Raw genomic sequence first — 57,671 nt, forward strand, 5'->3', positions numbered from 1 at the left:
CGCGGCGAAACGGTAAAGCACGACTCATTTGGGGCGCGCGACACAATGAACGTAGTCCCGCGAAAGAATGATCTGAGGCTGCCCCAGCCGCCGCGCACGGGATCTGCGGCCGAGCAATTCAGAAATCCCAATTTGAAGTTGATCATCGATCTCGGCCTCATTCGGCGCAACGTTGAGCATATCGCTGAAAGCTGCGGCGTTCCCCTGCTCCCCGTCGTCAAGGCCGACGCGTACGGACTCGGCATCGAGGCAGTCGCCGAGACGATTGCGGATCTCGCGGAAGCCTTCTGCGTCTTTCAAGCTCGCGAGGCAATCGCCGCGGACCTCACCGCTCGCACGGGCAAACGCGCGCTGGTGCTGGGACCGCCGGAATTTTCCGAAGCCGAAGATTACATCGCCCACCGTCTGACACCGACCGTGTGCAATCCCTCGCAAGCCCGCGAGCTTCGCAAAGCCCGCCCCGCGCTCTGCGTCGACACAGGCATGCAGCGCTTTGCATGCCCGCCGGAGGATTGCCGCGAAGCGCTGATCGCTGGAGACTGCCGCGAGGCATTCACCCACGCAACGGAACTCGCGCATGCCGAGAAGCTCTACGAGCTGACCGCGCATCGCGATGTGAAGCGGCATGCGGCGGCGAGCAGCCTGCTCGATCATCGGCAAGCAACGCTCAATGCCGTCCGCCCCGGCTTGGCGATGTATCGCAATGCCGTCACGATTTCCTCGCCCATCGTCGAGCTTCATCACTCGCGTGGGCCCGCCGGTTACTCCGGTTTTACGAGCGCGCGTCACGGCGTGATTCTTGCGGGCTATGCGCACGGGCTGCGCAAAGGACCGTGCCTCATCAAGGGCCGAAAATCCAAAATCCTCGAAGTCGGCATGCAGTCAGCGTTCGTTGAGGCAGAGCCCGGCGACAAAGTCGGCGACGACGTCGTTCTTCTCGGCGGATCTCTCGAAACGGCCGAAATCGCGGCATCCTGGAATTGCAGCCCGCATGAAGTGCTGAGGTCTCTGACCTCGGCTGCCACGCGCCACTACCGCTACTCCTGATCGCATCGAGCGGAACGATAATGACGAGACTGCAAGTGCATGTTTCAAGCGACGGCCTCCGTCGCGAAATTCGCAGCAACGGCAAGCTACCCGAAGTGTTTTTCGAAATCACGCCGCGCAACGGCGCACCCGCCCCCGAATTCGACACCGCCGACTTCGCGCTCATCGCCATGCTGCCGCTCGCGATGCGCGACATGACGGACCTGCATGCCGAATTCGAAGTGGATGCGCTGCTTCTCGACGGGCTCGATCACTTCCAGGAGATCTGGCACTCCTGGCGGCCCGACATTTTCAAGAAGCGGATCAAGATCACGAGTGAAGGCGAGTATTTCCGCCCGCCCGTTGACGCGCGGCCACCCAACGCGGTGGCGGCATTTTCCGCTGGCGTCGATAGCACCTTCACGTTGAGCCGCCACGTCAAGCGCGATGCGGGCCGCGCGATCCGCAATGTCAAAACCGCCGTGATGGTCCACGGGTTCGACATGCCGATCGACGCTGACGAGGGTTTCGAAACGCTGGCGCACCACGGCTCAGCCATTTGCGCCGATCTCGGCGTTGACCTCGTAACCGTGAAGACCAACTGGCGCAAGATCGTCCGCAACTGGGAGGAAACCTTCGGCGTTGGATTGGTGTCGGTCCTCCACCAATTCTCGAAAGCCCACGACGTGGCGCTGATCGCGACCGAAGAGAGCTACCAGAACTGCTTTCCGGTATGGGGCAATAGCTTCTGGACGGATCGTTTCTTCACCTCCTCCGCCCTGAAGATCGAATCCGACGGCGGCGCCTATGACCGCATCGATCGCGCGCGCTACGTCGGCCAGCATCGTTCGCTCGTTCCCCACCTGCGGGTCTGCTGGGCCGGACCGCGCACGGGTGACAACTGCGGCGTTTGCCCGAAGTGCATTTTGACAAAGCTGAATTTTGCCGCCGCCGGTATTGCCGAGCCATGGCCCTTCCCGCAGGGCCTGACGCCGGAACTCGTCAGCCGAATGCCACTGCAAACACACTGGCAGAAAGTGTTCCTGGAACTGATCCTCGCGGACATGGAAAGCAATCGCGTGGCGGATCCCGCAATCATCCGCGCTGTCGCCGACCGGCTGGCAAGCGCCGGCTCCACCGAATCTCGCAAGCGGCCCTCCAAACTCAAGCCCCTTCGCGGCACGCTGAGCAAGCTCTTGCGCGCCAGCCGCTGACGCGCCGCTCCCTCCAGCCCGCCGTCATCCCGGCAGGCCTCTGAACAGGCTTTCGCCCCAATTCCCAAAACTTATCCCCGCCTTTTGGCGCCGTGTTAATCTCTGCACGTGCAAGCGGAGAAAAAGACCGCAAGAACGCGCAACGAGCGGCAATTGGGAATTTGCCGCCGCGCTTCGGCCGTTGGCCCCTGATGGGCTTTCGAACCGGACGCCGAATAGCGATAGTCCGCCGCGAGCTTCAGCGCGGGCAAGAATTCGTGCCGCGCGAGTTCCGATCGTCAGGCACTCAAAAAGGATGCCACCCCCATGCACTTTCTCGCGCGCCTTGCAGTGTTTTTGATCTCCGCGCTGGCAATCGTCTCGGACGCCGCCGCGGCCGACAAGCCGTTCCTGCATTCGGGCATCGCCGCCGATGCGAAACGCTATGAGACCTACCTCAAGGCCAACTGGAAACCGGATGGTAAGCCGCCCGCCGCGCTGAAATCGGAAGCCGAAAAGGTCTTCGCGACCGACCCGCGCGCAGCATCCAGAGCGCTCGCCAATGCGGTGGCCGCCGACGACAAAGACTCCGCCGCCTGGACGCGCCTCGCCGAAGCCCTGCTCGCGATCAAGGCCGATCCCAACAGCAACGGCGAACGCTACGACCTGCCGATCTACGCATCGGGCGCCGCCTACCGCGGTTATGAGCGCGCGAACGATGTCGCGCAGAAGGCGCACGCGCTGTTCGTTCTCGGCCGCACGCTCGAAGCGCGCTCCTACTGGCGCCCGGCAATCGACGCGCTGAGCATGAGCCTCGCGCTCGCTGACGATCAGACGACGCGTGAAGCCTACGACCGCCTGCGTGGCGAGTACGGCTTCCGCATGACGGACTACAAGACCGACAACGACGCGACCCCGCCGCGCCTCTGCCTGCAATTTTCGGAGGATCTCTCGCGCACGCAAACCGACGTCGCGAAGTTCATCTCCGTCGGCGGCAAGGACCCGCAGAACCTCGTACAGGATGGCAAGCAGCTCTGCCTCGAGGGCCTGAAGCACGGCGAGCGCTACGAAGTGCAGATCCGCGCCGGCTTGCCCTCCGATATCGGCGAAACGCTGCTGAAGACTGCAAACATCGCCGTCTATGTGCCGGACCGTTCGCCCGCCGTGCATTTCGGCGGTAAGGCCTACGTGCTGCCCTCGCGTGGACAACAGGGCATTCCTGTCATCACCACGAACACGAACAAGATCGACGTCGAGGTCTATCGCATCGGCGACCGAAGCCTGGCTTCGACGCTGCAAGCTGGCGACATGGCTCGCCAGCTGTCGAGCTACGACGTCGAAAATATCCGCGATCGCTCCGGCATCAAGGTCTACGAAGGCCAGATGGAGATTGCCTCGAAGCTGAACGAAGAGGTCTCGACTGCCGTTCCGGTGACGGACGCGACGGGCAAGCTCGAGCCCGGCGTCTATGTGATGGTCGCGAAACCTTCCGAGAAGCAGAAGGAAGAAAGCTACGAGCGCGCGACGCAGTGGTTCATCGTTTCCGATCTCGGCCTCACCGCGTTCACCGGCAACGACGGCATTCATGCCCTCGTTCGTTCGCTGACAGAAGCAACAGCCATCGCCGGAACGGCCGTCAAACTGATCGCGCGCAACAACGAAGTGCTCGCAACGGCAACGACGGATGACCGCGGCTACGCCAAGTTCGACGCGGCAATCGCGAAAGGCGAAGGTGGCACCGCCCCTGCTGTTCTCGTCGCGCAGAAGGGCGAAGGCGAATACGCGTTTCTCGACCTGACGCTGAACGCGTTCGATCTCTCCGACCGTGGCGTGCAGGGCCGCGATCCCTCGGGTCCTGTCGATGCTTACGTCTACACCGAGCGGGGCGTCTATCGCGGCGGTGAGGACGTGAACGTCACCGCCCTCGTCCGCGATCAGTTCGGCAAGGCATCCGCAGTGCCGATGACGCTGATGATCTTCCGACCCGACGGCGTCGAGCAGACGCGCCTTGTCATGAACGATCAGGGCCTCGGCGGCCGTGCGCTCGCCGTGCCGCTCGCGAAAACCGCGATGACCGGGACGTGGCGTCTGCGCCTCTACACGGACCCGAAGGCCGAAGCGATTGCCGAGAAAAGCTTCCTCGTCGAAGACTTCGTGCCCGAACGCCTCGACATGACGCTTTCCGCAGCCAACATTCAGGCGCTGACGGTCGAAGACAATCAGGCGATCAATGCCGAAGGCCGCTATCTCTATGGTCCCCCCGCAGCCGGTCTCGGCATCGAAGGCGAAGTCGTCGTCCGCGCCTCCAACAAACCCGTTGCGGGTTATGCCGGTTACGTCTTCGGCCAGGCGGACGAACTCGTGAACCCCGCGCGCCAGCCGCTGGATGCAAGTCTCGCGATGGACAACGACGGCAAGGCCGCGATCCCGATCGTTCTGCCGCAAATGCCGAAGACACCGAAGCCGCTCGAAGCCGCGATCACCGTCAAACTGCGCGAGGACGGCGGCCGCACCATCGAGCGCAACATCACGCTGCCGGTTGATCTGAAGCTCGAGCGCATCGGCATCAAGCCGCTGTTTGAGAACTTCACGGCCGCCGAAGATCAGAACGCCGGCTTCGAAGTCGTGCTTCTCGATGCCAACGGCAAACCGAAAGCAAACGACAATCTCACCTGGACGCTGACGCGCCTCGACACGAACTGGCAGTGGTATCGCCGCGACGGAACGTGGACCTACGAAGCCGTCACCGTAAAGCGCAAGGTCGGCAGCGGCACGCTCGCTGTCACGGCTGATGGCGCGGCAAAAATTTCGCAGCCGATTGGGTGGGGCCGTTATCGTCTCGACGTCGCCTCCAACGATGCCGATGGACCAGCCTCCAGCGTGCTCTTCAACGCCGGCTGGTACACGGCGGGCGACAACGTCGACAGCCCCGAGCAGTTGGACGTCGCGCTCGACAAGGACAGCTACAAATCGGGCGAAACCGCGAAATTGCGCATCGCCTCCAAGCTCGGCGGCAAGGCGCTTATCGCCGTGCTCGGCACAGGCCTGCACCAGATGAAGGAAGTGGACATCGCCAAGGGCGGCGGTGAAGTCGAAATTCCCGTCGATGCCGAATGGGGTCCGGGCACCTACGCCACGGCCATTCTCTACCGGCCGATGGATGAAGCGCAAAAGCGCATGCCGAGCCGCGCCATCGGCGTCCGCTGGCTGCCGATCGATCAGTCGAGCAAGCAGCTGAAAGTTGCCGTGACGTTGCCCGAGAAGGTGAAGTCCGGCAGCACGATCACCGTGCCGCTGAAGGTCGATGGCCTTGCACCGGGTGAAGACGCACGCGTCGTCGTCGCCGCTGTCGATCTCGGCATCCTCAACCTCACGCGCTACGAAACGCCGGCGCCGGAGAAGTATTTCTCCGAGCAGCAGAAGCTCGCATTCGAAATCCGCGACTTCTACGGCAAGCTGATCGACGGCATGCGCGCCGATCGCGGCAAGCTCCGCTCGGGCGGCGATGGCGGCGTGGCGCTGCAGGGCAACCCGACCGTGGAGACGATCGTCTCGCTCTTCTCCGGCCTCGTGCAGGTGAAGGAAGACGGCACGGCGAACGTCGAGTTCGAGCTGCCTGATTTCAACGGCACCGTGCGCGTGATGGCGGTCGCCTGGAGTAAGGACAAGGTCGGCCACGGCTCGGGCGATCTCATCGTGCGCGATAGCGTGGCCCTCACCGTCGCCGCGCCGCGCTTCATGACGCTCGGCGATGAAGTCAATCTTGGCTTCTCGATCCACAACATCGATGGCGCTGCCGCGCCCTACAAGCTCACGCTTTCCAAGAAGGATGGCGACGACACCAACGAGACGCTGACCGCGCTCGCGGACAAAACGGCGGACCTTAAGACCGGTGAGCGCACGTTGCAGCGCATTGCCTATAAACCCGCGGACATCGGCCCGCTGACATTGAAGGCCGTCATCACCGGCCCGAACGACATCAGCGTCAAGCGCGAGATGACGTTCGAGGTCCTGCCGCCCGCCGGCGACATCAAGCGCACGACGATCTCGTCGCTGAAGCCCGGCGGCAAGTTGCTGGTAACGCGTGACCTCGCGCAGGACATGATCGCATCGCGCACGCGCATCAACCTGTCAGTCGGGCCGGCGGCGCGCCTCGACGTGCCGACGCTTCTCGCCCAACTCGACCGCTATCCCTACGGCTGCGCCGAGCAGACGGTGTCGCGCGCGATGCCGCTCGTTGTCGCCAATGCGGTCGCAGCCCAAGTGGGCTTGGCTGAAGACAAGGCGCTGAAGGACCGCGTGCAAGGCGCAATCGCACGCGTCTTCGAGATGCAGGATTCGACCGGCGCCTTCGGCGTCTGGGGGCCGTCCACGGCGGACCTCTGGCTGACGGCGTACGTGACGGACTTCCTGACGCGCGCCAAGGAAGCGAAGTACGACGTGCCGCGCGAGGGCTTCAATCGCGCGCTCGATAAGCTGCAGAACTTCATCGCCTACGCGTCGGACTTCGAAAAGGGCGGCGAAGATCGCGCCTACGCGCTCTACGTGCTGGCCCGCAACGGCCGCGCGCCGATCGGCGATCTGCGCTACTACGCCGACGAACGCATCGCGCGCTTCTCGACGCCGCTTGCCAAAGCGCAGGTGGGCGCCGCGCTCGCGATGATGGGCGACAAGGAACGCGCCGAGCGCGCCTTCGCCGCCGCCCTCGCAGCAATGCCGGAGACGCCCGATAGCGGCTATCGCAGCGACTACGGCTCCACGCTTCGCGACGGCGCCGCACTCGTGACGCTCGCCGCCGAAACGCACGTCGCCCACGACATGCGACCGAAGCTCGCAAACGTCATCGCCAAAGCCTACGAGACCCGCAGCTATACCTCGACGCAGGAACAGGCGTGGATGCTGCTCGCGGCGAAAGCGCTGAACGACGAAGTGAAGGCAACGGCACTCGCCATCGACGGCAAGCCCGTCAACGGGCCGCTGCTCAAGGGATTGAAGCCCGCCGAGCTGAAGGACGGCGCGCTGACGATCACCAACGACGGCGAAGCTGCCGTGGATGCCGTGATCTCCGTCATCGGCGCCGCGCTGACGCCGGAGCTCGCCGCCGCGAAAGGCTTCAAGATCGAACGCCAGGCCTACACGCCGGACGGCAAGAAGGTCGATCTCGCAAGCCTCGCCGGCGGCAAGGCATCGGTGAAGCAGAACGATCGCTTCGTCATGACCGTGAAGGTCACGCCGGACGAGCCCGCAGGCCGCGTGCTCGTTGTCGATCGCCTGCCTGCAGGCTTCGAGATCGAGAACCCGCACCTGATCGACAGCGGCGCGATCGCGGGCCTGTCGTGGCTAAAATCAACGGCAGAGCCCGAGCACACCGAGTTCCGCGATGATCGCTTCGTGGCGGCCTTCAACTTCGCCAACTTGCGGACGTCGTCCGAGACGTCGAACGGCGAGGACGGAAGTTCCGTCGAGGGCCTCGATCAGAACTCGGTCGAGTTGCCGAACGATGGCTCGGTCACGCTGCCCGACGGCACGGCGCAGAAGGAGCCGCCGGCCGTGACCGCGACGCTCGCCTACATCGTGCGCGCGGTGAACCCCGGCACGTTCGTGCACCCCGCCGCAACGGTTGAAGACATGTATCGGCCCGAGCGTTACGCCCGCTCCGCCGCGGGTCAGCTCACCGTCTCGGCGAAGGAGTGAAAAAAGGTGGGGCTGGGTCACTACGTGAAACGCATCAAGATGCCGACGTTTCAATCCTCCCCCCGCAAGGGGGAGGGCCGGAGCGGGGGTGATGAGCAGGTTGTGCCCCCCGCATCAGCCACTCTCCTCCGGCGAATTTCCCCTGCCCTTGGCAGACGGATGAGCGTTCTGCTCTTCCCTCTCCCCATTCTTCATGGGGAGAGGGCTAGGGTGAGGGGCGGCGGCCAGCATCGATCGCTTCTGCCCCTCACCCCAACCCTCTCCCCTTATGAGGGGAGAGGGAGAACCAAAACGATCCGGCGACTCGCGATTGCTGCCGCGCTGACGCTGATGGTCGGCGTGGGCGGCGCGTACGGGCTCTATCTCAAAGCCTTCGCCGATGCGGGGCCGCTGCCGCTCGAACAGGCGAAAGCCGTGTCCGTCACCGTCATTGATCGCGACGATCGTCTGCTGCGCGCGTTCACGACGAGCGAAGGCAAATGGCGGCTGCCCGTCGAGCCGAAGGATGTCGATCCGCATTATCTGAAAATGCTCTTCGCCTTCGAAGACAAGCGCTTCTACAGCCACCACGGCGTCGATCCGAAAGCCGTCACGCGCGCCGTTCTCCAGATGCTGCGCCATGGCCGCCTTGTATCGGGCGGCTCGACGCTGACGATGCAGGTCGCACGCCTCCTCGACGGCAAGCACGAGCGCACGCCGGGCGGCAAGCTCCGCCAGATGGCGCGCGCCATCGAACTCGAGCGCACGCTGTCGAAAGCAGAGATCCTGAAACTCTATCTTCGCCTCGCGCCCTTCGGCGGTAACCTCGAAGGCGTGCGCGCGGCCTCGCTCGCCTACTTCGGCAAGGAACCGCGACACCTGTCGCTGGGTGAATCCGCACTGCTCGTCGCACTTCCGCAGTCGCCCGAAATGCGCCGCCTCGATCGCTACCCGGAAGCCGCACGCCGCGCCCGCAATCGCGTGCTGATGCGCGCCGCCGCAGCGCATGTCATCACGCCGGCCGAAGCCGAACGCGCCAAGGCCGAACGCATTCCGGCAGTCCGCTACGCCTTCCCGATGCTCGCGCCGCATCTCTCTGAGACGGAAGTCGCCGCGCACCCGGCGGAAAGCATCATCAAGCTGACGCTCGATCGCCACTTGCAGCAGAACCTGCAACGCCTCGCGCAGGAGCACGCGCGCACGATCGGCGACAACGTCTCGACCGCCATCATCGTCGCCGATCATCAGACGGGCGAGATCCTCGCTCAAGTCGGCTCCGCCGATTACATGGACCGGACGCGCCGCGGCGCCATCGATATGACGACGGCCGTACGCTCGCCCGGTTCGACGCTGAAACCTTTCATCTACGGCTTGGCGTTCGAAGCGGGCCTGGCTCATCCCGCAACGCTCATCGAAGACCGGCCCGTGCGCTTTGGAACGTATGCGCCTAAAAATTTCGACGAGGGCTATCACGGCACCGTTGCGATCCGCGAAGCCCTCGAACAGTCTCTCAACGTTCCGGCCGTGCGCGTTCTCGCCCGCGTCGGACCCGGCAAGCTCGCCGGACGTTTCCGCCGCGCCGGCGTGACCGCCCGCTTTCCCGACAAATCCGAGCCGACGCTCGCCATGGCGCTCGGCGGCACGGGCCTGACGCTGCACGAGCTGACCCAGCTCTATGCGAGCCTTGCGCGCGGCGGCGATAGCATCATGCTGACCCATCGCTGGGATGAGCGCGGCAAGATCTGGGCGGCGACGCGCGTGAAGCCGCTCGTCAATGCCCATCGTCTGATGTCGCCGCTCGCCGCTTGGTACGTGTCCGACATCCTGAAGGATGCCCCGCCCCCGCTCAACGCCCGCAGCGGCCGCTTCGCCTACAAGACCGGCACGACCTACGGCTATCGCGACGCCTGGGCCATCGGTTACGACGGCCGCTACGTGATCGCCGTGTGGGTCGGACGGCCGGACAACTCGTCCATTCCGGGCTTGATGGGCCGCAGCGCCGCCGCGCCCATTCTGTTCGACGCCTTCGAGCGCCTGCCCGGACCGCGCACGCCGCTGGCCGGTGCCCCGGCGAATGCCATCAAGACGACGAACGCGGCCCTGCCCGCGCCGCTCAAACGCTGGCGCGATCCGGGCGATGACCCCTCCGCCGGCAAATTCCTCGAGCCGCCGGTGTTGATCTCGTTCCCGCCCGATCAATCGGAAATCGCCGAAGCCGATCTCGACGGCGAACCCCTTGTGCTCAAGGCTGACGGTGGCGCCCTGCCGCTCACCTGGCTGGTGGACGGCCATCCGATCCAGTCGGCCGCCCACAGCCGGGAAGCGACTTGGCAGCCGCCAAGCTCCGGGTTTGCGAAGCTGACGGTGATCGATGCCAATGGCCGTACCGACCGGGCGTTTATCAGGCTAAGATAGAGCATGCCTGCGCCCTACGACCGCGAGGAGCCGCAATGGAACTCGCCAAAATGCGCCGCCGCTTCGCACGCGAGATGCTGGCCATCGGCGGTGTCACCGGCAACGAGCGGCTCGAAAACGCCTTCGCCCACGTCCCGCGCGAAAAATTTCTCGGCCCCGGCCGCTGGCACATCCTGACGCCGTGGTCGCATTTGAACGTCGATGAGCGAGATCCCGCGCTCGTCTATCAGGATGTCGTGATCGCGCTCGACGAAGATCGCGGCGTCAACAACGGCAGTCCCTCGCTGCATGCACGCTGGCTCGACGCCGTCGCGCCGCAACCCGGAGAGCGCGTGGCGCACATCGGCGCGGGAACGGGCTATTATTCCGCCATCCTTGCGGAACTCGTCGAAGCCGAAGGCCACGTGACGGCGGTCGATTACGATCCGGGCTGCGCCGGGAGAGCGAAGGAGAACCTCGCAAACCGCGCCAACGTCGACGTCGTGCAAGACAATGGCTGCTTTTGGCCGAAGGAAAAGAGCGACGTCGTCTACGTCAACTTCGGCATTCCGAGACCGGCGGTCCCCTGGATCGAAAACCTCAATCCCGGCGGCCGGCTGATCTTCCCCCTCGGCGTTCCAAGTTCGGCGAGTTCGCGGGGCGGAGCGATGAACGCCATCACCATCGCCGTGCGACGCCTCGATAGCGGCTTTGCAGCATGGTCCGGCTGCCCGGTGTCGTTCATCTTTGCGGAAGGACTGACGCCAGCGCCCGGAAACGATGAAATCAAAAACCTGTCGCACTGCCTCAGAAAGGGCGGATGGGAGCGCGTAAAAAGTCTCGTTTGGAAGCAACCGGCCGATAGGGCACACTGCTGGTACGTGGGACCCGATTGGGCCTTGAGCTACATTGCCGTTGCTGCCTAAGTCTTTTTACGCCGTCGCATAATTCGGAAATTTGAACGCATGAGACGCCGCCGCGCCCTCGTCAGAAAATGTGTGGTGATGCTCACGCTCGCCGCTGCATCCATCGCCGCGGGCGGCTGCAACGACGCGCACAAAACCGAAACGGCTTCCGCCAGAACGCTGCCCGCGCTCGGCGCGAAAGCCGACGAGACATCCGTGTCCGGCATCTCATCGGGCGCCTACATGGCCGGACAGTTCCAGATGGCGCACGCCAAACGCGTCGTCGGCGCGGGCATCATCGCGGGCGGGCCCTACGGCTGCTCGGAAAGCGTTTTCGCCAGCACAATTCCCGGCACGGGAACGGCAATCCTCAACCTGAGCAAGGCCGTGAACGGCTGCATGCTCGATCTTCTCGGCTCCTGGGGCGTTTCCGACCCGCAAGAGCTTACAGTGAAAGCCAAGGAGCGCGCGGCGAGAGGCGAAATCGATCCGATCGCGGACGTCGTGCGCGATCGCATCTATCTCTTCACCGGAACGGCAGACCGCACCGTCGCGCCCTCGATCGTGCAGCACGCAGCCACCTTCTATGAAGACCTTGGCGTGCCGCAATCCAACATCGAACTCGTCGCGAACGTGCCGGCCGGCCACGCCTTCGTGACGGACGATGCAGGCAATGCCTGCGGAGCCACAAAAGGACCTTACATCGTCGACTGCGATTACGATCAGGCCGGCGCGCTGCTGAAACAGATCTACGGCAATCTTGAACCGCGCAGCCAAACGCCCGGCGGCGATTTCGTCGAGTTCGATCAGCGTCCCTTCTTCACACAGGGCGACAGCGCAGGGCTTGCCGAAACCGGCGTCGTCTACGTGCCCAAATCCTGCAAGGAGCAGCCGGGCTGCCGCGTTCATATCGCCTTCCACGGCTGCGCGCAGAATCGCGAGGCCGTCGGCGATGCGTTTATCAAGGAATCGGGCTTCGCACGCTGGGCCGATACGAACCGCCTCGTCGTGCTTTTTCCACAAACCGCGGCATCCTCGATAAATCCGCAGGGCTGTTGGGATTGGTGGGGTTATACAGGTCCGCAGTATCTGACGCGCGACGCGCCGCAGATTGCCGCAGTGAACCGTATGCTCGACGCCTTGCAAGCGCCCGAAGGAGGCGCATAAACCTCCCAGGGATACGCATAAGCCGCCTATTCAGCGCGGCCCATGGGGGGACTGACCGGAATGCTCGCACGCGAACGCCTTGTTGCGCCCCTCATCACGCTCTCAGCGTCAGTGCCGTGGCCGTCATCGCCGGGCACCAAGTCAAGCATCAAGCGGCCGCTTGAGATCGCCGCCGCGATAGCCACGATGGGCTGCCTCGTCATGGCCGCCGCGATGCCCAGCGATTCAAGTGACACCTCACGGGCCGCTGCCCGGGGCGTGCCCCAATCGACCGCCCTTCGCCCCGGCCGCGAAACCGATTTCGGCGCCTACCTCGGCGCGCCCTATCACCACCCGAGCGACTTCCACATGGTGAATAAGGGCGGCACCGATCTCACCATCAAAGACGTCGACTGGTACACGAAGCCGTTCGAAAACCCGCTCTACTACGGCGTCCGCATCCAGCGCTGGCTGACCGGCGGCCGCTTCGGCTCGATGCTCGACTTCACGCACTCGAAGGTCTACGCGCCCCTCGACAAGGAGCTGCACTTCGAAGGCACGATTGACGGCAAGCCGGTGCCCGCGACGGCGAAGCCACGCGATTATTTCAACAAGCTCGAGTGGACGCACGGCCATAACATGCTGACGCTCAATGGCATGATCCGTCTGCCCTCAATCGGCATTCTCTCGCCGTACGTTGGCGCAGGTGCGGGCCTGTCGTTCCCGCATTCCGAAATTTATCCGAAGAACGCCCCCTCGCGGACGTACGAATATCAGTACACGGGTCCGGCCGGACAGGCCCTCTTCGGCCTCGAATTCCGCCTGCCGACGGGCTCCGTGTTCGTCGAATACAAGTACACCACGTCGGATTACTGGGGTCCGCTCACGGGCCGCGACGGCACGTGGTACCCGATCGACATGTGGCGGCAGTTCTCGCGCTGGTGGAGCGGCGAAGAACCCCCGCACGGCTGGGCCGGCGCAAAGCTTGACAGCCATCAGGTGATCGGCGGCTTCCTCACGCGCTTCGTGCCGAAGACAGCTGCAGCGAACTAAGCCAACGCTCCAATCGCCACTGGTGATGGGCTTCGCCACCCGTGCAGCCCTCACCACAGAGCACGCTGATGCTTGCCGTGGATCCCGGCCTCCGCCGGGATGACGTTGGGCGGGATAGAGAGCAGGCCTTAAACCAAAACTCGATGTCATCCTCGGGCTTGTCCCAAGGATCCATCAAGCAGCAGGCGCATGTTGAACGATGGATCCTCGGCATAAAGCCGAGGATGACAGTGCGGAGGATGACCCACTCCTGTCATCCCGGGCGAGCCCTCTTGCGAGACCCGGGACCCAGCTTTTCGAAATAACCCCGTGTCAAGATGGGTCCCGGCTTGCGCTGCGCTCCGGCCGGGATGACCAGTGGAGTGGTGGCCTGGTTAGGGCAGCACGTGCCGCTGTATCAGGCAATCGGGCGATCGGCTCTGTAACGGCCAAACGACCGCTGCCCGTCCTTTGTGAAGAGCACCACATCGAAGGCTTCCGGCTCGCCACCCATGCCCGGTGAGCCAGCGGGCATTCCGGGAACGGCAAGACCGATCGCGTGGGGCCGCTCGGCAAGCAGCCGCTCGATGGCATGGAACGGCACGTGGCCCTCGATGACGTATCCCGAAACCTCTGCCGTGTGGCAGGACGAGAGCGCGGCCGGCACGCCCAAGCGCGTTTTCACGGCTTTCATTTCCGATGTCGCGGTTACGTCCGCCGACAACCCATGACTGCGCAAATGGTCAACCCAGCCGGTGCAGCAGCTGCAGTTGGGATCCTTGAAGACCTTGATGCTCAGCGGCGCCGCCTGAGCCCAGACGCTGCTCGTCAGCGGCGACAGAGCTAGCGCAAGGCCACCAAGAACGGCCCGTCGATCGCAATGATTGGCGTGCTGCATTCCAGGCTCCTCCGAAACTGAGGAATCATGATGGACACTAAAAGCGCTTCAAGAGACGATCGATGTAGTCGAGTTCGTCTTGCGGACGGCGGCTTTCGCCGGAACGCTTGCGCAGCTCTTCCAGGATCTCGCGCGCACGCTGCGCGTCGATCGCATCGGGCACCTTCACGGACGTACCGAGATCGGGGCCTTGCGCGCGCTGCGGCCGTCCCATCGGATCGCGCGGAGAATTGCCGCCACGGCCCAGACGCTGCTGCGCGTTCTTCTGCATCTGCTCGGCCATCTGCTGAGCGCTCTGACGCATTTGTTCGAGAGCTTGGCCCTGCTGATTGGCGGCCTCGTCGAGATCGCCCTGCTTGAGAGCCTCCTCGGCGCCTTCCATTGATTCCTGCGCGCCGCCCAACTTGTCGGGATCGCCCGCGCCCATCTCCTCGAGATCCTTTTTCAGCTTGTCGAGTTGCTCGCGCAGCTGCGCCTGACGATCCTGCAGACTGCCCTTGCCGCGCTTTTGCTGTCCGCCGGACTTGCCTTGCGAACCCTGCTGGCCCTCGCCCTGGTCAGAGCCGCCTTCCTGGTCGGCGTGCATGTCACCCTGACTGCCTTGCTGACCTTGGCCCTTCTGACCCTTCTGCCCCTTGCCGGGCTTTGACGAACCCTGAGCGTCCTGGTCTTCCTGCGAGCCGCCCTGACCTTCACGGCGGCGCTGCTCGCCGAACGTCTCGTCCATCAGTTGCTGCTGCTTACCGGTAAGATCGCTCAGCTCGTTGAGCTTCTTCATCATCTCCTGCGCGCGCTTTTGCTGCGCGCGGGCTTCCGGCGAATTGCTGGCCTGCAGCCGATCCATCAGCTCGCGCATTTCCGACAGCATACGCTCGGCTTCATCGCGCGAACCCTCGCGCGCGCTCTTCTCCAGATCCTTCATCATCTGGTCGAGGTCTTGCTGGCCAAGCTCGGAAGGCTGATCCTCCTGTTGCTGATCGCCGGAGGGATTTTCCTTCTCGGCGTTCTTCTGCATCTCGCTGAGATAGTCGTTGAGCCGCTTCTTCAGCTCCGCCATCGCGTCTTGAATTTCTTTGTCGTCGCCCTTCTCGATGGCATCCGACAGACGGTCCTGCGCGTCCTTCATCGCACGCTCCGCCTGCGACAGCGCCCCATCCTCGATCTTCAGCGCGATCTGCCAAAGCTCGTTGATGGACTCGTTCATGACCTCGCGCGAGCGCAGCCGGTCGAGGCGGTGATAGACCGAGCGCAGGCCGAGATAGACGCTGTTGTCCTCAATGAAGCCTTCAGGCTCCATGGTCAGCGCTTCGAGCGCGCGCACGACCTTCGGCCGGTTGCGGGAATCTTCGGCGAGCTTGCGGCGCTGCTCGACCACGGCGCGCGCTAAAGGATTTTTGAAACGCCGCGACGGCAGCACGATTTCGATTGGTTGGCTGCGCCCGACTTGCCCGCCGACGTCCGTTGCTTCGAGCCAGAGCTGCACGCGCTGCCCCGCCCAGGGATGCTCGCCGATGTCGAGCAGCGCTGAAGTATCGACCGTTTTGGCGCCGGGACGCGGGATCTTGAGACTCAAGACCGGCGGCCGTTCGAGCGGCAGACGCGGCCCGGTGAGCGGCGGCGGCTGCGCCCAAGCCTTCGCACCTTCGACGGGCTTCGGCGGCGCCTTGCGCACCTTCACTTCGGCGCTCTGCAGGCCGTAGTCGTCCTCGCCCTTATAGAAAACGCGCATCGAACCGCGCGGCGTGCCGGTGATGTCTTTCGACAGCGCAATCTTCGGCAACGCATCGGGAATGACGTCGAAGGTCCAGGCGCCGAGTTCGCGCGTGCCCGAAATGGCGCGGATGCGCGCCGACTTGCGGATCTCGTAGCGCGTCTCCGATATGCTGGAAGCCGTCTGGTTCTTGGATTTCTCGGGCGGCACGATGACGGGCGCGGTGGCCCCGTCGCTCAGGACTTCGAGCGAAAGCCCGTCCGCGCCGAAGCCGCTGCCGCGCAGCGTCAGCAGGCTGCGATCAGGCACCTCAAAGAACGTGTTCCGCTCCTTGCTATCATCGCCCGCCTGCTGCGAGCCGTCGGCCAGCAGCACGGGCGGCAGAGCCGTGTAGGGCGGCGGGGTAACCCAGGCATCGACGCGCGCCGGGGGACCGGACTCGCCGCCGCCGAAGCGGAACGCAGCCGCCAGCCGGTCGCCGAGGCTTCCCGTCGCCAGTAGCGCAATCGGAATGAAAAGGACGAGCAGAAGGCCTCGCACGGCCCAGGGATCGAGACGATCCGTGCGGGGCGCCGGACGGCCGACGCGAAGCCGCGCGATGGCCCGCGCCAGGCGTTCCCGATGCGCCTGCCAAATGGCCGTGGTGGTTGCGTCAGAGGCCCCCGACGTCAGCGTGTCCTCATACGAGGTCGCGGGACGGTGCGGAACGTTGGAGCGGCGCTCGATGCGCCGGATGGCCTCATCGCGGGTGGGCCAGGGAATGCGCGCCGCGTAAACGATGGCAGCGATCGCGCCGAGGCCGAAGGCGGCGAGCAGGAGCTTATGGATCAGCGGGTCGAGGTACGGCCAGACGCCCAAAAACGACAGCATGGCGAAGACCAGCGCCACGCCAATGAGCAGCCACAGCCGCGGCCATAGGCGCTCGAAAAACAGCGCAAGCGTACTCAGGCGGACCTTGCGCGCGAACGACCGGGAAATCTCGGGACCAGGATCCCTGTTTTGAGGCTCTACCATGCGTCCTTAAGCTAACACGCGGCCCACACCCCGCACGTTAACAAAATGCAACGTGGTGAGGCCAAATGACGGCCTTTCGCAGCGTCCGCCGGCCACCCGGGGTGGCAACCGATTCGGCTCGACGCGGCACCCGGGCAAATGCCGTCCGCGGGCTCGGCTCACAGATCCATCAAAAACTGAAAGCCCTACCGTCGAAGCTCGGCATCAGCGCTGCCGATAACTTTACTTTGCCTAGCGATCTTGATTGCCGCAGCGCCGCTCCCATCTTACCATCCAGGCGGATGGTGCATGGATGTTATCTGGATGGTAAAATATGGCTAAGGATAACGTCCGGCAGCTCAAGCCTCGAGGCCCCGACTCGGAGAAGATCACCATCAACCTCGGGTATGTCGATCTTGGCCAGATCGATCTGCTTGTTGATGAGGGATTCTACTCGAACAGGACCGACTTCATCCGCACGGCGATCCGCAACCAGATCGAGCGGCACGCGGACGTCGTCCATAAGGCCGTGACACGGCACTCGCTCGATCTCGGGCTTCGGGTGCTCGATCGCCAAGAACTCGAAGCCGCACAGGCGGCTGGCGAGCAACTGGATCTCCGCGTGCTTGGCCTTCTGACCATTGCGCCCGACGTCTCTGCCGCGCTGGCGCGCGCCACGATCGCATCACTCACGGTGCTCGGCGCCCTTCACGCCAGCGCGGAAGTCAAGGCCGCTCTGGCGGATCGCATCCGATAGTCGAAATCGATTTCAACGCTCATGCGCCTGCGCGCTGCCAACAAAGGATCCTGCCGATATGAAGACTTTTGATCTTGGGAAGATGCGCGCGGCCACCCGCCTTACCCGAGAAGGCCGATTGTCAGAGGCGCTTGCGCTTCTGCAGGGTGCCACGCGGGGTGTCACAGGGCCAAGTACGCTCGCCCGGACGCATATCGATGGCGAGGTCGTGCCCGATCAAGAGCTGCCAACAAAGCTTTCACCGCTTGGTCCGGGGCTGCGCTTGCCCCTCGACGGCACGAAACTGCCGGCTGCAGGCCGGCCCGGACTGCACAGCACCGATATCGCGCCCGAAGAGGGCCAATACGTCGGCGGCTCGTTTTCGAGTTCGGAAGGAACGCGATCCTACAAGCTCTATATTCCAGCCATTCGCGACGGCGGTCCACGGCCATTGATCGTCATGCTGCACGGGTGCACCCAATCCGCCGACGACTTTGCGGCAGGAACGCGCATGAACTTCGCCGCCGAAGCGCAAGGGTGTTTCGTCGTCTACCCCGAACAGCCGCAAGCAGCCAACGTATCGAAATGCTGGAACTGGTTCAGGCCAGGCGATCAGGCGCGCGAAACGGGCGAACCCGCGTTGATTGCTGGCATCACGCGCCAAGTCGTCGAAGCGCACGACATTGATCGGACACGTATCTACGTCGCGGGGCTATCGGCAGGAGGGGCCGCCGCAGCAATCATGGGAGAGGCTTATCCGGACCTCTATGCGGCCGTTGGCGTGCACTCAGGGCTTGCTTGCGGTTCGGCCCACGATGTCGCTTCCGCCTTCACCGCGATGCGCGGAGGAGAAAGCAAAGTAAAACTCCGCGCCCGAGGTCCGGCAAAGCCCACGATTGTCTTTCACGGCGATCAGGATGCGACCGTCCACCCCTGCAACGGCGCAAAAGTCATCGCTCGCGTCGCGGACGGTGCGAAATTCACGACGCAGACGGTGCGTAGGAGTTCGCCTACAGGCCATAGCTTTTCCCATACCGTGCATCGGGATGCGTCCGGGCTTGGCATCCTCGAATTTTGGGAGCTTCACGGCGCGGGGCATTCTTGGTCGGGTGGCAGCCGGGCGGGTTCGTTCACGAGCGAACATGGACCAGATGCTTCGAAGGAGATGCTGCGCTTCTTCCTCCAACATCGTCTATCGCCCGCGTAACCGATGGTGCGTCGCTCAGCCCTTGAGCCAGCGCGGGAGATGGTCGGCCGCGATGAGGTCGTCGTAGGTCGGGCGCGGGCGGACGACGGCATAGCTGTCGCCGTTGACGAGCACTTCCGGCACGAGCAACCGGCTGTTGTACGTCGACGACATCACCGCGCCGTAGGCGCCAGCCGTCATGACGGCGAGAAGATCACCCGGCTCGACTGGCGGCAGGGCGCGGTCTTCGGCGAGAAAATCGCCGGTCTCGCAAACGGGGCCAACGAGGTCCTGTTGGATGGGCGGCATCTCGGTGCGCGCTTCAACGACCGGCCAGATGTCGTGATAGGCCTCGTACAGCGTCGGCCGGATCAGATCGTTCATGGCGCCATCGACGATCGTGAAGGTCTTGTCGGTGCCTTCCTTCACGTAGATCACCTGCGTGACGAGAATACCGGAGTTGCCCGCAATCATGCGACCAGGTTCGAGAACGAGCTTGAGGCCAAGGCCGCCCAGCGTCTCCTTGACGACGGCGGCGTATTCATCGGGCGTCGGCGGAATGTCGTTGGCGCCACGGTAAGGAATGCCCAGCCCGCCGCCGATGTCGAGATGCTCGAGCGCAATTCCGTCAGCAATGAGATCGCGCGCCAGATCGGCGAGCAGCCGGAACGCATCGCGAAACGGCGCGAGCGTCGTGATCTGGCTACCGATGTGCATGTGGATGCCGGAAATCTTGATGCCGGGCAGCTTGGCTGCCTCCGCGTAAAGCGCGCGCGCATCGTCGTAGGGCACGCCGAACTTGTTCTCGGCCTTGCCGGTCGAGATCTTCGCGTGCGTCTGCGCATCGACGTCCGGATTGACACGAATGGCGATCGACGCCGTTTTGCCGAGCGCGGTCGCGACCTCGCTCAAGGCGCGCAGCTCCGGCTCGCTCTCGACGTTGAAGCCGTGAATGCCCTCTTCCAGAGCGTAAGCCATCTCGGCCTTAGTCTTGCCGACGCCCGCGAAAATGATCTTCGATGCCGGCACGCCCGCCGCCCGCGCCCGTCGCAGTTCGCCCTCAGACACGACGTCCATGCCCGCGCCGAGCCGCGCCATGGTGGCAAGCACGGCCTGGTTCGAGTTCGCTTTGACCGCGAAGCAGATGAGCGCGTTCTGGCCCTCGAACGCGCGCGCCAGCACCTCGTAATGGCGCACGAGTGTCGCCGTCGAATAGCAATAGAACGGCGTGCCGACCTCTTCCGCAATGCGAGCGAGGCTAACGTCCTCGGCGTGGAGGACGCCGGACTTGTAATGGAAATGATGCATCGGAGGCTTCTAGCGGATGAGAAAGACCCGCTTCAACGGAAATTGCGGGACGCCTCCAAAAACCGGCTGGCCGGACCGGTTATCTGAGCAGCGGGTCGAGGATGAAGGGTTCGTGCGGCTTTGGCGCAGCATCCGAGTTCGAACCGGCGGCACGCTCCTCCGGCGCTCTCACGTCACCAGCTGCCTTGGCGGCCGGAGGCGGCTCCAACGGTCCCCTGACGCCGCAGCCACCAAAACCGGCGCACACCGCACCGGCGAGAGCCAGCGCGATCCACGATTTCGTGCGGCGTGCGAGCACGGCCATGCCAGAAACACTCCAAAACCAGTCGGCCCGCCCGTAAGGCAGGCATTGCAAGTAAAGACTTTTAGACCGTCCCCCTCGCCTTTTCCAACCGCTTGAGCCATTGCCGGGCCATTTTGGCGACGTTCTGTGGCGCGGTTCCCCCATAGCTGGTCCGGCTTTTGACCGAATTTTCCACAGACAGAACCGAGAACACCGCGTCCGTGATGCGCGGCTCGACGGCCTGCATCTCGGCCAAGCTCAATTGATCGAGGTCGATGCCCCGGGCTTCGGCCGCCTTCACGATGGCGCCCGTCACATGATGTGCCTCGCGGAACGGCATTTTGAGTTCGCGGACAAGCCAGTCGGCCAGATCGGTCGCCGTCGAATAGCCCCGCCCGGCGGCAGCCCGCATGGCCTCCGCATTGGGCTCCAGATCCGCGATCATGCCGGCCATGGCGGCAATGACGAGACGCAGGCTCGAAAGCGCGTCGAACGTCGCTTCCTTGTCCTCCTGCATGTCCTTCGAATAGGCGAGCGGCAGCCCCTTCATCACGATGACGAGGCCCTGGAATGCCGACGCGATGCGGCCGACCTTGGCGCGCGCGAGTTCCGCGGCATCCGGGTTGCGCTTCTGCGGCATGATCGAGGAGCCGGTGGTAAAGCGGTCGGACAGCTTCACGAACCCGAACTGCGGCGTCATCCAGATGACGATCTCTTCGGCAAGGCGCGAGAAATGGACAGCCGCGATCGTCGCCGCAGCGAGCGTCTCGAGCGCGAAGTCGCGATCCGACACGCCATCGAGCGAGTTCGCCATCGGCCTATCGAAGCCCAGCGCTTCCGCCGTCATCTCGCGATTGATCGGGAACGAGGTGCCGGCGAGCGCCGCCGAGCCCAGCGGCGATTCATTGAGACGCTTACGCGCATCGGCGAACCGGCCGCGGTCACGCGCGATCATCTCGACATAGGCGAGCAGGTGATGACCGAAGGTCACGGGCTGCGCAGGTTGTAGGTGCGTGAATCCCGGCATGACGGTCGCGGCGTGCGCCTCGGCCTTCTCCGCGAGCGCCACCTGCACAGTCTCAAGCGACGCATCGATGGCGTCGATGGCGTCACGCACGAAGAGCCGGAAGTCGGTCGCGACCTGATCGTTGCGCGAGCGAGCCGTGTGCAACCGCCCGGCCGCAGACCCGATCAGCTCTTTCAGCCGGTTCTCGACGTTCATGTGAACGTCTTCCAGCGCGCGCGAGAACTCGAACGTACCGGCCTCGATCTCCGCCTTGATCTTGTCGAGACCGCCGGCAATCTCGTTGGCGTCCGACTTTGTGAGGATGCCCGCCTCCGCCAGCATCGCCGCGTGCGCTTTAGAGCCGCGAATGTCCTGCGGGGCGAGCTGCTTGTCGAAGCCGATTGAGGCATTTATCTCCTGCATGATCTCGGCGGGAGACATTGCGAAACGGCCACCCCACATGGTGTTGGCTGGCTTGTCGGTCACGGGCGGCTCCGTCTTAAGCAGAAAGATAAGGTTTACCAAATGGCAGCAAACGGCGCGGTTGGCCCGCAGAAGGCTCTTTGGATTGTGGCGCTGTCGGCCCTGGCAGGCTTCGGCGCCGTATACGTTATTGGAGGCAGGTTGGGCAACGGCGGTGCGGAAAAATCGCAGACCGCCGCGACGAATGCGGCCCCGCCCGCCAAAGAGCAATCAGGCCAAGCTCCGGCCGGATCGCCAGCAAGCCTCGGCGATATGGCGGCTTTCGTGAAGAAGAAGACGCCCGAGCCGCTGCCCGACATCACTTTCCAGGATGCCGCCGGAAAGGACGTCAAGCTTTCGAGCCTGAAGGGCAAGACCATCCTTCTCAATCTCTGGGCCACGTGGTGCGAGCCCTGCCGCGAGGAAATGCCGGCTCTCGATCGCCTGCAGAAAGAGCTGGGCAGCGACAAGTTCGAAGTCGTGGCGCTGAGCCTCGACCGCAAGGGCTATGACGCCTCGCGCAAGTTCCTCGACGAAACCAAGGCCAATAACATCACGCTGTACGTCGACCCGAGCGCCAAGCAGGGTATGGCGCTGAAGGTGCTCGGCATGCCGACGACGATCCTGATCAACAAGGACGGATTGGAAATCGGGCGTCTGGCGGGCTCGGCGAAATGGGATTCGCCCGACGCGAAAAAGCTCATCGAGGCGGCGATGAACTGACCGCCTCGAGTTCAGCTCGATCCTAACACCGCTAGCCGTTCGCAGCCTTCGGAGGCTCGGGCGGCTATTTCTTTTTGGTCTTCTGCGTCAGTGCCGAAGCGGCAACGGACTTCGCAGCCTTGCTGGCTTTGGGATCCTGCATGATTTTCGACGCGGCCGAGGCGACCTTCTTGCTCGTCACCTCGTTGACGCTTCTGGCCTGCGTCAGTGCCGACGCCGCGACCGACTTTTCCGCCTTGCTCGCCGACTTGCTGTTCAAGACTTTCGAGGCTGCCGAAGAAACCTTCTTGCTGGTGGCTTCCGATTTCGCCATGGACGTCGCTTCCTCTCTCAAGGTGCCGCGCGGGTGCGGTCGAACGGACATCGATCATGCCCGATTCGAATATGACGTGTAATGACAGAGAGGCGGCCTTTCCAGAGACTTTCTTTGCGTTGCCCGGCAAGCCAAAGGCCGCCGTCTACCTGCCCTTATACGCCGAATTGACACCCCGCCCCCGAGAGGCGACAAGGCGCGTCGCAAACACTTTTCCGCACAGCATTGGAGACGCTTTCCCCATGGCCCACGACGACCTGAAGCAGACAATCGAAACGGCATGGGAAGCCCGCGACGGCATTTCGTTCGACACCAAGGGCACGGTTCGCGACGCGGTTGAGACCGCGCTCAACCTCCTGGACAAGGGCGAAGCCCGCGTCGCGGAGAAGGTGGACGGCACCTGGACGGTCAACCAGTGGCTGAAGAAGGCGGTCCTTTTGTCGTTCCGCCTCAATGACATGGAGATGATCCCGGGGGGCCCTGCAGGCAGCTTCTATTGGGACAAGGTGCCGCCGAAGTTCGCCGGCTGGACGGAAGCGGACTTCCGCAAGGGCGGCTTCCGCGTGCTGCCCGGCGCCATCGTCCGCCGCTCGGCCTACATCGCCCCCGGCGCTGTTCTGCTCCCCTCATTCGTCAACCTCGGCGCCTACGTCGACAGCGGCACGATGGTCGACACCTGGGCCACCGTGGGCAGCTGCGCCCAGATCGGCAAGAATTGCCACATTTCGGGCGGCGCCGGCATCGGCGGCGTTCTGGAGCCGCTGCAGGCGGGACCGGTTGTTATCGAGGATAACTGCTTCATCGGCGCCCGCGCCGAAGTCGCCGAAGGCGTCCAGGTCGGCGAAGGCTCGGTCCTCTCGATGGGCGTTTACCTCGGCGCCTCCACGACGATCATCGACCGCGCCACGGGCGAAAAAATGTTTGGCAAGGTGCCTCCCTATTCGGTCGTTGTATCGGGTACGATGCCGGGCAAACCTCTGCCCAACGGGGAACCGAGCCCGAACCTCTACTGCGCTGTGATCGTCAAGCGCGTCGATGAAAAGACGCGCAGCAAGACAAGCATCAACGAGCTTCTCAGGGATTAGGCCGTGCCGCGGACCTATCGAGCACTCGACCCCACGAGAATCGTGGAGACAATCGAAAGGCTCGAGGAGCGCATCTCGGTGCGCTTTCCGGGGTCCGGGCTAGCGCGGGTCTGCGCCGATCTCTGTGGCGTCGCCCGGCAGACCTCGCAGCGGATCACGTACGTTGACCGCCCGAATTGGACGCTCCGCCTTCTGCTTCTGTCGATGGGTGGGGCGTCCGTTGTCGTTCTGGCCTATCTCGCGGCCCAGGCAGCCGTGCTCAAAGGCACCGATGAATGGTCCGAGACTGTCCAGGGCCTCGACGCATTGCTCAACCTTCTGGTTCTTTTGGGCGGCGGTGCCTTCTTCATCTCGACGCTCGAAACGCGCTGGAAGCGCTCGCGCGCCTTGACGGCGCTTCATGAGTTGCGCTCCATCGTCCACGTCATCGACATGCACCAGCTGGCGAAGGACCCCAGTTCCGAGCGCCCCGCGATGGTCAGCATTGGAGGCGGCCAGCGGAAAATGTCGAATTTCGAACTCATGCGTTATCTCGACTATTGTTCCGAAATGCTTTCGCTGACCGCAAAGTGCGCGGCACTCTATGCGGAACGCTTGAGCGATTCCGTGGTCGTCGATACCGTTGGCGCCATCGAGCGGCTGACGTCGGAGCTTTCGAATAAAATCTGGCAGAAGATCACCATCATCGAAACGCTTGACGCGCGCGAGGTTCCGTTGCCCGCGCTCCGAGCCGAGCCATAGCCATAGGACGTCCGCTTCAGAATGACCCTGATACCCACAGACTCCGTCGCCTTGGCGCAGGCGCTCATCCGCTGCGAAAGCGTAACGCCCGACGAAGCTGGCGCCCTGACGCTTCTGCAGAACGTGTTGGAGCCCGCAGGCTTCACCTGTCACCGCCTCGTCTTCTCCGAGCCCGGCACGCCCGACGTCGATAATCTCTACGCCCGCCTCGGCGCCGGCCGGCCGCATCTCTGCTTTGCCGGGCATACCGACGTCGTGCCAGCGGGTAACGAAGCCGCCTGGACCGTGCCACCCTTCGCCGGCGAAGTGCGCGATGGCAAGCTCTACGGACGCGGCGCCGTCGACATGAAAGGCTGCATCGCTGCCTTCCTCGCGGCGACCATGCAGTATCTCCATCACTACAACGGCCTGCCGCGCGGCTCGATTTCGTTCCTCATCACGGGCGACGAAGAAGGTCCCTCGATCAACGGCACGATGAAGGTGCTCGACTGGCTGAAGGCGCGCGATGAAGTCATCGATGCCTGCCTGGTCGGCGAGCCCTCGAACCCCAACGCCCTTGGCGATGAAATCCGCATCGGCCGCCGCGGCTCTCTCAATGCCGATCTGACGGTACACGGCATCCAGGGCCATTCGGCCTATCCGCAAATTGCCGATAATCCGGTGCCGAAACTCGCCCGCATCATCGACCGCCTCTCGTCAGCCAAGCTCGACGGCGGCACGGAAAACTTCCAGCCGTCGAACCTGCAGGTGACGGTCATCTCCGTTCCCAACACGGCGACGAACGTCATTCCCGGTCACGCGATCGCCAAACTCAACATCCGCTATAATGACGGCTGGACGCGTCCAACCATCGAAGAGTGGGTGCGCACCACGGTCGCCAGCGCCGCTGACGAACTGGATGCGAAATACGATCTGAAATTCTCAGGCACGGGCGACGTGTTCCTGACGAAACCCGGCCCGCTCGTCTCGACGCTGAAGGATGCGGTGAAGTCGGTCACCGGCCGCACGCCTGCATTGACGACGGGCGGCGGCACATCGGACGCGCGCTTCATCAAGGACATCTGTCCCGTCGTCGAATTCGGCCTCGTCAATCAGACGATCCATCAGGTCGATGAGCACACGAGCGTCGCCGACCTCGAGAAGCTCACCGAAATCTACGGACGCTTCATCTCGAACTTCTTCCGCAACGGCTGATTGGGACGTCATCCTCGGCCGCGCGCGCAATGGCGCGTCGAAGGCCGGGGATCCAGCGTCAGGCGAGCCGAAGGCACAAGATATTTTTGGGTCTTCGACGACTCTCATGCTGGATCCCTAATCGCGCTCGCGAGAAAGCTCACACGATTGAGGATGACGAAGCGTTACGCGCCCGGATTCCGTTACGGGCTGCCGGCACGCGGAAAGGCTTCGGCGCTGGCGGCCGGCTCCGCGCAAGCGGAGTCGCCAGCGCCAAATAAAAAAGGCCGCCCATCAGGCGGCCTTCTCGATTCTTTACCCCGCTGAAGAAACGATCCTTAGACCGACTCTTTCAGTTCCTTGGCGGCGCGGAAAGCGATCTTCTTCGAAGCCTTGATCTTGATGGCTTCGCCCGTTGCCGGGTTGCGGCCCATGCGAGCCGGACGCTTGCGAACCTGCAGAACGCCGAGGCCGCCGATGCGGATGCGGGCGCCCTTCTTCAGGTGCTTGGAGATCTGAGCGACGAGATCTTCGAGCAGCGCAACCGACTGCTTCTTGGGGATCTCGTGACTTTCCGCCAGCGTCGCAGCGATGTGCTTCAACGTGACGGTTTCGATTTTCGCCGTAGCTTTAGCCGCGGTCTTAGCCGGAGCCTTCTTAGCCGGCGCAGCTGCCTTTGCCATTGTCGTCCCTCTTATGCGAATCGGTTCGGTACCAAACACTACATCGTTGAAACCCGAAAACATGCGTTTTCTGGGCCTTTTTCGAATGAAGCGGGCGAAAAGAGCAGCATTTGTGGCCCGAAAGCAAGCGCCACGTATGGGTTCCGCGCAAAAAAAGCCGCCGAATCGCTAGTTTTCCGGGGTGTTTTGGCGAAAAGCGCGGCCGTACATGCGACAGAAGTTCGAAAGTTCGCGAAGGGAGCCTCTTCTCAAACGATACTATTTGAAATGCTTCGAAAGCTTCAGGCCCTGGCCCTGATAGTTCGATCGGAGCCCCTGGCCATAAAGCGTTTGAGGCGTCTCCGTCATGCGCTCATAGATGAGACGGCCGATGATCTGCCCGTCTTCGAGAATGAACGGCACCTTGTGCGAACGCACTTCGAGAACGACGCGCGAGCCCCGCCCGCCTGCCGCCGCATGCCCGAAGCCCGGATCCATGAAACCCGCATAATGCACGCGGAATTCGCCGACGAGCGGATTGAACGGAACCATTTCGGCAGCATGCGTCGGCGGCACGTGCACGGCTTCCTTCGAAGCCAGAATGTAGAACTGGTCGGGATCGAGAATGAGCCGGTGCTTGTCCTTGACGTAGATCGGATCCCAATAATCCTCGACCGGATAGGCGCCGACCCGATCGACATCGACGACGCCCGTATGCCGTCGCGCCCGGAAGCCGACGAGCCCGGAAGCATCGCCTGCCAGATCGACCGTCAGCGCGATGCCGCCGGAAATGTCAGCCTCGTCCGATGATACGAGCCGCTCACGAAGCTGCAACTCGCGCAACGCGCTATCGCTGTCAGCGGCCGGACCGTTGCGGAAACGGATCTGCGACAGCCGCGAACCTTTGCGAACGACGATCGGAAACGTCTGCGGACAAATCTCGGCAAAGAGCGGGCCGTTATAGCCCCGCGGAATTTGATCGAATGCGCCGACGCCGTCGGCGATGACGCGCGTGAAGACGTCGAGCCGCCCCGTCGAGCTTTTCGGGTTCGCAGACGCTTCGACGTCCTCCGGCAGCTCCAAGGATTCCAACAGCGGCACGATATAGACGCAGCCCGTTTCCAGCACCGCCCCCTGGCTGAGGCTGATCGCATGCAGAGACAGATCATCGAGGTTGGTCTGCACGCGCCCGCCGGGCCGCGGAAGGAAACTCGCGCGAACGCGGTAGGCGACAGCACCGAGCCGCAAATCGAGACTTGCCGGCTGCACCTGCCCCTCGACGACGGACTCGGCTGTTTGGATCTCGCCGCCCGCAATCATTTTTGAGATGGCTTGCGAGGGAAGAATACCCACCGCAGTTTCGCGCCGCTTCGGCGCGGGATGAGTTTTCTCAGTTTTCGTCATGGCGCCGATCTACCCCCAAGGCCTCCGTCTAATGTAGGGCAGATGCTTCGCCAAGCGCGACACTCTCGGCAATACCCGTTATTCCTGTATCTATGCCGCCTCTTGACGCCACAGGGTGCGGGGGGTAATCCCCGTTGCAACTCTCGTGGTCCTTTGGCCGGCCGGCTTGCAGCCACGTTAAACAAGTCGCTAAAGAGGCCGTGTGCGCTCCCGGTATCCCGCGCCCGGCCTCATCGTCAGCCGGCGTCTGTGGACCGGGTTTTTTATTGCGCGAAAGGCCGTTTCCGATGGCGAATGACGACAAGTCCCCGTCCAACAACCCAGCATGGCGCCCAGCCACAGCGCTCGTTCATGGCGGCATCACCCGCTCCGAATGGGGCGAGACGTCGGAAGCGCTCCATCTGACGCAGGGCTTCGTCTACAAAAGCGCCGAGCAGGCCGAAGCGCGTTTCAAGCAGGAAGACCCGGGCTTCCAGTACACACGCTTTGGAAATCCCACGATCTCGATGTTCGAAGATCGCCTGAAGATTTTCGAAGGCGCCGAGGAATGCCGCGCCACCGCGACCGGCATGGCCGCCGTCACGGCCTCGATGCTGTCTTACATGAAGACCGGCGACCACATCGTCGCCGCGCGCGCGCTCTTTGGCTCCTGCCGCTACATCGTCGAGACGCTCTGTCCGCGCTTCGGCATCGAAGCGACGCTCGTTGACGGCCGTGATCTTGACGCTTGGCGCGCCGCCGTCCGCCCGAACACGAAGATGTTCTTCTTCGAGACGCCATCGAACCCGACGCTGGAACTCGTCGATATCGCAGCCGTCACCAAGATCGCGCGCGACAACGGCATCATCAGCATCGTCGACAACGTCTTCGCGACGCCGATGCTGCAGCGGCCGCTGCAGCTTGGCGCCGATGTCGTCGTCTATTCGGCAACCAAGCACATCGATGGCCAGGGCCGCTGCCTCGGCGGCGCCGTTCTGGGCAGCACCGAGTTCATCACGAAATACGTGCAGGAATGGCTCCGCCAGACCGGCCCCTCCATTAGCCCGTTCAACGCCTGGGTCATGCTGAAGGGCCTCGAGACGCTGCCGCTCCGCGTCAAGGCGCAGTGCGATACCGCCGCGAAAATTGCCGATCTTCTGGCGGGCCTCAAAGGCGTGACCCGCGTGATCTACCCCGGCCGGGCAGACCACCCCCAGGCAGCGCTGGCGGCCAAGCAGATGCCGGGCGGCGGCCAGATGATCGCTTTCGAGGTCGAAGGCGGCAAGGAAGGCGCGTTCCGCTGCCTGAACGCTCTGCGCCTCGTCAGCATTTCCAACAACCTGGGCGACGCCAAGAGCTTGGTCACCCATCCGGCGACGACCACCCATTTCAAGCTGAAGCCCGAGCAGCGCTCGGAACTCGGCATTAGTGATGGTATGATCCGTCTTTCGATCGGACTTGAAGCAGTCGAGGATTTAGCAGACGATCTCACCAACGCGGTGAAGAGTGTCACGGGATGACGGGGACAATATGAGTAAAAGCACGCCGACTTCCGCAGCACGAAGGGCCGCCGCCGCGGACTTTCATGCCTATGAAGCAACGACGCGCGGTATCCGCATCCGCGTCGAGCCCCGCTACATGGAAGACCAGTCCTCGCCCGAAGACAGCCATTTCGTCTGGTCTTATGCCGTCGAGATCAGCAACGACGGTGCCGAGACCGTGCAGCTGAAATCGCGCATGTGGCGGATTACGGACGCGCTCGGCCGCACCGAGGAAGTGCGCGGCGCCGGCGTTGTCGGACAGACGCCGGTCATCGAGCCCGGCAAGTCGTTCAACTATACCTCGGGCTGTCCGCTGAAGACCCCGCAGGGTATTATGGTCGGCAGCTATCAGATGTCGGACGAGGCCGGTCAACTTTTCGACGTCGCCATCCCGGCCTTCTCGCTCGATAGCCCCTATACCCGGCGCAGCATGAACTAAGTGCGGCTCCAGCCGATGAGCGAAGTGCAAGGCCCAACCTACACGCCCGTTGAATTGCTCGCGCGCCTCGTGGCGTTCGATACGACGAGCTATAAAAACAATCTCGGCCTCATCGCCTTCGTCGAGGATTATCTGCAGGCGCATGGCGTCGCCTCGCAGCGCATCGTCAGCGACGACGGTCAGAAAGCCTCGCTCTACGCCACCATCGGCCCGCGTGACGAAGGCGGCATCGCGCTGTCCGGCCACACCGATGTCGTGCCCGTCGATGGCCAGGACTGGACGAGCGACCCGTTCACGCTGCGCGCTGCGAACGGCCGCCTCTACGGCCGCGGCTCGGCCGACATGAAGGGCTTCATCGCAGCCTCACTCGCCGCCGTGCCGGACTTCAACAAGCGCAAACTGAAAAAGCCGATCCACCTCGCCTTCTCGTATGACGAGGAAGTGGGTTGCATCGGCGTTCGTCCGATGATTGCCGAGCTTGGCAAAGCGCTGCCGAAACCGCGCATGGTGATTGTCGGCGAGCCGACGAGCATGCAAGTGGTCGATGCGCACAAGGGCCCGGTGCGCTGGCACGTCAACGTCAAGGGACGCGCCGCGCATTCGAGCATGGCGCATCTGGGCGTCAACGCCGTCACCTACGCCACGCGCCTTATCGGCGAACTCGAACGCATGGAAGCCGAACTCAAGAAGCGCACCATCGACACGCGCTTCGAGCCGCCCTATTCGACCTTGCAGGTGACGAAGATCGAAGGCGGCACGGCGACGAACATCGTCCCCGTCAGTTGCTGCTTCGTGTTCGACATCCGCGGTCTGCCGGGACTGCACCCCGACGAAATCGAAGATCGCCTGCGCCGCTTCGCAGAGACGAACTGCCTGCCCGAAATGCGCGCCGTCGCGCAGGAAGCTGCCATCGACATCGAACGCGTCAACGCCGTGCCGCCTTTCGGCGCCGAGCCCTCATCCGAGGTCGTGGCGCTCGCACTGAAGCTAACCGGCCAGAACCAGACGTACGGCGTCTCCTACGGCACGGAAGCAGCGCTGTTTCAGGACGCGGGCGCACCCTCAGTCGTCTGCGGACCGGGTGACATTGCTCAAGCTCACACCGCCGACGAATGGATCGCGGAAAGCGAAATCGCAAAATGCATGGGCTTCCTGCATCGCTTAGGCGATTGGGCCGAGACCTGAAAAAAGCGGCCCATGCCGGGGAGCGCAAAGTTCATTGCGCTGCAATAGGCTAACCAAGTCTCCACACGGTGTGACCCGCCTGCGACATACCGTGCAAACATACAATAAACCCACACTTTTCTAGAAAATCGCCGTGCTTCCGGCGCACTCTTGAGGGTACCAATCATCCGAGCCTGTCGAGCTTTCGCAATCTTCAGAGACGCAAAAATGAAAAAACGCATTCAACTGCTCAACGTCTCGGCCTGCACGATCGCAGCGGCTCTCACCGTGGCCGGATGCTCGACCGCTTCGGTGCCCTCCATCGGCTCGATCAATCCGTTCGGCGGGAATTCGATTTCCGAAGTTGACCGCGCCTACCTGCAGGCTGCCGGCAGCTGGGATCTCAACCACGACAACGTCGTGACGTGTAACGAATGGAAGTCCTACGCCGAGGATCTCTTCAACGGCGCCGATGCCAACCACGATGATTCACTCGACGCGACGGAGTGGAACAACCTCACCCGCGTCGACAAGATGTTTACGGTCGCTGATTTGAGCTACTTCGATCAGAACGGCGACGGCAAGGTCACGCGCCAGGAATTCGTCGATAAGCCCAATCCCGCCTTCGTGCTGATGGACAAGGCGGGTTCGTGCAAGCTCGACGGAACGCAGATCGCGAGCGCCCGCTCAAAGACCGAATACGACGTCTCCGGTGCGAAGCCGCAGAGCGGGGACCCGCGTGACGCGGACGGCCAAGTCGGCAAGGCCGCAAACGGCGGTCTCGGCAGATAAGCAATCATACTCTGGATAGAAGCGCTGCACTCGATCTTCACCACCGTCATCCCGGCGAGGGCCAGGATCCAGGCAACGCCCACATTGTCATCCCGGCCGAAGCGAAGCGCAGAGCCGGGACCCAGGGCGAAGGGCGCAGTCTTCAAGTACTGGGTCCCGGGTCTCGCAAGATGGCTCGCCCGGGATGACAAGCTTGGGCCCATCTATGACAACCCTCATCCCGGCGAACAATGCGCCGGCGGCCGGCCAGCGGAACGCGAGTACCCGGCGCCAACGAATGTCATCCTCGGCTTTATGCCGAGGACCCATCGCCCAACTTGCGCTTCTGCTTATTGGAAATGCGAAGTTCGGACCTGACCGCGAACGCGAAGCTCAGCCGCCCGCTGATCTCAATTCGTCAAGCGAGAACTCGTAACGCGCCGTGCAGAACTCGCACGTGACGACGATCTTGCCGTTGTCATCCAGCATATCGGAAAGCTCCGTCGCGCCGAACGCGAGCAGCACGTTCTCGACCTTCTCGCGGCTGCACCGGCAGAACGACGACAGCGGAATGACACGCTCGATTGCGACGGCTTCCTCATGGAAGAGCCGGAGCAGCAGGCGCTCGACCGTAAGCGCCGGATCGAGCAGCTCGATATCTTCGACAGTCGCCGCAAGCATCTCGACCCGCTTCCAGTCGTCGTCCTGCTCGCTCGCACCCTCATCGACCGAAGTGCCGACGCTTTGCACCATGAGTCCGCCCGCGCGGCGGTGCCAGCGCGTGCCAGGCTCTGATGCCTCGCGCGTCGCCACGTACTGCTCGGCAACTGCGGTGCGAATGAAGGTCGGCAGGCTCTCGCGCTGCTGGAAGTAAGCCGCAGCCGTCGCAGACAGCGGCGCGTTCTCGAATGCGAGCACGCCCTGATAGCGCTCCTGGCCGGGCCCGGAATCGAGCGTGATCGCGAGATGGCCGTTGCCCAGCGCCGAAGCCGTGTCGGGCCGCGCTCCGCTTTGGGCCAACGCGGCAACCTTGTCAGCATCGTAACGGGCATAGCCCCTGAGGCGGCCGCTTGCGGTGTAGTCGGCAACGAGAATGGAAACGGCCCCATCAGACCGCATCAGCAGATTGAGATTGCCGCCTTGCGGCAACGCCGATCCGCACAACGCCGCGAGCGCCAAGGCTTCCGACAAAGCCCGGCCCGCAAGGTCCGGCATCGCATGCGGAACGACGATCTGATCGAGCGTCGCCCCGAGCCGCACCAACCGGCCCCGGATGTTGGAGTTCTGCGTGCGAAAGGCGACGACGACGTCGTCAGCCGGGATCGCGGACGGAACTGGCGGAGTGTCAGCCGGCATTGGTAAGACAGTTCCTCAGGCGCCGAAGCACCACGCAAGAATGGCTTTCTGAGCATGCAGCCGGTTTTCGGCTTCGTCAAAGACGACCGACTGCGGCCCCTCCAGAACGTCTTCGGTGACCTCGTGCCCGCGATATGCGGGCAGGCAGTGCATGAAGATCGCGTTCTTCGCCGCCTTGCTCATGAGCTTGGCATCGACCGCATAGGGCGCAAGCATCTTCTTGCGCTGCTCAGCACCCGACTGGCCCATCGAAACCCACGTATCGGTGACGACGCAATCGACGCCCTCGACCGCCCACGCCGGATCCGTGCCGACTTCGACGTCGCCCTTCTCCTTGCGCAGCCACGCGAGCGCTTCCTCTTCCGGGAAGAGCTCCTTCGGGCAGGCGAGCTTCAGCTTGAAGCCGAAACGGACGGCCGCGTGCATCCACGAGACGGCGACGTTGTTGCCATCGCCGATCCAGGCGACCGACTTGCCCTCGATCGGGCCCAGATGCTCTTCGAACGTCTGGATGTCGGCCATGACCTGGCAGGGGTGGCTCTTCTCGGTCAAACCGTTGATGACAGGGATCGTCGCGTACTTCGCGAGATCAAGCAGCGTCGCATGCGCGTTGGCGCGGATCATGATGCCGTCGGCATAGCGCGAGAGAACGCGCGCCGTGTCGGCAACGGATTCACCGCGGCCAAGCTGCAAATCCGTGTGATTGAGCGTCAGAGCGCCGCCGCCGAGCTGGCGCATCGCAATGTCGAACGAAACCCGCGTCCGCGTCGACGGCTTCTCGAAGATGAGCACGAGAACAAGGTCGTCGGCGTTCTTCGGGCGCAAATTGTCGGGCACGCGTTTGCCCGCCACTTTCATCGCATGCGCTGCGTCGATGATCCCGCGCAAGGTCTTGCTGTCGAGATCGCAGATGTCGAGAAAATGCCGGACGGTCCGGACGGGTTGCTTCGTATCCATAACTTGCGGAGCTTTCTCCAGCTCTTTCGAATAGCCGGTCATCATGACATCTCGCGAGCGACGCGGGTGAGAGCACGCGACAGGGCTCGCACCCCCTCGCCAATCTCTTCCTCTGTCGCGATGAGGGGTGGAATAATGCGCACGCTATTGTCGCCAGCGCCGACGATGAGAAGCTTCTCCTCGTTGGCGGCTTTGACGACCTGCGCCGGCGTGATGGTGGATTTGAGCTTCAGTCCCGTCAGCAGGCCCGCACCGCGAACCTCTTCGACGAGGCCGGCGTGCTGATCCTTGAGGCCTTCAAGACCCTGCTTGAGGTGAAGCGCCTTCGTTTGCACCGCTTCGAGGAAGCCCGGCTCTGTGATGACGTCGAGAACCGTCGAGGCGACAGCCATCGCTAGGGGGTTACCGCCGAACGTCGAGCCGTGCGTGCCGGGCGTCATGCCTTTGGCCGCCTCGGCCGTCGCCAGAACCGCACCCGTGGGAAATCCGCCGCCAAAGCCTTTCGCGATCGCCATGACGTCCGGTGTGATGCCGGCCCATTCGTGCGCGAAGAGCTTGCCCGTCCGTCCAACACCGGTCTGAACTTCGTCCAGCACCAAGAGCAAGCCGTGCGTGTCGCAAAGCTCGCGCACGGATCTCAGAAATTCAGCCGAAAATGACCTGACGCCGCCCTCGCCCTGAATGGGCTCGAGCAGGATCGCAGCCGTCGTGGGTCCGATCAGAGCTTCGACCGCCTCGAGATCGCCGGGCTCGACATGATCGAAGCCTTCGGCGGTCGGCCCGAAGCCCTCCAGATACTTTTCATTTCCAGCTGCGGCCAGCGTCGCCAGCGTCCGCCCGTGGAAGGCCCCGCGGAAAGCGATGATGCGCTGCCGCTCCGGCGCGCCCGATACATAATGATAGCGGCGCGCGACCTTGATCGCGCCCTCGACCGCTTCCGCGCCCGAGTTACAGAAGAAGACCTGGTCGGCAAACGTCAGCCGCGTCAGCTTCTCCGCGACCGTCTCCTGGCCCTCGACACGATAGAGATTAGAGGTGTGCCAGAGCTTTTCCGCCTGGGTCTTCAGGGCTTCGACAAGCTTGGGATGCGCATGGCCCAGCGCGTTGACTGCGACGCCCGATCCGAAATCGAGATAACGCTCTCCGCCTTCCGAGATCAGCCAGCAGCCTTCGCCACGTACGAAGACAATGTCCTGACGAGCGTAAGTGCCCATCACAGCCGTCGAAGGTGCGGCAGTGGCAGAAGCGCTACGGGAAGCTTTCCCCAGCGCAGCGGGGGAAGAAGACATGGTTCGTGGATAACCCTGAGCAGAAAATCAAAAAGCCGCCCAATTCCGGCGGCTCAATCACAACCCCTGATAACGCTCCGAAGCATTCCTGTCAATAAATGCTCGGTTTCGCACCAAGAGTTTCCGGGCGGAATTGCCAATGCTACGCCCTTATGGTTGAAAGGGCCTCTTCGCAGCCCGGAAATTGAACATATCCCCTGGCGCGAATCGTCTGTGGCGCAGTCGCCACTTCTCCCTGTCAATACCCTGAAGCTTGCAGCTCTGGCTTGTAGACGGGATTCAGCATGTTGTAACTTATGCTTGTCAGGCCACGACATATGGCGGCTTAGCCGTCTGCAGTCGCTTGTGTATCGGCCCTGACCGCGCCCTGGGCTAGTCGCTTGTCAGCGGACTGCCCGTGTCTCGTGTGCGCGTTTCTGTTCTGCGTCATCTCAAGTTTTTGCGTTTGTAACCGGTTGGGACCGTCGTCCTCCGCCGCTGCGCCGTGCTCGTTTGCGCGCGTTGGCTGGAGCTCGATTGCGGCCGGGTAACCGCGGGCACCGGGGGGTGCACCGCCGCACGAAATGCGGCTCGAGAGGGAGCAATCGACGGATGTCTTGGACTGATGAGCGCGTGGACCTTTTAAAAAGGCTCTGGTCGGAAGGACTGAGCGCGAGCCAGATCGCAGGCCGCCTTGGAAGCGTGACGCGCAATGCCGTCATCGGCAAAGTGCATCGGCTTGGCCTATCCGGCCGGGCAACGACGTCACGCATGAAATCACACCGGCCCCGCACCCGGCTGGCCAACAACACGAAGCGCCCTGTGAAGCAGCGCTTCGCGCAGGCCGGAAATCCCGCCGTGCGGGCCCTCTATATGGACGCCGAAGCTTACGTGGCGCCTGCCGAGGAGATCGAAATTCCGGTCGCCGAAAGAAAAACCATTCAAACGCTCAGCGAGTGCAGCTGCCGCTGGCCGATCGGCGACCCGCAAACCTCTGAATTCCACTTCTGCGGCCGCGCCAAAGTGCCGTTGCTTCCCTATTGCGAAGTGCATGCCCGGCGCGCCTTCCAGCCCGTCGCACCGCGCCGCCGCGATCGCACGGACATCGAAACGCCGGTCAGCCTTCCGGCTCCGGCCATTGCAGGCACCGACCCGACCAAGCAGCGGGCCTGAGGTTTTACCCGTCGGCGTGCCGGGGGGCTTGGCCGATGGATGAAGAGAGAAAGCCAGCACGCGCGGGGGGCGAGTGCTGGCTTTCTTGTGTCCGCTCGAAAGCAATTGACCATTCCTCCGAGGCTGGGGCTGCCCGGCCCTCGCCCCGTGCTAATCTGGCCCCGAGGGTATCCGGCAATGGAGATTGCCAATGGCCAAGAACAAGCGCAGTGACGAAAAAGCCGGCGACCCGAGTTTCGATCCACTGACCGATCAGGCCGCGACCGTAGTTTCCAGACACGACGACGACCGGCGCGCCAAGGACCCGAAGGGCGGCCCCACTCCCGCGACCTTGCCCAAAGGCTATTCGCTCGATCCTCCGAACCTGCCCAAAGAGATCGATGATGCCGCCATGGCTTCGGGCGGCTATCCCTACGACAAGCGCATGAAGCGCGAGGAATACGAAACCACACTGCACACGCTTCAGATCGAGCTGATGAAGCTGCAGAAGCACAACCTCAAAACCGGCAACAGAATACTTTCGATTTACGAAGGCCGCGACGGCTCAGGCAAAAGCTCGTGCATCAAGGCCTTCAACGAGCACATGAACCCGCGCAACACGCGCACCGTCGCTCTCCCCAAGCCGACCGAAACCGAACGCGGTCAGCTCTACTTCCAGCGCTACACCAGCCACCTGCCGAGCGCGGGCGAAATCGTTCTCTTCGACCGCTCCTGGTACAACCGCGCCGGCGTCGAACGCGTGATGGGATTTTGCACGCCCGAGCAGCTCGCCGTCTTCCTCCGAGAGACGCCCCAGTTCGAAGGCCTGCTCGTTCGCGACGGCATCAAGCTCTTCAAGCATTATCTGACGATCGGCCGCGAGATGCAGCTGAAGCGCTTCTACGAGCGGGCGAAAGATCCCTTGAAGCAATGGAAGCTGTCACCCGTCGATCTCGCCTCGCTCGGCAAGTACGACGACTACACGCGCGCCGAAATCGACATGCTGCGCTTCACGCACACGGCGACCGCCCCTTGGACCATCATCCGCGCCAACGATCAGCGCCGCGCCCGGCTGGAGAGCATTCGCAACGTGCTGCTGGCGATCGATTACGAGGGACGTGACCTCGGCGCGATCGGCAAAGCCGATCCTCTCATCATCGGATCGGGGTCTGAATTCCTGTATGCGCCGGAAGCCGGACCGACGTGAGGCGAACGTCCTAGCGCACGAGCAGGATCGGCGTGCGCGCGACGACAGACGCCCGCGCCAGTTCGCGCCCGTCGGCCAGCGCCGCACCACCGAACACGCCAATGACGAGGCTCGGCCTCAACCGCGCGATGAACTCCGTCAGCGCGCCCGGCACGCCGAAGGTCGGCGCGGCCTCTTCGAAAATGATGGGCAGATTCGTTTCCGCCGCGAGCAGCCGGGAGTGCCCTTCGATTTCGGCATAGTCCTCTGCCGTATCGGCGGCGATCAAGATATGCACGGGTGCTTGCGGCGCTGAGAGCCGTTCCGCCGCCCTGAGCATCGATTGCAGCCGCTCAGCGTCTTCGACGATGACGACGACGCGCGACTGCTTCGAGCGCTGCTCGCCACAGAGCAAAAATCCCGTCGCGCCGCCGACGTTGGCAAGGAGGGTTCCGATGACGGTGTCGCTGCGCGCCGCCGGCATGCGCGCCAGCGCCACGATGTTCCAAGGCCCGCGCTCATCGCACATCTCCGAAATGCGATCGACCGCGTCGCCGGAGGCAAGGGTGTGGCGCACCTTCACGCCGTGCGCCGCACTGACCGTATCGACGGCGCGGCGGCAGCGCGTCATGAGAAGCTCGAAGCGCCGCTCATGCTCGGCGAAACCGTTCCGCTCAGGCGCCACGGCTTGACCGATCATCCGCACTGGGATGCCGACGGCCTCACGGGTGCTGCCATCGGAAACGACGACGGTTTCGATTTCCGCACCATAAGCGGCGGCAAGCCGAACCGGCGCTTCGAGACGCGACGGCGGATAGTTCGCCTCCGGATCGAGCCAAAGAACGACGCGGCCCGACAGCTCCGACGCCTCCGCGACGTGCGCGATCACGGCGCGGCACCGTCGGCGCGACGCGACAGCGCTTCGTTGAGATCGCTGGCCCGGATCTGCGATGCCGAATGATCGGCAGCAATGGCGTCGGCTTCCTGCAGAAGATGCAAAAGCGCAATGCCCGCGAGGGACACGCGCCCTCCTCCGCGGCGAACCGCATCCTTGTAGATCAGCGGCGCGACGGCGGCATTGAGGGGCCTAAGCCCATTGTCTAACGCCATGCGTGCTGCGCCCTTGGCGAAATCGGCTTCACTGAGCTCCGAAATCGGCACCGTGTCGGCAAGCTTCGCGACGTGCGGGAAATATCGCGCGAGGCCCGGTTCGATCGCCTCGAGCTTCGACCACGATTGCGCGTCCGCGATGATGACGATCGTTGCGAGCAGCGGAATGGGATCGGCTTTGATGCCGACACCGGCCGCGCTGATCGGCACGATCTCTTTGCTGCGGATGGCGGCGCTGAGCGCCAGCCACGCGCGCGGATCGGCTGCAAGTTTCCAAGCTTCGATGATGACGATGCCTGATCCCGCCCGCATCAGATCGCCGGGAAGAAGCACCGGAACGCCGAGCGCATCGCGGCTGATTTCGCCGACGAGATCCGCTGCAGAAGCATTCCGCGCCACAACAACGTGACTGCGCACGGAGGGATCGTAGAAATGCCCATCGTCGCAATCGAGCAGCACGGCGGGAATGTAACCTTCCACGCCGACGCCGCGAACGGCCGACGCGATGAACGCTTCCTCGATCGCATCGAGCGCCGCGGAGATGGCCGCGTTTTCAGGATAGAGTTTCTTGATGGCAGCAAGGCTCGGCCGCACGGCCCTGAGCGCCGTCTGCCGCAAAAGCGCATCGTGCTTCTCGCTGGCGCCGAATTCCGCCTCGGGTAGCATGGCAACGATCGACTGCAGTTCGTCCTCGAACGCCGTAATCTTGGCTTCGACGTTTCGCTTCAAGGCGTCGGGTAACGAGCGAAACACATCCGATTTGACGACGCGGCCCTCGTGCATCGGCGCCAGCACGTAGCCATCGAGAGATTTGACGACGGCGATGTTCTGCGCTTCCGCGCGCCGCCGCACCGGCTCGACCGCCTTTTCGCTGTGATAGCGCATTTCTTCCTCGAGCAGGTCGAGGCTGATGCGGTGCTCTTCGCTTTTGAGATAACGTTTAAAGGCAGCCCACGCCTTGCCCGTAGCCCCGCGCACCTCGCGCCTAAAACGCGCGCCCTCGCCGGGCGGCAGGACGAAACCCTTCGCGCGCGACGGCGCATCGTGATCGACGACGTAAATCCAATCGGGCGACGGCGACCGTTCGACATCCTTGCCGATCGACAAGGCGAGTTCGAGACGGCCCGTTCCAGGCTGACCCATGATGAGCAAATGTTCGCCGCGGCTTGCTTCAAGCGCCGTGCGAATTTTCGAAATCGCGGCCTTCTGGCCGAAGAAGTGGGTCTGCTCGATCGGCTTGATCGGCGCGAGATCCTTTGCGGGCTTCTCGTCTTTCGCTTGCGCCTCTTTCGTCTCGCCCGCCTCGGGCTTTGACGAGACGTCGGCTAAACGATCCGCGAGCCGGCTCGTCACCAGCGTCACGACATTGGTCGCGGCGTCCGCGGCGCCACGCTTCACGGCGCCCGCGGATTTCTCTACGGCTGCACTATCGTTCTCGACGGAAGGCGGTGTTTCAGCCTTCTTTTCGGATCTGCTGCGCCAGAAAACCATTCGCACGATCTCTCCCCTGGAGACTTACAGCTCTCGGCTGAACGTGTGTCGGGTAGCGAAGGCCGCCCCCGGCCGTCCGCTTGCAAGGGACTGTCGCACGGGCATAATGGCGGCACCATGACCGAGGCCGCGCCTTCCGCAACGAATCGATGCCCGCCTGATCTTCCTGGCGAAAAGACACGGGACTACGAGCGCGCCCGGACGATCCTGCGCGGCACGCAGCGGCTGCTGCGCGCGCTTGATTTCGAGAGCGTGAGCGAGGTCTCGCTCGCCAACGGCCGGCGAGCCGACATCCTCGGCATCCGCCACAACGGCGAGATCTGGATCGTTGAAATCAAGTCGAGCATTGCCGACTTCCGTGCCGATCAGAAATGGCCCGAGTACCGCGATTACTGCGACGCGCTTCTCTTCGCAGTCGCGCCCGACTTCCCAACCGAGATTCTGCCGGTCGATACCGGGTTGATTCTGGCGGACGCTTATGCGGGAGAAATGGTGCGGACCCCACCGCAGCATCCGTTGACGGCAGCGCGACGGAAGGCGGTAACGATTGCGCTCGCACGCACGGCCTCGATGCGGCTGCACGCCGAGCGCGATCCGGGTTTCGGATTGGAATGAAGGCTAAGCGCGACGCTTTATTTCGGCGCGCGCTTGGCGAGAATGCGCTGCAGCGTACGGCGATGCATGTTCAGCCGCCGCGCCGTTTCCGAGACGTTGCGATTGCAAAGCTCGTAGACGCGCTGGATGTGTTCCCACCGCACGCGGTCGGCCGACATCGGGTTCTCGGGCGGCGGCGCCTTCGAATCCGTCGGCGCGAGAAGCGCGTCCGTGACATCGTCGGCATCGGCGGGCTTGGCGAGATAATCGACCGCGCCGAGCTTCACGGCCGAAACGGCGGTCGCGATGTTGCCGTAGCCGGTGAGAACGATCGCGCGCGCATCGGGCCGCGCCTTCGCGAGTTCGGCGATGACATCCAGTCCGGAGCCATCTTCGAGACGCATGTCGACAACGGCGAACGCCGGCGCCTTTTCGCGGATGAGATCGACGCCTTCGGCAACGGAGTGGCCGAAACGAACCTCGAAGCCGCGAAGCTCCATGGCGCGCGCCAATCGTTGCAAGAATGACCTGTCGTCGTCGATGATGACCAACGAGCGGTCGGCCGGCAATTCATCCTGTTTGAATGACAGGTCTTCGGTAACCAAAGGAGCCTCCCGGGGCACTTCTTATCCGTCGCTAATTAAGGACGGGTCATATTCCAACGCGGCCTACCCGGCTGCAACCCCTTAAGCAAGCAAAAAGCCTCCCAAAAGGTTACTATCAGAGCAAAAAAAGCCCCGCGCTTCGTGCCAAAAAGAGCGCTTATGCCACTTTCGTCGCCGAAGCACGCCGTCCGGGCCATTGGAAAGCGCCCGGCGGCAGCTCGAAAGCGGTTCTTGGCCATGAGATCTGGACTTGGGCGCCGTGGCGGGGCGGCGTCTGGTTGGAAAAGGTCACCGTCGCGCCGGAACGCTCCAAAAGGGTCTTGGCGATGAAGAGCCCTAGCCCCAATCCCGAGTGGCCCTGATCGCCCTTGTCCTCGAAGCGCCGCGTCGTGACGTAGGGCTCGCCGATGCTGTCCATCATCTCTGGCGCAAAGCCCGGACCGTCATCCGTGATCGAGAAAAAGACATGCGAGCCGTTCCAGCGGGCCGTGATCTGCACCTCCGAGTTCGCAAAGCTCACCGCGTTCTCGATGAGATTGCCAAGACCGTAGATGACGCCGGGACGGCGATGCGCGACGGGCTCGATGCGCACCTCGTCGTCGAGGCCGGGCAACGGACTGGCGGATATGATGATGCGCTTGCCCGCATTCTTGTGCGCCGCCGAAGCCTCCTCCAAGAGTTCAACGACGCTGAGGCTCGCGTGCATCGGGTCTTGCTCGTCGGGCTTGCGTGTGAGCTTCTGCAAAATTTCGCGGCAGCGCCGGGCCTGACTGTGAAGAAGCTGCAGATCCTCCTTGTAGCGGCTGTCGCTGCCGAGTTCGTGCTCGAGTTCCTTCGCGACGAGGGCGATCGTCGACAGGGGCGTGCCGAGTTCATGCGCGGCAGCCGCCGCCAGTCCGTCAAGCGCATGCAGCCGCTGCTCGCTGGCAAGCACCATGTCGGTTGCCGCGAGCGCCGCCGACATCTGCCGCGACTCCTTATTCAATCGCCACGTAAAAAAGGCCATGAAGACCATCGACGCGATCATGGCCAGCAGCAGGCCGATTTTGTAATCGGTCGGAAGTTGGAAACGCGTTCCCTCCCGCCACGGCAACGGATAGTGAAAATCGAGAAGCAAGATGCCGATCGCGATCACGGCCGCGCCAAGGAAGACGGTGTAGCGTGCCGGCAGTGTCGCGGCCGCGACCGTGACAGGTGCGACGAGCAGAACCGAGAACGGGTTTTGAATGCCGCCGGTCAAATAGAGTAGGCCGGCAAGCTGCAGGACGTCATAGACGAGAAGGCTGAGTGCGAGCCGCGTGCTCAGCCGGTAGCGCACCGGGAAGCGGATCGACAGGAAGACATTCAGCCACGCCGACATGGCGATGAGAACGAGACAACTTCCAATGTTGAGCGGGAAGCCGTAAAGGAGCGTGACCGCCGCGATGGCGGCGAGCTGGCCGAGCACGGCCATCCAACGAAGACGAACGCTCGTCATGAGTCGAAGCTGACTCTCGCGTTCGTTTACGATGCCCTTCAGGACTGGCGCGGCGGCGCTCTCAGTAGGCATACTCATGGATCGATGAATCCGGGTTCGAAGTCGTGACCGCAAGCCGCATATCGCTCGCGCTTGCACGCCTGCATTAGAAAGCCGACATCTAGTCAGCTTAGCTGCATTCTTACCCAAAGGGCGACGGAGACATCAAGCTCATGAACCGCACGACGATTGGAATGGTCTTCGCAGGCCTTCTGACAGGCGCCGCTCTTGGCTTTATTGCGCTTAAAGTTCCGTCTCCGGTAGTGAATTCTGAAGTCCAGGTCACCGGCAAGCCAGCCGTTGGCGGACCGTTCAGCCTCGTCGATCAAAATGGGAAGCAAGTAACCGACAAGGATTTCCTTGGACGGTATATGCTCGTTTTCTTCGGCTTTACGAATTGTCCCGATATCTGCCCTGCCGGCCTCCAGGTGATGACGGCTGCGCTCGACAAGCTTGGCGATCGCGCCTCCGAGGTCACGCCGGTCTTCATCACGCTCGACCCGGCGCAAGACACGCGCGAGCGGATGGCGGAGTACGCAAAGAGCTTCCATCCGCGCCTCGTCGCTTTGACAGGAAGCGAAGCGGATATCGCATCGACGGCGAAAGCCTATCGCGTGTTCTATCAGAAAGTTCCTGACGACAAGGATCCATCGCGCTACAGCATCGACCACTCTGCGATCTTCTACTTGATGGGCAAGGACGGAACGCTGCTCGCACCGATCCCGCACACGAACGACGTTGATCAACTCGCAACCGCGATCGACAAAGCAATTCATTAAACAATCGCGGCGATTCGTTCCTGAGACCGGCATGCCACACATTCACATGCTGCAGCCGCCGCTCAAAAGAATGCAGCTGGAGCAACGGGGCGAACCTTGTTAGGTCATGTTAGTGCTGTATTGATCCGGCACACGCTATCGGCACTTCGTTGCATCGATCAGATGCGCGTCGGCTTGAGGGGGCAGAGCGCATGAGGATCATGAATGGACATCGCGCCATCGACCTGAGTTCAAAAACGCGATCGGTTCGCCTCGAGGACATTGGCGCACAAGTCGAAGTCAGACGTCATCCCGGAGCACGCCGTTTGACATTGCGCGTCAGCCGCACGCGCCGCGCGGTGATCGTCACGCTTCCACTTCAGTGCGACCTCGACGAAGCAGGCACGTTCCTCAATCGTCATATCGATTGGGTTCGCGCCAGGCTCGACAGCCTTCCAAACCACGTGCCCTTCGAACATGGCGCCGCGATGCCGCTGCGTGGCGTGCCGCACGCGATTACGTTCACGGGCAACAAGCGCACGCGCTTGATCTCGATCAACGCCCGCCAGTCTGGCCGTCCCACGATCATCGTCCCCGGAGACGAAGAGTGCGCACCCAAAAGGCTGACTCGTTTTCTCTTCGATGAAGCCAAGCGCGATCTCACGGTCAGCGTCGCAAAGTACGCGCGTCCCTTAGCCGTGAAGGCAACCCGCATCGCCATCCGCGATCAGACGAGCCGCTGGGGCTCGTGCTCGACGACGGGCGCGCTGTCCTTTTCATGGCGTCTCGTTCTCGCACCGCCCTTCGTGCTCGACTACGTCGCAGCGCACGAAGTCGCTCATCTCTTGGAAATGAACCACGGTCCGAATTTCTGGGCGCTCGTCAAAAAGATCTGCCCGGAATTCGAAACCGCCAAGCAGTGGCTGCAGGTTCTGGGCCCCGATCTCCATCGCTATGGACCCGCGCACGGCGAGTCCGCAGCCTGACCTTAAATTCGCTTATTCGACGGGCGTGATGTCCTTGAGCGCATCGCCCGTCGCGGCCTTTACCTCACCCGGCAAAGTCGCCACCGCGCGAGCGATGAAGCTCTCGTCGATCCGAGCCGGCGCATGATCTTGCGATGCCGGTAACGCGCGCGCATTCTCAGCAATCGCTTTCAACACTGCCGGCCCCGCCTTCGCATCGCGCCTTGAAGGCGATGCCAGAGTTTCACTCGCTTCGACGACCCGCGGCGGCCGCGCGGCGCTGGCAGTAGGCACGAGCGGATTGATGCCGAAGTCGGCCGCGTCCTCGCCCGCGCTCGCCATCACGGTTCCGGGCAGCGGTTCCGATGGGAGACCTTCGTGCGCGACGCGCATGATCTGCTTCCAGATTTCGGCCGGAAGCGTGCCCCCAGTGGTGCGGTTCATCGGCTTGCCGTTATCGTTGCCGACCCAAACACCAGCGGTCAGATGGCTCGTGTAGCCGATGAACCAGGCGTCGCGGAAATCCTGCGTGGTTCCGGTCTTACCCGCCACCGGCTGATCGGGAAGCGCCGCGCGCTTGCCCGTGCCGTAGACGACCGCGGCATTCAACATGTCGTTCAAAGCGCCGAGCCGGTCCGCTTCCGCAATCCTGTGATCCTTGACCGGGGCAGGCATCTCGAACAACACGCGGCCAGAGCCCGTCGATACCTTCACGATGATGTGCGGCTCGACGACGTCGCCGCCGTTCGAGAAGGCGGTGTAGGCACCCGCGATCTCAAGAAGGCTCACTTCGGAAGTCCCGAGCGCAAGCGCCGGACCTTCGCGCAAATCCGATTTGATGCCGAGGCGAACGGCAAGATCAGCCGCCTTGCCACGTCCGATATCCTGATTGAGCCGCACGGCAACGGTGTTGACCGATTGCGCCAGCGCACGCCTGAGCGTGATCGGCCCGGCATACTCGTTCTTGTCGTTCTTCGGCGACCAGCCGCCGATGGTGATCGGCGCGTCGTCGATGATCGTGTCCGGCGAGATGCCCCGCTGCAGCGCTGCGAGATAGACGAATGGCTTGAACGCGGATCCGGGCTGACGCTTCGCCTTTGTCGCGCGATTGAACTGGCTGTCACCGTAATCGCGGCCGCCGACGAGCGCGCGGATACCGCCGTCGCGATCGAGCACGGCCACCGCCGCCTGACTTGCGCCCAGCGCCGCACCCTTTTTCGCCAAGCTGTCGGCGACGATCTCCTGCGCGCGATGCTGCAGGGTCTTGTCGATCGTCGTCTCGACGACGAGGTCGATGTCGTCTGCTCCCGTGATCGACTGCAGCTGCTCGAGAACGTAATCGCCGACGTAGCCGGCGTCCGTCGCCGCCTTCGCGATCTTCTGCTCGTTGAAAACGAGCGTCTGCGCTAAGGCCTGCGTCTCCTGCTCCTCAGTGATGAAGCCAGCGTCAAACATTTTGCCGATGACGACGCGCGCCCGCGCACGCGCGGCGCCCGGGCTCGCCGCCGGCGAGTATTTGGAGGGCGCCTTGAGCAGGCCCGCGATCAGCGCCGCTTCCGGCAACGTCAGCTCGCGCGTGGGCTTGTCGAAATACTTCCGGCTCGCGGCTTCCACGCCCCAAGCGCCGCCGCCGAAGTAGACCTGATTGAGATAGAGCTCGAGGATCTCGGGCTTGGAGAGGCGAACCTCGAGCCAGAACGCAAGGCCCAGTTCCGCGATCTTTCGCGTCAGCGTCCGGTCCTGCGTGAGAAACAGGTTCTTCGCCAGCTGCTGCGTCAGCGTCGAGCCGCCCTGCGCAAAGCGCCCCGCCCGCAAGTTCGCGAACATCGCGCGGATCATGCCGGCCGGATCGACGCCGTAATGATCGAAGAACCGGCGATCCTCCGTCGCCACAACCGCGGCTGGAACGAGCTTGCCCAGTTGTTCGAGGGGAACGTACTCACGGGGCGCGCCGCGCTCCGTCAGCACCGAGCCATCGCGCGCCAGGATGCGGACCAGCGGCGTATGCGCCGAATTGCGGATGGCAAGCGGATCGGGAAAGACGACGGTGTAGTAGACCATCATGACCGCGAAGGTCAGGGCCAGCACGCCAGAGCCGAGCACCGCTGCGCTGAGCGCCAGCCGGTGCTTGAGACTGAGCCTCGCCAAAAGGCCGCGCCGCGGCGGAGCAGGCCCGGCCAATGCCTGCGGCTGCGGGGGGCGCAAATGCAGGTTGACGAAATCGGACGGTTCTTCATCGCGCCGGAAGGCCTGTTCGGCGACCGATTGAAAGGAGCCGGGCAGCGTTGGGCCTGGTTCGGGCGCGGGCGCGCGCCGTCCGCCGAGCAGCATCCCGCGGAGCAGCCACAGAGCAAAACGCAAGGCTGCAGCGATAGCGCGCAACACGTCAAAACCTCGAACCGCGGAATTTTGCCCCTGGGGCCCCGCCGGACCAAAAACCTGGGAGGAGATGCGGAGGATCTCTCCCGCTACTGACTATCAAACTTTGGCTAAGGTCGCGTTAAACCCGGCGGCATGGCCCCCTCTCGAGGCAACGCAAAGCCGCAATCGCTGCAAAAAAGTACCGCCTGATAAGGGAAACGATATGCCCCGTAGTATCCGACTGCAGGCCCAGCCATAGTGTAATGAATCTCTTTAGGAAAGCTGATGTCTGCTTCTGCCGCGGGTGAACTGGCCAACTACAAGGACGTGCTACTCGTCTTAGGCACGGCAGGCGTTGTCGTGCCGGTGCTCCACCGCTTCGGCGTCAGCACGATCCTCGCCTTCCTTCTCACCGGAGCGTTCCTCAGTCCGGGCGGCCTTGGCGCCCTCACAGCCTACGTCCCTCAGATTTCCTGGCTAACGATTACCGATCCAGAGCGATTATCGAAGTTTGCGGAATGGGGCATCGTTTTCCTTCTCTTCATTATCGGCCTTGAACTTTCCTTCGAGCGCCTCTCGACCATGCGGCGGCTCGTCTTTGGCCTGGGCGGGTTGCAGGTCGTCGTATCCGCCGCGGTCATTGCATTGGGTGCCTATGCGTTCGGCCAGCCGCCGGTTGTATCGATCGTCATCGGCGCCGCTCTCTGCCTGTCATCGACGGCAATCGTCATCGAACTCTTGGCCTCGCAGAAGCGGCTCGCCACCTCCGTCGGACGAACGACTTTCTCAATCCTGCTGCTGCAAGATTTGGCTGTCGTCCCGATCCTCATTCTCATCAGCCTGCTTCAGCCGGGCCATGAGGCATCGATTGTCTTGGGCATTTTGACGGCGCTGGCCCAGGCGGCTATCGCGCTGATCATTATCCTGGGCGTTGGCCGCTTTCTGCTGCAGCCGCTTTTCCGGGTTGTTGCACAAACTCACAACGCCGACCTTTTCATCGCCGCAACCCTGTTCGTTGCCGTCAGCACCGCCTTCGTGACTGCCGCCGCCGGCCTGTCGATGGCGCTTGGAGCCTTCGTCGCCGGCCTCCTGCTCGCAGAGACCGAATACCGCCGCGCGGTGCAGGCCACCATCGAGCCCATCAAGTCGCTGCTGCTCGGCGTGTTCTTCTTCTCCGTCGGATCTCAGATCGACATCCACGCGCTGATATCCGAGCCCGCCGCGATCCTCGCCACGACGGTCGGACTAATCACGGTGCAGGCTGCCATCATCTATGGCCTGGCTCGGCTCTTCAGGATCTCGCGATCGGCCTCCATTGAATCGGCGGCGCTGCTTGCTCCGTGCGGCGAGTTCGCTTTCGTGATCCTGACGCTCGCCTACGCGTCCAAGCTCATTGAGCATGACGTGATGACCATTCTGCTCACCACCGTGTCGATCACCATGGCGCTGATCCCCGCCTGCGCCAAGGTCGGCCGCATGATCGCCAAGCGCTATGTCCCGCCGGTTGCAGTCGATCCGGCGTTGACGGTGACGCCCGTGACCGATGGCAACGTCAAAGCTCTCGTCGTCGGCTACGGCCGCGTCGGACAGCTGATCGGTGACATGCTGGCCGAGCACAACATCTCCTACATCGCCGTCGACCGCGCGCCCAATCTCGTTGCCAATGCGCGCCAGGAAGGCAAGCCCGTCTTTTTCGGTGACGTGACGTATGCCGAATTCCTTGAGCATTGCGGTCTCGACACCGCCAAGGCCGCCATCATCACGATCCATAAGGAAGCCGAAATCGACGCCATCGTGAAAACGATCCGCGCGCGGCATCCAAACCTCCTCATCGTCTCGCGCGCCAAGGATGCTGCCCACGCCCGCCATCTCTACGAGATCGGCGTCAACGATGCGGTGCCCGAAACGATCGAGGCGAGCCTTCAGCTCTCCGAAGCAGCCCTCGTAGGCCTCGGCGTTCCAACCGGCCCGGTCATTGCGTCCATTCACGAGAAGCGCGACGAATTCCGCACCGAGCTGCAAGGTGCGGCGAAGAAGGCGGGAACTGAGACGCGCGCGCTTCCCGGCCGCAAACGCATCTAGGAAAACGCTGTTTTCGACGCACGCGAACGATCGCCTCTTGTGCCGGAACCAGTCGCTCCCACATCACGTTCCTGAATGAGCGAGGTGACGGAGGCAGATGCCGGCGATGTTCGAACGCATGAATGAGGCACGTTTCGGCGAGCGCCGGTTTGGAGAGGCGTCATCGCCTAAGCTCCAGCCGGGCGAGTTCGACGCGAGCTTCGCGCGCATCGAAGCCTTGGCGAAGATGCTGGACAGCGCCATTCGCATTCCCGGCACCAACATCGTCATGGGCGCGGATGCCGTGCTCGGCCTGGTGCCGGTGATCGGCGATGCCATTTCAGGCGCCATCGCGAGCTATATCATCTGGGAAGCCCGCCGCCTCGGCGCCCCGCGCTGGCTCATCGCCCGCATGGCCATGAACACGACGATCGATACCGTCGTCGGCGCCGTGCCCGTTTTCGGTGACCTGTTTGACGTCGCCCACAAATCGAACCTGAAGAACGTCTCGCTTCTGAAGCGCCACGCCGAAAAGAACGCCGCCCGCTACGGCCGGCGCACCATCGAGACGACTTACACCGTCAGCTGACGAACGCCACTCGTCATCCCGGCCGCAGCGTAGCGGAGAGCCGGGACCCAGCCCAGCATCCAACCCACTGTCATCCTCGGCTTCATGCCGAGGATCCATTTCACAGCGGGCACCGTCGATGCGGAACGATGGATCCTCGGGACAAGCCCGACGATGACATGTTGACGGGCCCGGGGACGACAGCCTCGGCCCATATCTCTCATAACGTCATCCCGGCGGAGGCCGGGATCCACGACAACGGGCAGCGCATTCTCGCGTGCTGTCCGCTCCGAACAACCGCATCTGCCGTTTTGCTGATGCTTGTTCTGGGTACCGGCGAGCCGAGGCCAAAGGTGTGGAGCTACGCGCGGTCGGATTCCCCTCCCCTTGACGGGGAGGGGTTAGGGGCGGGGTGAACACAGCATTGCGTTGGCGCCGCCCGTAAGCGCGCGGGTCCCCATCCACTACCTGTCATCCCGGCCGCAGCGTAGCGGAGAGCCGGGACCCAGCCCAGCATCCAACCCACTGTCATCCTCGGCTTTATGCCGAGGATCCAGCGGGCAGCGAACCCTTCTGCTCAATGGGTCCCGGGTCTCGCAAGAAGGCTCGCCCGGGATGACACCTGATGAGCTAACAGCCAATGCGGATTCCCCTCCCCTTGACGGGGAGGGGTTAGGAGTGGGGTGAACGCCGCGTGCGCGGAAGCCGCCCGAGTAAGATCACTGGCCCAGATCCCACACCTGTCATCCCGGCCGCAGCGTAGCGGAGAGCCGGGACCCAGGGACAATGACGAGGTGGAAAGAGCAGGTACAGCCGCCGCAAAACGCGGCGGCATATCATCAGATATCGAGGTTCGAGACGTTGAGCGCGTTGTCCTGAATGAACTCGCGCCGCGGTTCGACGACGTCGCCCATCAGCTTGGAGAAGATCTCGTCGGCTTCCGAGAGATCGCCGACCTTCACCTGCAGCAGCGTCCGCGCATCCGGATCGAGCGTCGTCTCCCACAGCTGCTCGGGGTTCATCTCGCCCAAACCTTTGTAGCGTTGCAGGTCGAGTCCCTTGCGGCCGACCTCATAGACGGCATTGAGCAGCGAACGCGGACCCGTGATGATCTCCGTCTTGTCCTTGCGCTTCAGCTTCGCCGGCGTGTTGTAGACTTCCTGCAGATGCTCGTGCCGCTCGTTGAGGCGGCGCGCATCGAGCGAACCGAGCAGCGCCCGGTCGAGCGTGTGCACCTCGGTAACGCCGCGAACCTCGCGCTTGAAAACGTAGCCGTCGTTGCCGTAGCGGCCTTCCCAGCCCGTCTCCATCTCTTCCGCAATGGAATCGAGACGCTGCGCGATGCGGTTGGCAATCGCCTCGGCGCGCGTCGCATCCGGCGTCGACAGGATCGAAGCATCGAACACGCCGCCGATTGCGCCCTGCTCGACGACGTTCCGGTTGTAGCGCGAATGAAGACCATTGATGGCGCCGGCCACCTGCCGCGCCTGTTCGACGATCTCACGCAAGTCCCGCCCGGCGCGCTCGGTCCCATCGCCCGTGACGAGCACGGCATCGACGAGACCTTGGTCGATCAAATAATCCTCGAGCGCCCGTTCGTCCTTCAGATACGAATGCGTCTTGCCCTTCGCCACTTTGTAGAGCGGCGGCTGCGCGATGTAGACGTGGCCCTGCTCAACGAGTTCCGGCATCTGCCGGTAGAAGAACGTCAACAGCAGCGTGCGAATGTGCGCGCCGTCGACGTCGGCGTCCGTCATGATGATGATCTTGTGATAGCGCAGCTTGTCGAGCTTGAACTCGTCGCGTCCGATGCCGGTGCCCAGCGCTGCGATGATGTTCGTCACCTGCTCCGACGACAGCATCTTGTCGGTGCGCGCACGCTCGACGTTCAAGATCTTACCTCGGATCGGCAGCACGGCCTGGAACTCGCGCTTGCGGCCCTGCTTCGCCGAACCGCCTGCCGAGTCGCCTTCGACGATGAACATTTCCGTCTTCGACGCGTCGCGATCCTGGCACTCGGCGAGGCCGCCCGGCAGACGCAGACCATCGAGCGCACCCTTGCGCCGCGTGAGATCGCGCGCCTTGCGTGCCGCCTCGCGGGCGAGCGCCGCCTCCACGATCTTGCCGACAATGATCTTGGCTTCCTTCGGATGCTCTTCGAACCACGCGCCGAGCTGATCGCTAACCGCCGATTCCACGACCGGCTTCACTTCCGACGAAACGAGCTTGTCCTTCGTCTGCGAGGAGAACTTCGGATCGGGCACCTTCACCGACAGCACGCACGTCAAACCCTCGCGCGCGTCATCGCCCGAAAGCGTGACCTTCTCCTTCTTTGCCAGCCCCGTCTCGTCGGCGTACTTGTTGACGATACGCGTGAGCGCGCTGCGGAAACCCGCCAAATGCGTGCCGCCGTCGCGCTGCGGAATGTTGTTCGTGAATGTCAGCACCGTCTCGTGATAGCTGTCGTTCCACCAGAGCGCCGCTTCGACGGTGATGCCGTCCTTCTCGCCATGGATCATGATCGGCTCGGGAAGCGCCGACGATTTCGAGCGATCGAGAAAGCGCACGAACGCGGCCGTGCCGCCCGTGTAATTGAATTCCTGACGCTTCACATCGGCGTGGCGCGCGTCGATCAAAACGATCTTCGCGCCCGAGTTCAGGAACGCGAGTTCGCGCAAGCGATGCTCGAGCGTCGCGAAATCGAACTCGGTCACGTTGTGGAACGTCTCGGTGCTCGGCAGGAACGACACTTCCGTGCCGCGCTCTTCGCCGGCATCGCCGATGACTTTCAACGGCGCCACCGCGTTGCCGTTGTGGAACTCGATGAGATGTTCTTTGCCTTCGCGCCAGATGCGGCAGCGGAGCCAGGTCGACAGCGCGTTGACGACGGACACGCCGACGCCGTGCAGACCGCCCGAAACCTTGTACGAATTCTGGTCGAACTTGCCGCCCGCGTGCAGTTCCGTGAACACGATCTCGGCAGCCGAACGCTTCGGCACCTGATCGTCGTCACGCTTGATGCCCGTCGGAATGCCGCGGCCATCGTCGCGCACCGTGCACGATCCATCGGGGTTCAGCGTCACCGTGCAAGCATGCGCATGGCCCGCCAGAACCTCGTCGATGGCGTTGTCCACGACCTCGTAGATCATGTGATGGAGACCCGACCCGTCGTCGGTGTCGCCGATGTACATTCCGGGACGTTTGCGAACCGCGTCGAGGCCCTTCAGCATCTTGATGCTGTCTTCGCCGTATTCCTCCGGCGCAGGGGTTTTCTTGAGCGGTTGAGCGTTCATTTTGGGGCTTTCTCAGCGGACGGAATTCAAGTGGTTTTTTGTACCACAAACCGGCCCGGAAAGCCCGAAAAATCGACAGAAACAGCGGTCAAAAAACCTTTTGTTTTCAGTCTTTTGGATGTGGCCGTTTGTCCCGTTACGCGGCCTTAAGGAAGGGGTGTGATCTTTCCCTCTTCCACCCCCCAGAATCGCGCATTTTCGCGCAAGGCCGAGAAGGCGTCAGCGTCCGTCCCGGTCATCCACGCCTGCGCGCCGAGCCGCAGGATTTCGGCAAAGAGCGCTGCCCGCCGGTGCACGTCGAGATGCGCGGTGATCTCATCGAGAAGCAGGATCGGCGCAGCGCCCTCCTGCCGCTCGGTCAAGAGCTCCGCATGCGCCAGCACGAGACCCAGCAGCAGCGCCTTCTGCTCGCCTGTCGAACACTGCCGCGCCTCCAGCGCCTTCGGGCCGTGCTCGACGATGAGATCGGAGCGATGCGGCCCATCGAGCGTGCGTCCCGCCGCGCGGTCGCGTTCGCGCGTTTCCCGCAGCACCTGTGCATAAGCGTCTTCCGCTTCGATGGCCGAAAGCCGCTTGAGATCGTCCTCGATGGTACCGGCGAGCCGGAACGACGACCACGGGAACGCGGAATTGGGATCGCGCGCGCGCCGCTTCTCGACGATGGCCGCCATCGCCGCCACGGCTTCGAGACGTGCAGCAGCGACAGCGACGCCCGTCTCCGCCATCACCTGCTCGAAGCCCGAAAGCTGCGCGTTGTCGCGCACGCCGTCGGACAGCAGACGGTTGCGGCTCGTCATCGCCCGCTCGAATCGTCCCGCGATCGTGCGATAGCTGTGGTCGAAACAGAGGATGAGCCGGTCGAGAAAGCGCCGCCGCTCGGATGCAGGCCCCGTGAAGAGCCCGTCCATCGCCGGCGTCACCCAGACGATTTCGAGATAGTCCGCCAGCACGCCCGAGCCCGACTGTGCCGCGCCGTCGATGCGCACGATACGGCCCGAACGTCCATCCGCCCGCGCGCCGGACCCAGCGCCCGCAGCTAACCCCGTGCCGATGTCAGCCGGACCCGCAAGGGTATGCGCGTGCGCGGCAACCGCGAAACTGCCGTCGCCCCCAGCGCGCGCCAGATCAACGAACGGCACGCGCCGCAAGCCCGTACCCGGCGAAAGCAACGACAGCGCTTCAAGCAGATTGGTCTTGCCCGACCCGTTCGCGCCGACGATCACCTGCGGCCGCGCGTCCGTCGAAACGCTCGCCGAAACATAACTCCGAAAATTCGTCAGCGTCAGCCGCTCGACCCATAGAGCGAGGCTCATTCCCCTCCCCCTTGCGGGGAGGGGTTAGGGGTGGGGGTAAGCTCACCAGCGCGCCCCTCGAGTACCCCGGCAATCACATCCATGACGCCATCGATGTTCGTCACCACGTCCATATTCATAAATCGAAGGACCATAAAGCCCTGGCTCTCCAGGTAGCCTTGCCGGCACCGATCGCTTTCAATCTGGTCATCGGTGGCATGTGTAGCTCCATCGACTTCGACAATCAGCCGATGGGACAGGCAGGCGAAGTCCGCAATGAAATGGTCGATTGGCACCTGCCTGCGGAACTTCCAACCAAGCGCCTTAACGATCGTAACCGATACCAAAGCTTACGCTCTGCTGCAGTAGCGTGGTTCCGAAGTTCGCGGGCGCGCACGTTCGCCAACTAAGCTTTCAACTCCGATGATCGTCACCCCACCCCTAACCCCTCCCCGCCAAGGGGAGGGAGATTCTTCGTCGATGGATCAAACCCGCATCGGCATGAGGACATAAAGCGCGCTGCCGTCGGAGCCGTCGCGCACCATCGTTGGCGAGCCGGGATCGGCCAGCAGAAACCGCGCGTCTTCGCTTTCCAGCTGATCGGCGATGTCGAGCAGGTAGCGCGCGTTAAAGCCGATCTCGAGCGGACCCGAGGTATAGCCGACGTCGATTTCTTCCGTCGCGCTGCCGCCTTCAGGATTGTTCACCGTCAGGATCAGCTTGTCCTTGCCGACGTTGAGCTTCACGGCACGACCGCGCTCGCTCGCAATCGTCGACACGCGATCGACCGCGCTCTTGAACGACGCGTTCGGGACCTTCATTTCCTTGTCGTTGTTGTGCGGAATGACACGGCCGTAATCGGGGAATGTGCCGTCGATCAGTTTCGACGTCAGCACGACAGGCCCGATCTCGAACCGCACCTTCGTTTGCGACACGCCGACTTTCACTTTCGCGCTCGTGTCTTCGAGAAGGCGCGCGAGTTCATGCACGGTCTTCCTCGGCACGATGACGCCCGGCATCCCTGCTGCACCGGCGGGCAGCGGTAGCTCCACTTGCGCCAAGCGGTGACCGTCGGTGGCGACGGCGCGCAGCGTCTTCACGCCGTCCGTCTCAGCCGGATGCAGATAGATGCCGTTGAGATAGTAGCGCGTCTCTTCCGTCGAGATCGCAAAGCGCGTCTTGTCGATGAGCCGCTTCAGGTCGCCGGCTTCCATCGTGAACTCGTGGCCGATCTCGCCGACCGCGAGATCCGGGAAGTCGTCGGCAGCGAGCGTCTGCAGGCTGAAACGCGAATGACCCGACGTGATCGTCAGGCGCTCCTTGTCGCCGTCGCGCTTCATCTCGATCTGAGCGCCATCGGGAAGCTTGCGCACGATGTCGTGCAGAACGTGCGCGGGAACGGTCAGCGTACCGGGCGTCGAAACGCTGGCGCCGACGCTCTCGCTCACCTCGCGTTCAAGGTCCGTCGCCTTGAACATCAGGACGTCGCCCGTCGCCTTCAGCATGATGTTCGACAGGATCGGTATCGTCGTGCGGCGTTCGACGACGCTCGTAACGTGGCTTAGCGCCTTCAAGAGTTCCCCACGTTCGATCTCGAGACGCATATCTATCCTCAGCATTGACTATGGAATTGCGCGTGGAATGGCGGCCTGAACACGCCGTGGCATCACGCGCGAGAAACGGTTGGCCCGAGGCGAACGGAATCGCCCGCGGAGCCGGATCAGAGCCGAAACATGGCATCTTTTCAAGCAAGATGTATTGGCTAGCCCAGAACGGGCCGCAAACGGCGCGCAATCCGGCAAATGTCAGGCCCAGCGCCTAGCCAGAACAGCCCAAAATTCGCAACGTGAGCGCGCAAAGGGCCCACACGGCAAGGCCGGCACTCCGGGGGAGGTGTGCCGGCCCTACATCGCATCAGGCCGCGAGGGGTGACGTCGCGGTCAGTGGTTGAGAAGCCGCTTCAGCTCCTCAAGCTCGTCTCCGAGGTTCGGATTCTTGCTGATTTCGCCTTCGATCTTGCGGATCGCATGCAGAACGGTCGTGTGATCGCGCCCGCCGAACCGGCGGCCGATTTCCGGCAGCGACCGCGCCGTCAGATGCTTGGCGAGGTACATGCCGATCTGGCGCGGCCAGACGACGGAACGATGACGGCGCTGCGACAGCAGATCACCCTTCGACACGCCGTAATGGCGCGAAATGATCCGCAGGATGTCCTCGATCTTGATCCGCCGCGGCTCGAGGTTCTGCACGAGATCGCGAATGACCGTCTCGGCGATGTCGAGCGTGATCGGCGTGCGCATATACTGCCACGTCGCATAAAGGCGCGTCACGGCGCCTTCGAGCTCGCGGCCGTTCTCGGTGAGCTTCGACGCGAGCAGATCGATGACATCGCGCGACAGCGAGAACGACGGGTCCGCCGCACGCTTCTCGGCAAGGCGCTTGTCGAGCACCTTGAGGCGAAGCTCGTGATCGAGTGATTGCAGCTCCGTGACGAGACCGCGCTGCAGCCGCGACCGCATGCGCTCGTTGAGACGCTCGATCTGGTTCGGCGAGCGGGCCGACGCCACGACCACCTGCTTGCCGCCATCGAGCAGCGCGTTGATGATGTGATCGAACTCCTGCTCCGTCCGTTCGCCCTGCAGGAACTCGAGATCGTCGATCAGCAGCATGTTGATGTTGCGGAAGCGTTCCTTGAAGGCCAGCGGATCGGAAGAGCGGAGCGCTTCGACGAATTGATAGCGGAAGCGTTCAGCCGTCAGATAGAGAACCTGAGCGTTCGGCGCGCGCTTCTTCACTTCCCAAGCGATGGCGTGGAGAAGATGGCTTTTGCCGAGGCCAACCTGCGAGTGGATGTAGAGCGGGTTGTAGCCGGGCGCGCCCGACAGAACCGTTTCGGCGACCTGCGTGGCACCCGCATGCGCCATGCGGTTCGAAGCGCCGACGACGAAGCTTTCAAACGTATAGCGCGGATCGAGCGGCGAGCCTTCGAGGCCGCCGGCCGACGTCCGCTGCACCGGCAGGGACGGCGCGCGCAATGCTGCAGCCGGACGCTGCGGAAGCTCGGTATTGTGTGCAGGCTGCGGCGCCGCCTGCTGAGCGTTCACCGCTTCGGCGGGACGCGGCTCACCCGGCCGCTGCGCGATTGCGCCCGGCTGGCGCCAGATCACTTCAACGCGCTCGACCGTCGCGAA

Annotated in this window: 44 protein-coding genes, 1 pseudogene and 1 riboswitch (1 of these 46 only partly in view); of the genes and pseudogenes, 24 read left to right on the forward strand and 21 right to left on the reverse strand. The window is 63.2% G+C overall.

Annotation, left to right across the window (positions count from 1 at the left end; genetic code table 11):
• Positions 1 to 45 precede the first annotated feature (45 nt).
• The 7 genes from VFG26_RS03100 (at position 46) to VFG26_RS03130 (ending at position 13,390) form a co-directional block, all read left to right on the forward strand.
• On the forward strand, positions 46 to 1,047 hold the full coding sequence (locus tag VFG26_RS03100) for an alanine racemase (RefSeq protein ID WP_325022115.1): 1,002 nt from the start codon (positions 46 to 48) through the stop codon (positions 1,045 to 1,047).
• A 20-nt stretch (positions 1,048 to 1,067) separates the two neighbouring features.
• Entirely contained in the window at positions 1,068 to 2,240 is a 1,173-nt protein-coding gene (locus VFG26_RS03105; protein WP_325022117.1) for a hypothetical protein, read from the forward strand.
• Positions 2,241 to 2,546: 306 nt separating this feature from the next.
• Positions 2,547 to 7,913, forward strand: coding sequence for an alpha-2-macroglobulin (locus VFG26_RS03110; protein ID WP_325022119.1), 5,367 nt, complete (start codon positions 2,547 to 2,549; stop codon positions 7,911 to 7,913).
• A gap of 330 nt (positions 7,914 to 8,243) precedes the next feature.
• The gene (gene pbpC, locus VFG26_RS03115) at positions 8,244 to 10,307 is read left to right on the forward strand and encodes a penicillin-binding protein 1C (protein WP_414653253.1); all 2,064 of its coding nucleotides are present in this window, start codon (positions 8,244 to 8,246) and stop codon (positions 10,305 to 10,307) included.
• Between the two features lie 35 nt (positions 10,308 to 10,342).
• Positions 10,343 to 11,212: a protein-L-isoaspartate O-methyltransferase family protein gene (locus VFG26_RS03120; protein WP_325022123.1), complete on the forward strand. Its 870-nt coding sequence runs from the start codon at positions 10,343 to 10,345 to the stop codon at positions 11,210 to 11,212.
• 39 nt (positions 11,213 to 11,251) lie between these two features.
• Positions 11,252 to 12,358: a poly(3-hydroxybutyrate) depolymerase gene (locus VFG26_RS03125; RefSeq protein ID WP_325022124.1), complete on the forward strand. Its 1,107-nt coding sequence runs from the start codon at positions 11,252 to 11,254 to the stop codon at positions 12,356 to 12,358.
• A gap of 60 nt (positions 12,359 to 12,418) precedes the next feature.
• The gene (locus VFG26_RS03130; protein ID WP_325022126.1) at positions 12,419 to 13,390 is read left to right on the forward strand and encodes a hypothetical protein; all 972 of its coding nucleotides are present in this window, start codon (positions 12,419 to 12,421) and stop codon (positions 13,388 to 13,390) included.
• 397 nt (positions 13,391 to 13,787) lie between these two features.
• On the opposite strand, the gene VFG26_RS03135 is transcribed toward VFG26_RS03130, so the two are convergent.
• Positions 13,788 to 14,267, reverse strand: a complete 480-nt coding sequence (locus tag VFG26_RS03135) for a DUF411 domain-containing protein (protein ID WP_325022128.1) — start codon at positions 14,265 to 14,267, stop codon at positions 13,788 to 13,790.
• A gap of 37 nt (positions 14,268 to 14,304) precedes the next feature.
• A complete protein-coding gene (locus VFG26_RS03140) occupies positions 14,305 to 16,992 on the reverse strand; it encodes a TIGR02302 family protein (RefSeq protein ID WP_325022130.1) in 2,688 nt (895 codons plus the stop codon).
• A gap of 313 nt (positions 16,993 to 17,305) precedes the next feature.
• Here VFG26_RS03140 and VFG26_RS03145 point away from each other — a divergent pair, with 313 nt between their 5' ends.
• Positions 17,306 to 17,728 carry a CopG family transcriptional regulator gene (locus VFG26_RS03145; RefSeq protein WP_325022132.1) on the forward strand — a complete coding sequence of 141 codons (423 nt, stop codon included), beginning with the start codon at positions 17,306 to 17,308 and terminating at the stop codon, positions 17,726 to 17,728.
• 82 nt (positions 17,729 to 17,810) lie between these two features.
• Positions 17,811 to 18,914, forward strand: a complete 1,104-nt coding sequence (locus VFG26_RS03150; RefSeq protein ID WP_414653254.1) for an alpha/beta hydrolase family esterase — start codon at positions 17,811 to 17,813, stop codon at positions 18,912 to 18,914.
• A 15-nt stretch (positions 18,915 to 18,929) separates the two neighbouring features.
• Here the strand turns inward: VFG26_RS03150 and lysA are convergent, their stop codons facing one another.
• From lysA to argH, 3 genes are all read right to left on the reverse strand, one after another.
• Positions 18,930 to 20,201, reverse strand: coding sequence for a diaminopimelate decarboxylase (lysA, locus tag VFG26_RS03155; protein WP_325022136.1), 1,272 nt, complete (start codon positions 20,199 to 20,201; stop codon positions 18,930 to 18,932).
• 79 nt (positions 20,202 to 20,280) lie between these two features.
• On the reverse strand, positions 20,281 to 20,505 hold the full coding sequence (gene lptM, locus VFG26_RS03160) for an LPS translocon maturation chaperone LptM (protein ID WP_325022138.1): 225 nt from the start codon (positions 20,503 to 20,505) through the stop codon (positions 20,281 to 20,283).
• Positions 20,506 to 20,566: 61 nt separating this feature from the next.
• Positions 20,567 to 21,976, reverse strand: a complete 1,410-nt coding sequence (gene argH, locus VFG26_RS03165; protein WP_325022140.1) for an argininosuccinate lyase — start codon at positions 21,974 to 21,976, stop codon at positions 20,567 to 20,569.
• A 39-nt stretch (positions 21,977 to 22,015) separates the two neighbouring features.
• Here argH and VFG26_RS03170 point away from each other — a divergent pair, with 39 nt between their 5' ends.
• Positions 22,016 to 22,675, forward strand: a complete 660-nt coding sequence (locus tag VFG26_RS03170; RefSeq protein WP_325022142.1) for a TlpA family protein disulfide reductase — start codon at positions 22,016 to 22,018, stop codon at positions 22,673 to 22,675.
• 64 nt (positions 22,676 to 22,739) lie between these two features.
• Here the strand turns inward: VFG26_RS03170 and VFG26_RS03175 are convergent, their stop codons facing one another.
• Positions 22,740 to 23,039: a hypothetical protein gene (locus VFG26_RS03175; protein WP_325022144.1), complete on the reverse strand. Its 300-nt coding sequence runs from the start codon at positions 23,037 to 23,039 to the stop codon at positions 22,740 to 22,742.
• Between the two features lie 191 nt (positions 23,040 to 23,230).
• Here VFG26_RS03175 and dapD point away from each other — a divergent pair, with 191 nt between their 5' ends.
• Genes dapD through dapE form a run of 3 tightly spaced genes read left to right on the forward strand, consistent with a single transcriptional unit; the run spans position 23,231 to position 26,008 of the window.
• The gene (gene dapD / locus VFG26_RS03180; RefSeq protein WP_325022146.1) at positions 23,231 to 24,073 is read left to right on the forward strand and encodes a 2,3,4,5-tetrahydropyridine-2,6-dicarboxylate N-succinyltransferase; all 843 of its coding nucleotides are present in this window, start codon (positions 23,231 to 23,233) and stop codon (positions 24,071 to 24,073) included.
• A 42-nt stretch (positions 24,074 to 24,115) separates the two neighbouring features.
• On the forward strand, positions 24,116 to 24,814 hold the full coding sequence (locus VFG26_RS03185) for a hypothetical protein (RefSeq protein WP_325022148.1): 699 nt from the start codon (positions 24,116 to 24,118) through the stop codon (positions 24,812 to 24,814).
• A 21-nt stretch (positions 24,815 to 24,835) separates the two neighbouring features.
• Positions 24,836 to 26,008, forward strand: coding sequence for a succinyl-diaminopimelate desuccinylase (gene dapE / locus VFG26_RS03190; protein WP_325022150.1), 1,173 nt, complete (start codon positions 24,836 to 24,838; stop codon positions 26,006 to 26,008).
• A 317-nt stretch (positions 26,009 to 26,325) separates the two neighbouring features.
• Here dapE and VFG26_RS03195 read toward each other — a convergent pair whose 3' ends face one another.
• Together VFG26_RS03195 and VFG26_RS03200 are read right to left on the reverse strand one after the other, a co-directional pair.
• Positions 26,326 to 26,670 carry an HU family DNA-binding protein gene (locus tag VFG26_RS03195; RefSeq protein WP_325022152.1) on the reverse strand — a complete coding sequence of 115 codons (345 nt, stop codon included), beginning with the start codon at positions 26,668 to 26,670 and terminating at the stop codon, positions 26,326 to 26,328.
• Between the two features lie 258 nt (positions 26,671 to 26,928).
• Positions 26,929 to 28,053, reverse strand: a complete 1,125-nt coding sequence (locus tag VFG26_RS03200) for a 2'-deoxycytidine 5'-triphosphate deaminase (protein ID WP_325022154.1) — start codon at positions 28,051 to 28,053, stop codon at positions 26,929 to 26,931.
• Positions 28,054 to 28,188: 135 nt separating this feature from the next.
• Positions 28,189 to 28,267, forward strand: a riboswitch (SAM riboswitch).
• A 73-nt stretch (positions 28,268 to 28,340) separates the two neighbouring features.
• On the opposite strand from VFG26_RS03200, the gene metZ reads away from it, so the two are divergent.
• From metZ to VFG26_RS03220, 4 genes are all read left to right on the forward strand, one after another.
• A complete protein-coding gene (gene metZ, locus VFG26_RS03205; protein WP_325022156.1) occupies positions 28,341 to 29,552 on the forward strand; it encodes an O-succinylhomoserine sulfhydrylase in 1,212 nt (403 codons plus the stop codon).
• A gap of 10 nt (positions 29,553 to 29,562) precedes the next feature.
• Positions 29,563 to 30,012 (forward strand): Co2+/Mg2+ efflux protein ApaG, encoded by a 450-nt coding sequence (gene apaG, locus VFG26_RS03210; RefSeq protein WP_325022158.1) that lies wholly within the window; start codon positions 29,563 to 29,565, stop codon positions 30,010 to 30,012.
• A gap of 15 nt (positions 30,013 to 30,027) precedes the next feature.
• Positions 30,028 to 31,197: an acetylornithine deacetylase gene (argE, locus tag VFG26_RS03215; protein WP_325022160.1), complete on the forward strand. Its 1,170-nt coding sequence runs from the start codon at positions 30,028 to 30,030 to the stop codon at positions 31,195 to 31,197.
• Between the two features lie 207 nt (positions 31,198 to 31,404).
• Positions 31,405 to 31,968 carry an EF-hand domain-containing protein gene (locus VFG26_RS03220; RefSeq protein WP_325022162.1) on the forward strand — a complete coding sequence of 188 codons (564 nt, stop codon included), beginning with the start codon at positions 31,405 to 31,407 and terminating at the stop codon, positions 31,966 to 31,968.
• A gap of 372 nt (positions 31,969 to 32,340) precedes the next feature.
• On the opposite strand, the gene VFG26_RS03225 is transcribed toward VFG26_RS03220, so the two are convergent.
• The 3 genes from VFG26_RS03225 to VFG26_RS03235 are packed head-to-tail and all read right to left on the reverse strand — an operon-like array spanning position 32,341 to position 35,474.
• Positions 32,341 to 33,303 (reverse strand): Hsp33 family molecular chaperone HslO, encoded by a 963-nt coding sequence (locus tag VFG26_RS03225; protein WP_325022164.1) that lies wholly within the window; start codon positions 33,301 to 33,303, stop codon positions 32,341 to 32,343.
• Positions 33,304 to 33,318: 15 nt separating this feature from the next.
• On the reverse strand, positions 33,319 to 34,260 hold the full coding sequence (gene argF, locus VFG26_RS03230; protein WP_325022237.1) for an ornithine carbamoyltransferase: 942 nt from the start codon (positions 34,258 to 34,260) through the stop codon (positions 33,319 to 33,321).
• 41 nt (positions 34,261 to 34,301) lie between these two features.
• The gene (locus VFG26_RS03235) at positions 34,302 to 35,474 is read right to left on the reverse strand and encodes an aspartate aminotransferase family protein (RefSeq protein ID WP_325022166.1); all 1,173 of its coding nucleotides are present in this window, start codon (positions 35,472 to 35,474) and stop codon (positions 34,302 to 34,304) included.
• Between the two features lie 666 nt (positions 35,475 to 36,140).
• Here VFG26_RS03235 and VFG26_RS03240 point away from each other — a divergent pair.
• Together VFG26_RS03240 and ppk2 are read left to right on the forward strand one after the other, a co-directional pair.
• Positions 36,141 to 36,701, forward strand: a complete 561-nt coding sequence (locus VFG26_RS03240) for a GcrA family cell cycle regulator (protein ID WP_325022168.1) — start codon at positions 36,141 to 36,143, stop codon at positions 36,699 to 36,701.
• Between the two features lie 190 nt (positions 36,702 to 36,891).
• Positions 36,892 to 37,887: a polyphosphate kinase 2 gene (gene ppk2, locus VFG26_RS03245; RefSeq protein WP_325022169.1), complete on the forward strand. Its 996-nt coding sequence runs from the start codon at positions 36,892 to 36,894 to the stop codon at positions 37,885 to 37,887.
• Positions 37,888 to 37,897: 10 nt separating this feature from the next.
• On the opposite strand, the gene VFG26_RS03250 is transcribed toward ppk2, so the two are convergent.
• Together VFG26_RS03250 and VFG26_RS03255 are read right to left on the reverse strand one after the other, a co-directional pair.
• Positions 37,898 to 38,755 (reverse strand): hypothetical protein, encoded by an 858-nt coding sequence (locus VFG26_RS03250; protein ID WP_325022171.1) that lies wholly within the window; start codon positions 38,753 to 38,755, stop codon positions 37,898 to 37,900.
• Positions 38,752 to 40,467: an AAA family ATPase gene (locus VFG26_RS03255; RefSeq protein WP_325022173.1), complete on the reverse strand. Its 1,716-nt coding sequence runs from the start codon at positions 40,465 to 40,467 to the stop codon at positions 38,752 to 38,754. The genes VFG26_RS03250 and VFG26_RS03255 overlap by 4 nt, the downstream gene beginning before the upstream one ends.
• Before the next feature lie 117 nt (positions 40,468 to 40,584).
• Between VFG26_RS03255 and VFG26_RS03260 the strand changes: the two genes are divergently transcribed.
• The gene (locus VFG26_RS03260) at positions 40,585 to 41,082 is read left to right on the forward strand and encodes an MmcB family DNA repair protein (protein ID WP_325022175.1); all 498 of its coding nucleotides are present in this window, start codon (positions 40,585 to 40,587) and stop codon (positions 41,080 to 41,082) included.
• A 17-nt stretch (positions 41,083 to 41,099) separates the two neighbouring features.
• On the opposite strand, the gene VFG26_RS03265 is transcribed toward VFG26_RS03260, so the two are convergent.
• Entirely contained in the window at positions 41,100 to 41,666 is a 567-nt protein-coding gene (locus VFG26_RS03265) for an ActR/PrrA/RegA family redox response regulator transcription factor (protein WP_325022177.1), read from the reverse strand.
• Between the two features lie 157 nt (positions 41,667 to 41,823).
• Positions 41,824 to 43,221: an ActS/PrrB/RegB family redox-sensitive histidine kinase gene (locus VFG26_RS03270; protein ID WP_325022179.1), complete on the reverse strand. Its 1,398-nt coding sequence runs from the start codon at positions 43,219 to 43,221 to the stop codon at positions 41,824 to 41,826.
• A 134-nt stretch (positions 43,222 to 43,355) separates the two neighbouring features.
• Here VFG26_RS03270 and VFG26_RS03275 point away from each other — a divergent pair, with 134 nt between their 5' ends.
• Positions 43,356 to 43,961 carry an SCO family protein gene (locus VFG26_RS03275; protein ID WP_325022181.1) on the forward strand — a complete coding sequence of 202 codons (606 nt, stop codon included), beginning with the start codon at positions 43,356 to 43,358 and terminating at the stop codon, positions 43,959 to 43,961.
• A 191-nt stretch (positions 43,962 to 44,152) separates the two neighbouring features.
• Positions 44,153 to 44,926, forward strand: coding sequence for a SprT family zinc-dependent metalloprotease (locus VFG26_RS03280; RefSeq protein WP_325022184.1), 774 nt, complete (start codon positions 44,153 to 44,155; stop codon positions 44,924 to 44,926).
• Positions 44,927 to 44,938: 12 nt separating this feature from the next.
• Here the strand turns inward: VFG26_RS03280 and VFG26_RS03285 are convergent, their stop codons facing one another.
• Positions 44,939 to 47,290 carry a PBP1A family penicillin-binding protein gene (locus tag VFG26_RS03285; RefSeq protein ID WP_325022187.1) on the reverse strand — a complete coding sequence of 784 codons (2,352 nt, stop codon included), beginning with the start codon at positions 47,288 to 47,290 and terminating at the stop codon, positions 44,939 to 44,941.
• A gap of 261 nt (positions 47,291 to 47,551) precedes the next feature.
• Between VFG26_RS03285 and VFG26_RS03290 the strand changes: the two genes are divergently transcribed.
• Both VFG26_RS03290 and VFG26_RS03295 read left to right on the forward strand, forming a co-directional pair.
• The gene (locus VFG26_RS03290) at positions 47,552 to 49,348 is read left to right on the forward strand and encodes a cation:proton antiporter (protein WP_325022189.1); all 1,797 of its coding nucleotides are present in this window, start codon (positions 47,552 to 47,554) and stop codon (positions 49,346 to 49,348) included.
• A 118-nt stretch (positions 49,349 to 49,466) separates the two neighbouring features.
• Positions 49,467 to 49,916, forward strand: coding sequence for a DUF4112 domain-containing protein (locus tag VFG26_RS03295; protein WP_325022191.1), 450 nt, complete (start codon positions 49,467 to 49,469; stop codon positions 49,914 to 49,916).
• A gap of 818 nt (positions 49,917 to 50,734) precedes the next feature.
• Here the strand turns inward: VFG26_RS03295 and gyrB are convergent.
• The 5 genes and pseudogenes from gyrB to dnaA all read right to left on the reverse strand — a co-directional run.
• Positions 50,735 to 53,188, reverse strand: coding sequence for a DNA topoisomerase (ATP-hydrolyzing) subunit B (gene gyrB / locus VFG26_RS03300; protein WP_325022193.1), 2,454 nt, complete (start codon positions 53,186 to 53,188; stop codon positions 50,735 to 50,737).
• 146 nt (positions 53,189 to 53,334) lie between these two features.
• Entirely contained in the window at positions 53,335 to 54,501 is a 1,167-nt protein-coding gene (gene recF / locus VFG26_RS03305) for a DNA replication/repair protein RecF (RefSeq protein WP_325022196.1), read from the reverse strand.
• A pseudogene (locus VFG26_RS03310) lies at positions 54,498 to 54,877 on the reverse strand (endonuclease domain-containing protein). Before VFG26_RS03310 ends, recF begins: the two are co-directional and overlap by 4 nt.
• Before the next feature lie 88 nt (positions 54,878 to 54,965).
• The gene (gene dnaN, locus VFG26_RS03320; RefSeq protein ID WP_325022199.1) at positions 54,966 to 56,084 is read right to left on the reverse strand and encodes a DNA polymerase III subunit beta; all 1,119 of its coding nucleotides are present in this window, start codon (positions 56,082 to 56,084) and stop codon (positions 54,966 to 54,968) included.
• 336 nt (positions 56,085 to 56,420) lie between these two features.
• A protein-coding gene (gene dnaA, locus VFG26_RS03325) for a chromosomal replication initiator protein DnaA (protein WP_414653255.1) crosses the window boundary here: on the reverse strand, positions 56,421 to 57,671 show its 3' portion. It continues 168 nt past the right edge of the window; only the last 1,251 of its 1,419 coding nucleotides appear in the window; its start codon lies beyond the right edge, outside the window; the stop codon is at positions 56,421 to 56,423.

The organism is Hyphomicrobium sp. (assembly GCF_035687085.1).
In the GTDB taxonomy this organism is placed as follows: Bacteria; Pseudomonadota; Alphaproteobacteria; order Rhizobiales; family Hyphomicrobiaceae; genus Hyphomicrobium_B.

Excerpts from the sequence above, each read along its gene's own strand:
- dapD (WP_325022146.1), top strand. The coding sequence starts at position 23,231 with ATGGCCCACGACGACCTGAAGCAGACAATCGAAACGGCATGGGAAGCC.
- VFG26_RS03275 (WP_325022181.1), top strand. The coding sequence starts at position 43,356 with ATGAACCGCACGACGATTGGAATGGTCTTCGCAGGCCTTCTGACAGGC.
- VFG26_RS03255 (WP_325022173.1), bottom strand. The coding sequence starts at position 40,467 with ATGGTTTTCTGGCGCAGCAGATCCGAAAAGAAGGCTGAAACACCGCCT.
- VFG26_RS03225 (WP_325022164.1), bottom strand. The coding sequence starts at position 33,303 with ATGCCGGCTGACACTCCGCCAGTTCCGTCCGCGATCCCGGCTGACGAC.
- VFG26_RS03120 (WP_325022123.1), top strand. The coding sequence starts at position 10,343 with ATGGAACTCGCCAAAATGCGCCGCCGCTTCGCACGCGAGATGCTGGCC.
- ppk2 (WP_325022169.1), top strand. The coding sequence starts at position 36,892 with ATGGCCAAGAACAAGCGCAGTGACGAAAAAGCCGGCGACCCGAGTTTC.
- VFG26_RS03270 (WP_325022179.1), bottom strand. The coding sequence starts at position 43,221 with ATGAGTATGCCTACTGAGAGCGCCGCCGCGCCAGTCCTGAAGGGCATC.
- VFG26_RS03150 (WP_414653254.1), top strand. The coding sequence starts at position 17,811 with ATGCGCGCGGCCACCCGCCTTACCCGAGAAGGCCGATTGTCAGAGGCG.
- VFG26_RS03200 (WP_325022154.1), bottom strand. The coding sequence starts at position 28,053 with ATGACGAAAACTGAGAAAACTCATCCCGCGCCGAAGCGGCGCGAAACT.
- VFG26_RS03260 (WP_325022175.1), top strand. The coding sequence starts at position 40,585 with ATGACCGAGGCCGCGCCTTCCGCAACGAATCGATGCCCGCCTGATCTT.
- VFG26_RS03145 (WP_325022132.1), top strand. The coding sequence starts at position 17,306 with ATGGCTAAGGATAACGTCCGGCAGCTCAAGCCTCGAGGCCCCGACTCG.
- lptM (WP_325022138.1), bottom strand. The coding sequence starts at position 20,505 with ATGGCCGTGCTCGCACGCCGCACGAAATCGTGGATCGCGCTGGCTCTC.
- VFG26_RS03280 (WP_325022184.1), top strand. The coding sequence starts at position 44,153 with ATGAGGATCATGAATGGACATCGCGCCATCGACCTGAGTTCAAAAACG.
- pbpC (WP_414653253.1), top strand. The coding sequence starts at position 8,244 with ATGGTCGGCGTGGGCGGCGCGTACGGGCTCTATCTCAAAGCCTTCGCC.
- VFG26_RS03175 (WP_325022144.1), bottom strand. The coding sequence starts at position 23,039 with ATGTCCGTTCGACCGCACCCGCGCGGCACCTTGAGAGAGGAAGCGACG.
- VFG26_RS03220 (WP_325022162.1), top strand. The coding sequence starts at position 31,405 with ATGAAAAAACGCATTCAACTGCTCAACGTCTCGGCCTGCACGATCGCA.
- lysA (WP_325022136.1), bottom strand. The coding sequence starts at position 20,201 with ATGCATCATTTCCATTACAAGTCCGGCGTCCTCCACGCCGAGGACGTT.
- recF (WP_325022196.1), bottom strand. The coding sequence starts at position 54,501 with ATGAGCCTCGCTCTATGGGTCGAGCGGCTGACGCTGACGAATTTTCGG.
- argF (WP_325022237.1), bottom strand. The coding sequence starts at position 34,260 with ATGGATACGAAGCAACCCGTCCGGACCGTCCGGCATTTTCTCGACATC.
- VFG26_RS03195 (WP_325022152.1), bottom strand. The coding sequence starts at position 26,670 with ATGGCAAAGGCAGCTGCGCCGGCTAAGAAGGCTCCGGCTAAGACCGCG.
- gyrB (WP_325022193.1), bottom strand. The coding sequence starts at position 53,188 with ATGAACGCTCAACCGCTCAAGAAAACCCCTGCGCCGGAGGAATACGGC.
- argE (WP_325022160.1), top strand. The coding sequence starts at position 30,028 with ATGAGCGAAGTGCAAGGCCCAACCTACACGCCCGTTGAATTGCTCGCG.
- VFG26_RS03100 (WP_325022115.1), top strand. The coding sequence starts at position 46 with ATGAACGTAGTCCCGCGAAAGAATGATCTGAGGCTGCCCCAGCCGCCG.
- VFG26_RS03110 (WP_325022119.1), top strand. The coding sequence starts at position 2,547 with ATGCACTTTCTCGCGCGCCTTGCAGTGTTTTTGATCTCCGCGCTGGCA.
- VFG26_RS03125 (WP_325022124.1), top strand. The coding sequence starts at position 11,252 with ATGAGACGCCGCCGCGCCCTCGTCAGAAAATGTGTGGTGATGCTCACG.
- VFG26_RS03105 (WP_325022117.1), top strand. The coding sequence starts at position 1,068 with ATGACGAGACTGCAAGTGCATGTTTCAAGCGACGGCCTCCGTCGCGAA.
- VFG26_RS03235 (WP_325022166.1), bottom strand. The coding sequence starts at position 35,474 with ATGGGCACTTACGCTCGTCAGGACATTGTCTTCGTACGTGGCGAAGGC.
- VFG26_RS03170 (WP_325022142.1), top strand. The coding sequence starts at position 22,016 with ATGGCAGCAAACGGCGCGGTTGGCCCGCAGAAGGCTCTTTGGATTGTG.
- apaG (WP_325022158.1), top strand. The coding sequence starts at position 29,563 with ATGAGTAAAAGCACGCCGACTTCCGCAGCACGAAGGGCCGCCGCCGCG.
- VFG26_RS03240 (WP_325022168.1), top strand. The coding sequence starts at position 36,141 with ATGTCTTGGACTGATGAGCGCGTGGACCTTTTAAAAAGGCTCTGGTCG.
- VFG26_RS03140 (WP_325022130.1), bottom strand. The coding sequence starts at position 16,992 with ATGGTAGAGCCTCAAAACAGGGATCCTGGTCCCGAGATTTCCCGGTCG.
- VFG26_RS03295 (WP_325022191.1), top strand. The coding sequence starts at position 49,467 with ATGAATGAGGCACGTTTCGGCGAGCGCCGGTTTGGAGAGGCGTCATCG.
- dapE (WP_325022150.1), top strand. The coding sequence starts at position 24,836 with ATGACCCTGATACCCACAGACTCCGTCGCCTTGGCGCAGGCGCTCATC.
- VFG26_RS03130 (WP_325022126.1), top strand. The coding sequence starts at position 12,419 with ATGCTCGCACGCGAACGCCTTGTTGCGCCCCTCATCACGCTCTCAGCG.
- metZ (WP_325022156.1), top strand. The coding sequence starts at position 28,341 with ATGGCGAATGACGACAAGTCCCCGTCCAACAACCCAGCATGGCGCCCA.
- VFG26_RS03290 (WP_325022189.1), top strand. The coding sequence starts at position 47,552 with ATGTCTGCTTCTGCCGCGGGTGAACTGGCCAACTACAAGGACGTGCTA.
- VFG26_RS03135 (WP_325022128.1), bottom strand. The coding sequence starts at position 14,267 with ATGCAGCACGCCAATCATTGCGATCGACGGGCCGTTCTTGGTGGCCTT.
- dnaN (WP_325022199.1), bottom strand. The coding sequence starts at position 56,084 with ATGCGTCTCGAGATCGAACGTGGGGAACTCTTGAAGGCGCTAAGCCAC.